General features: G+C 36.1%; 56 protein-coding genes and 2 tRNA genes (2 of these 58 only partly in view). 25 read left to right on the top strand and 33 right to left on the bottom strand.

All coding sequences use genetic code 11. From position 1 onward, the window contains the following. On the bottom strand, positions 1 to 654 hold the 5' portion of the coding sequence (locus BUE84_RS22120; protein WP_079243523.1) for a T9SS type A sorting domain-containing protein. Its footprint begins 1,425 nt before the window's first position; only the first 654 of its 2,079 coding nucleotides appear in the window; its start codon is at positions 652 to 654; its stop codon lies off the left edge, out of view. A gap of 154 nt (positions 655 to 808) precedes the next feature. On the opposite strand from BUE84_RS22120, the gene BUE84_RS22125 reads away from it, so the two are divergent. Beyond that, positions 809 to 1,681: a helix-turn-helix domain-containing protein gene (locus tag BUE84_RS22125; protein ID WP_158521391.1), complete on the top strand. Its 873-nt coding sequence runs from the start codon at positions 809 to 811 to the stop codon at positions 1,679 to 1,681. Positions 1,682 to 1,773: 92 nt separating this feature from the next. Here BUE84_RS22125 and BUE84_RS22130 read toward each other — a convergent pair whose 3' ends face one another. Next, positions 1,774 to 2,058 (bottom strand): hypothetical protein, encoded by a 285-nt coding sequence (locus tag BUE84_RS22130; protein WP_172625768.1) that lies wholly within the window; start codon positions 2,056 to 2,058, stop codon positions 1,774 to 1,776. Positions 2,059 to 2,151: 93 nt separating this feature from the next. Then, on the bottom strand, positions 2,152 to 3,759 hold the full coding sequence (locus BUE84_RS22135) for a fumarate hydratase (RefSeq protein WP_079243525.1): 1,608 nt from the start codon (positions 3,757 to 3,759) through the stop codon (positions 2,152 to 2,154). A 226-nt stretch (positions 3,760 to 3,985) separates the two neighbouring features. Between BUE84_RS22135 and fumC the strand changes: the two genes are divergently transcribed. Then, positions 3,986 to 5,380 carry a class II fumarate hydratase gene (fumC, locus tag BUE84_RS22140; protein WP_079243526.1) on the top strand — a complete coding sequence of 465 codons (1,395 nt, stop codon included), beginning with the start codon at positions 3,986 to 3,988 and terminating at the stop codon, positions 5,378 to 5,380. A gap of 75 nt (positions 5,381 to 5,455) precedes the next feature. Here the strand turns inward: fumC and BUE84_RS22145 are convergent, their stop codons facing one another. The 3 genes from BUE84_RS22145 to BUE84_RS22155 are packed head-to-tail and all read right to left on the bottom strand — an operon-like array spanning position 5,456 to position 7,682. Further along, the gene (locus BUE84_RS22145; RefSeq protein WP_079243527.1) at positions 5,456 to 6,496 is read right to left on the bottom strand and encodes a porin family protein; all 1,041 of its coding nucleotides are present in this window, start codon (positions 6,494 to 6,496) and stop codon (positions 5,456 to 5,458) included. A 30-nt stretch (positions 6,497 to 6,526) separates the two neighbouring features. After that, entirely contained in the window at positions 6,527 to 7,135 is a 609-nt protein-coding gene (locus BUE84_RS22150) for a hypothetical protein (RefSeq protein ID WP_079243528.1), read from the bottom strand. Further along, positions 7,122 to 7,682 carry an RNA polymerase sigma factor gene (locus tag BUE84_RS22155; RefSeq protein WP_079243529.1) on the bottom strand — a complete coding sequence of 187 codons (561 nt, stop codon included), beginning with the start codon at positions 7,680 to 7,682 and terminating at the stop codon, positions 7,122 to 7,124. The genes BUE84_RS22150 and BUE84_RS22155 overlap by 14 nt, the downstream gene beginning before the upstream one ends. Before the next feature lie 243 nt (positions 7,683 to 7,925). On the opposite strand from BUE84_RS22155, the gene BUE84_RS22160 reads away from it, so the two are divergent. Next, positions 7,926 to 8,123 (top strand): bacteriocin-like protein, encoded by a 198-nt coding sequence (locus BUE84_RS22160; RefSeq protein WP_079243530.1) that lies wholly within the window; start codon positions 7,926 to 7,928, stop codon positions 8,121 to 8,123. Between the two features lie 28 nt (positions 8,124 to 8,151). Continuing rightward, positions 8,152 to 8,358, top strand: a complete 207-nt coding sequence (locus BUE84_RS22165; protein WP_079244012.1) for a hypothetical protein — start codon at positions 8,152 to 8,154, stop codon at positions 8,356 to 8,358. A 55-nt stretch (positions 8,359 to 8,413) separates the two neighbouring features. On the opposite strand, the gene BUE84_RS22170 is transcribed toward BUE84_RS22165, so the two are convergent. The 9 genes from BUE84_RS22170 to BUE84_RS22210 form a co-directional block, all read right to left on the bottom strand. Then, positions 8,414 to 9,352: a Dyp-type peroxidase gene (locus BUE84_RS22170; RefSeq protein ID WP_079243531.1), complete on the bottom strand. Its 939-nt coding sequence runs from the start codon at positions 9,350 to 9,352 to the stop codon at positions 8,414 to 8,416. Between the two features lie 18 nt (positions 9,353 to 9,370). Next, positions 9,371 to 10,087 carry an ABC transporter ATP-binding protein gene (locus BUE84_RS22175; protein ID WP_079243532.1) on the bottom strand — a complete coding sequence of 239 codons (717 nt, stop codon included), beginning with the start codon at positions 10,085 to 10,087 and terminating at the stop codon, positions 9,371 to 9,373. 3 nt (positions 10,088 to 10,090) lie between these two features. Then, a complete protein-coding gene (locus tag BUE84_RS22180) occupies positions 10,091 to 11,557 on the bottom strand; it encodes a DUF5687 family protein (protein WP_079243533.1) in 1,467 nt (488 codons plus the stop codon). A gap of 76 nt (positions 11,558 to 11,633) precedes the next feature. Next, positions 11,634 to 13,283, bottom strand: a complete 1,650-nt coding sequence (locus BUE84_RS22185; protein WP_079243534.1) for a DNA repair protein RecN — start codon at positions 13,281 to 13,283, stop codon at positions 11,634 to 11,636. Between the two features lie 334 nt (positions 13,284 to 13,617). Beyond that, positions 13,618 to 14,523 (bottom strand): DUF4835 family protein, encoded by a 906-nt coding sequence (locus BUE84_RS22190; protein ID WP_079243535.1) that lies wholly within the window; start codon positions 14,521 to 14,523, stop codon positions 13,618 to 13,620. 36 nt (positions 14,524 to 14,559) lie between these two features. Next, the gene (coaBC, locus tag BUE84_RS22195; protein WP_079243536.1) at positions 14,560 to 15,765 is read right to left on the bottom strand and encodes a bifunctional phosphopantothenoylcysteine decarboxylase/phosphopantothenate--cysteine ligase CoaBC; all 1,206 of its coding nucleotides are present in this window, start codon (positions 15,763 to 15,765) and stop codon (positions 14,560 to 14,562) included. Between the two features lie 123 nt (positions 15,766 to 15,888). Next, positions 15,889 to 16,212, bottom strand: coding sequence for a DNA-directed RNA polymerase subunit omega (locus BUE84_RS22200; RefSeq protein WP_034681463.1), 324 nt, complete (start codon positions 16,210 to 16,212; stop codon positions 15,889 to 15,891). A gap of 42 nt (positions 16,213 to 16,254) precedes the next feature. Further along, positions 16,255 to 17,250 carry an outer membrane protein assembly factor BamD gene (locus BUE84_RS22205; protein ID WP_079243537.1) on the bottom strand — a complete coding sequence of 332 codons (996 nt, stop codon included), beginning with the start codon at positions 17,248 to 17,250 and terminating at the stop codon, positions 16,255 to 16,257. A 103-nt stretch (positions 17,251 to 17,353) separates the two neighbouring features. Next, positions 17,354 to 17,983 carry a TetR/AcrR family transcriptional regulator gene (locus BUE84_RS22210; protein ID WP_034692722.1) on the bottom strand — a complete coding sequence of 210 codons (630 nt, stop codon included), beginning with the start codon at positions 17,981 to 17,983 and terminating at the stop codon, positions 17,354 to 17,356. Between the two features lie 96 nt (positions 17,984 to 18,079). Here BUE84_RS22210 and BUE84_RS22215 point away from each other — a divergent pair, with 96 nt between their 5' ends. From BUE84_RS22215 to BUE84_RS22230, 4 genes are all read left to right on the top strand, one after another. Then, entirely contained in the window at positions 18,080 to 18,706 is a 627-nt protein-coding gene (locus BUE84_RS22215) for a TatD family hydrolase (protein ID WP_034692723.1), read from the top strand. Next, complete coding sequence (locus BUE84_RS22220) at positions 18,699 to 19,424, top strand: ThiF family adenylyltransferase (protein WP_079243538.1); 726 nt, start codon at positions 18,699 to 18,701, stop codon at positions 19,422 to 19,424. The genes BUE84_RS22215 and BUE84_RS22220 overlap by 8 nt, the downstream gene beginning before the upstream one ends. A gap of 101 nt (positions 19,425 to 19,525) precedes the next feature. Next, positions 19,526 to 19,897, top strand: a complete 372-nt coding sequence (gene rnpA, locus BUE84_RS22225) for a ribonuclease P protein component (RefSeq protein ID WP_034692725.1) — start codon at positions 19,526 to 19,528, stop codon at positions 19,895 to 19,897. Between the two features lie 224 nt (positions 19,898 to 20,121). Beyond that, on the top strand, positions 20,122 to 20,730 hold the full coding sequence (locus BUE84_RS22230) for a DUF4126 domain-containing protein (RefSeq protein WP_079243539.1): 609 nt from the start codon (positions 20,122 to 20,124) through the stop codon (positions 20,728 to 20,730). Between the two features lie 39 nt (positions 20,731 to 20,769). On the opposite strand, the gene BUE84_RS22235 is transcribed toward BUE84_RS22230, so the two are convergent. From BUE84_RS22235 to BUE84_RS22295, 13 genes are all read right to left on the bottom strand, one after another. Beyond that, complete coding sequence (locus BUE84_RS22235) at positions 20,770 to 22,767, bottom strand: hypothetical protein (protein ID WP_079243540.1); 1,998 nt, start codon at positions 22,765 to 22,767, stop codon at positions 20,770 to 20,772. 1 nt (position 22,768) lies between these two features. Continuing rightward, positions 22,769 to 23,320, bottom strand: coding sequence for an LptE family protein (locus BUE84_RS22240; protein ID WP_079244013.1), 552 nt, complete (start codon positions 23,318 to 23,320; stop codon positions 22,769 to 22,771). Then, on the bottom strand, positions 23,310 to 24,014 hold the full coding sequence (locus tag BUE84_RS22245; RefSeq protein WP_079243541.1) for a hypothetical protein: 705 nt from the start codon (positions 24,012 to 24,014) through the stop codon (positions 23,310 to 23,312). Before BUE84_RS22245 ends, BUE84_RS22240 begins: the two co-directional genes overlap by 11 nt. A 13-nt stretch (positions 24,015 to 24,027) precedes the next feature. Continuing rightward, positions 24,028 to 25,317, bottom strand: coding sequence for a sigma-54 interaction domain-containing protein (locus tag BUE84_RS22250; RefSeq protein ID WP_079243542.1), 1,290 nt, complete (start codon positions 25,315 to 25,317; stop codon positions 24,028 to 24,030). A gap of 36 nt (positions 25,318 to 25,353) precedes the next feature. Beyond that, the gene (locus tag BUE84_RS22255) at positions 25,354 to 26,151 is read right to left on the bottom strand and encodes a tetratricopeptide repeat protein (protein WP_079243543.1); all 798 of its coding nucleotides are present in this window, start codon (positions 26,149 to 26,151) and stop codon (positions 25,354 to 25,356) included. Beyond that, positions 26,123 to 26,641: a hypothetical protein gene (locus tag BUE84_RS22260; protein WP_145953319.1), complete on the bottom strand. Its 519-nt coding sequence runs from the start codon at positions 26,639 to 26,641 to the stop codon at positions 26,123 to 26,125. Before BUE84_RS22260 ends, BUE84_RS22255 begins: the two co-directional genes overlap by 29 nt. A 9-nt stretch (positions 26,642 to 26,650) precedes the next feature. After that, positions 26,651 to 28,087 carry a tRNA (N6-isopentenyl adenosine(37)-C2)-methylthiotransferase MiaB gene (gene miaB / locus BUE84_RS22265; RefSeq protein ID WP_079243545.1) on the bottom strand — a complete coding sequence of 479 codons (1,437 nt, stop codon included), beginning with the start codon at positions 28,085 to 28,087 and terminating at the stop codon, positions 26,651 to 26,653. A gap of 85 nt (positions 28,088 to 28,172) precedes the next feature. Next, positions 28,173 to 28,952: a hypothetical protein gene (locus BUE84_RS22270; protein ID WP_079243546.1), complete on the bottom strand. Its 780-nt coding sequence runs from the start codon at positions 28,950 to 28,952 to the stop codon at positions 28,173 to 28,175. Positions 28,953 to 29,126: 174 nt separating this feature from the next. Beyond that, positions 29,127 to 29,609, bottom strand: a complete 483-nt coding sequence (locus BUE84_RS22275) for a hypothetical protein (RefSeq protein WP_079243547.1) — start codon at positions 29,607 to 29,609, stop codon at positions 29,127 to 29,129. Between the two features lie 136 nt (positions 29,610 to 29,745). Beyond that, entirely contained in the window at positions 29,746 to 31,479 is a 1,734-nt protein-coding gene (locus BUE84_RS22280; RefSeq protein WP_079244014.1) for a thiamine pyrophosphate-dependent enzyme, read from the bottom strand. 222 nt (positions 31,480 to 31,701) lie between these two features. Then, positions 31,702 to 32,904, bottom strand: coding sequence for a diaminopimelate decarboxylase (gene lysA / locus BUE84_RS22285; protein ID WP_185117002.1), 1,203 nt, complete (start codon positions 32,902 to 32,904; stop codon positions 31,702 to 31,704). 260 nt (positions 32,905 to 33,164) lie between these two features. Then, a complete protein-coding gene (locus BUE84_RS22290) occupies positions 33,165 to 34,388 on the bottom strand; it encodes a PolC-type DNA polymerase III (protein WP_079243549.1) in 1,224 nt (407 codons plus the stop codon). A 152-nt stretch (positions 34,389 to 34,540) separates the two neighbouring features. After that, the gene (locus BUE84_RS22295) at positions 34,541 to 36,067 is read right to left on the bottom strand and encodes a helicase HerA-like domain-containing protein (protein ID WP_079243550.1); all 1,527 of its coding nucleotides are present in this window, start codon (positions 36,065 to 36,067) and stop codon (positions 34,541 to 34,543) included. A gap of 140 nt (positions 36,068 to 36,207) precedes the next feature. On the opposite strand from BUE84_RS22295, the gene BUE84_RS22300 reads away from it, so the two are divergent. The 4 genes from BUE84_RS22300 to BUE84_RS22315 all read left to right on the top strand — a co-directional run bounded on the left by BUE84_RS22300 (position 36,208) and on the right by BUE84_RS22315 (position 39,589). Next, a complete protein-coding gene (locus BUE84_RS22300; RefSeq protein ID WP_079243551.1) occupies positions 36,208 to 37,269 on the top strand; it encodes a hypothetical protein in 1,062 nt (353 codons plus the stop codon). Positions 37,270 to 37,484: 215 nt separating this feature from the next. Beyond that, positions 37,485 to 38,894, top strand: coding sequence for an MBL fold metallo-hydrolase (locus BUE84_RS22305; RefSeq protein ID WP_079243552.1), 1,410 nt, complete (start codon positions 37,485 to 37,487; stop codon positions 38,892 to 38,894). Positions 38,895 to 38,898: 4 nt separating this feature from the next. Then, entirely contained in the window at positions 38,899 to 39,276 is a 378-nt protein-coding gene (locus BUE84_RS22310) for a rhodanese-like domain-containing protein (protein ID WP_079243553.1), read from the top strand. Between the two features lie 13 nt (positions 39,277 to 39,289). After that, positions 39,290 to 39,589: a thioredoxin family protein gene (locus BUE84_RS22315; RefSeq protein ID WP_034692844.1), complete on the top strand. Its 300-nt coding sequence runs from the start codon at positions 39,290 to 39,292 to the stop codon at positions 39,587 to 39,589. A 123-nt stretch (positions 39,590 to 39,712) separates the two neighbouring features. On the opposite strand, the gene BUE84_RS22320 is transcribed toward BUE84_RS22315, so the two are convergent. After that, entirely contained in the window at positions 39,713 to 40,465 is a 753-nt protein-coding gene (locus BUE84_RS22320; RefSeq protein WP_079243554.1) for a nitrilase-related carbon-nitrogen hydrolase, read from the bottom strand. A gap of 220 nt (positions 40,466 to 40,685) precedes the next feature. Between BUE84_RS22320 and BUE84_RS22325 the strand changes: the two genes are divergently transcribed. The 7 genes from BUE84_RS22325 (at position 40,686) to BUE84_RS22355 (ending at position 50,159) form a co-directional block, all read left to right on the top strand. Continuing rightward, positions 40,686 to 41,126 (top strand): DUF6646 family protein, encoded by a 441-nt coding sequence (locus BUE84_RS22325; protein WP_047428734.1) that lies wholly within the window; start codon positions 40,686 to 40,688, stop codon positions 41,124 to 41,126. 114 nt (positions 41,127 to 41,240) lie between these two features. Beyond that, the gene (gene rseP, locus BUE84_RS22330) at positions 41,241 to 42,731 is read left to right on the top strand and encodes an RIP metalloprotease RseP (protein WP_079243555.1); all 1,491 of its coding nucleotides are present in this window, start codon (positions 41,241 to 41,243) and stop codon (positions 42,729 to 42,731) included. A gap of 80 nt (positions 42,732 to 42,811) precedes the next feature. Next, positions 42,812 to 42,885: transfer RNA gene (locus BUE84_RS22335), tRNA-Asn, on the top strand. Between the two features lie 292 nt (positions 42,886 to 43,177). Next, positions 43,178 to 46,360, top strand: a complete 3,183-nt coding sequence (locus BUE84_RS22340; protein ID WP_079243556.1) for a S41 family peptidase — start codon at positions 43,178 to 43,180, stop codon at positions 46,358 to 46,360. 63 nt (positions 46,361 to 46,423) lie between these two features. Further along, positions 46,424 to 47,143, top strand: a complete 720-nt coding sequence (locus tag BUE84_RS22345; RefSeq protein WP_079243557.1) for an AAA family ATPase — start codon at positions 46,424 to 46,426, stop codon at positions 47,141 to 47,143. Positions 47,144 to 47,278: 135 nt separating this feature from the next. Further along, positions 47,279 to 47,352: transfer RNA gene (locus tag BUE84_RS22350), tRNA-Asn, on the top strand. Positions 47,353 to 47,627: 275 nt separating this feature from the next. After that, the gene (locus tag BUE84_RS22355; protein ID WP_238594313.1) at positions 47,628 to 50,159 is read left to right on the top strand and encodes a DUF5686 family protein; all 2,532 of its coding nucleotides are present in this window, start codon (positions 47,628 to 47,630) and stop codon (positions 50,157 to 50,159) included. Positions 50,160 to 50,245: 86 nt separating this feature from the next. Here BUE84_RS22355 and BUE84_RS24500 read toward each other — a convergent pair whose 3' ends face one another. The 4 genes from BUE84_RS24500 to rplU form a co-directional block, all read right to left on the bottom strand. Then, the gene (locus BUE84_RS24500; RefSeq protein WP_158521392.1) at positions 50,246 to 50,410 is read right to left on the bottom strand and encodes a hypothetical protein; all 165 of its coding nucleotides are present in this window, start codon (positions 50,408 to 50,410) and stop codon (positions 50,246 to 50,248) included. Positions 50,411 to 50,613: 203 nt separating this feature from the next. Continuing rightward, positions 50,614 to 50,781 (bottom strand): bacteriocin-like protein, encoded by a 168-nt coding sequence (locus BUE84_RS24505; protein ID WP_158521393.1) that lies wholly within the window; start codon positions 50,779 to 50,781, stop codon positions 50,614 to 50,616. A 174-nt stretch (positions 50,782 to 50,955) separates the two neighbouring features. Further along, the gene (rpmA, locus tag BUE84_RS22360; protein ID WP_002984034.1) at positions 50,956 to 51,213 is read right to left on the bottom strand and encodes a 50S ribosomal protein L27; all 258 of its coding nucleotides are present in this window, start codon (positions 51,211 to 51,213) and stop codon (positions 50,956 to 50,958) included. 12 nt (positions 51,214 to 51,225) lie between these two features. Beyond that, on the bottom strand, positions 51,226 to 51,804 hold the full coding sequence (rplU, locus tag BUE84_RS22365; RefSeq protein ID WP_079243558.1) for a 50S ribosomal protein L21: 579 nt from the start codon (positions 51,802 to 51,804) through the stop codon (positions 51,226 to 51,228). A 184-nt stretch (positions 51,805 to 51,988) separates the two neighbouring features. Here rplU and BUE84_RS22370 point away from each other — a divergent pair, with 184 nt between their 5' ends. From BUE84_RS22370 to BUE84_RS22395, 6 genes are all read left to right on the top strand, one after another. Then, positions 51,989 to 52,876 carry a metalloprotease gene (locus BUE84_RS22370; RefSeq protein ID WP_079243559.1) on the top strand — a complete coding sequence of 296 codons (888 nt, stop codon included), beginning with the start codon at positions 51,989 to 51,991 and terminating at the stop codon, positions 52,874 to 52,876. A 144-nt stretch (positions 52,877 to 53,020) separates the two neighbouring features. Next, complete coding sequence (locus tag BUE84_RS22375) at positions 53,021 to 54,109, top strand: acyltransferase family protein (protein WP_079243560.1); 1,089 nt, start codon at positions 53,021 to 53,023, stop codon at positions 54,107 to 54,109. 75 nt (positions 54,110 to 54,184) lie between these two features. Further along, positions 54,185 to 54,763, top strand: a complete 579-nt coding sequence (locus tag BUE84_RS22380) for a tRNA-(ms[2]io[6]A)-hydroxylase (protein WP_079243561.1) — start codon at positions 54,185 to 54,187, stop codon at positions 54,761 to 54,763. Positions 54,764 to 54,787: 24 nt separating this feature from the next. Beyond that, entirely contained in the window at positions 54,788 to 55,405 is a 618-nt protein-coding gene (locus BUE84_RS22385; RefSeq protein WP_034692765.1) for a DUF502 domain-containing protein, read from the top strand. A 95-nt stretch (positions 55,406 to 55,500) separates the two neighbouring features. After that, entirely contained in the window at positions 55,501 to 56,877 is a 1,377-nt protein-coding gene (locus tag BUE84_RS22390) for a tryptophanase (RefSeq protein WP_034692767.1), read from the top strand. Between the two features lie 344 nt (positions 56,878 to 57,221). After that, positions 57,222 to 57,671 carry the beginning of an FAD-dependent monooxygenase gene (locus BUE84_RS22395; RefSeq protein WP_079243562.1) on the top strand. 627 nt of this gene lie beyond the right edge of the window, so only the first 450 of its 1,077 coding nucleotides appear in the window; the start codon lies at positions 57,222 to 57,224; its stop codon lies off the right edge, out of view.

Raw genomic sequence — 57,671 nt, forward strand, 5'->3', positions numbered from 1 at the left:
ACTTGCATCCGTACTGTTCTGATATACTTTTATCCCTCCGGAAACATTACAGGTATACACCATATTATTGGTTCCTATGACCATTTCAGCAAATTCAGCACCTCCTGAAAAGCCTGCATTTCCTACCTGTTCCCATGCACCTCCGGAATATTTTTTTACAGTTCCGGAACCGTAAGATCCATAAGTGAATATAATATTATCTGAGGATACTGCAGAAGCCTGATAATTGACCGAGCTGTCTGTAGCATTAGGAAGCTGAGACCATAAAGAGCCTGTAAATAAACGGACTTCCATCCCGGAACCTGGATAACCAAGCTGATTGGTATAATAAATACTGTTTCCGTTTGGACTTATAGACAATGAGTTGTAAGTGGCAGTTCCTGTAGTAACTCCGGGTGCTCCCCCTAAGTAAGACCACGAGTTTCCGTTAAATTTCTGAACAGAACCTTTAGCTACTGAAACATCATAATATGACAGATAATAGTTTCCTGAGTTATCAATAACAAGATTATTAAAACTGCTTCCTCCTGCAGATACATCCTGAATGCCTCCAACATTTTCCCATTGCTGGGCATACATATAGCTTCCAGCAACGGTTAGCAGTACTAATCCCGTTCTGATTTTCTGAATTGCAAAATGTAAATCTTTAAACATATGAAATATTATTTTTAATTATTCTAAATTTAATTTAATTTTGCGCAAAAGTACCTCACATAATTAACCCCGAGTTATCATTTTCGAACTTTTGGTTATCCTGTGAAGGTCTTTTACCTTAAGAAGTTGTACCATGGCTGTAAAAATGTGTTGTATGAGGAGTCAATCAAAAAGTGGACATTTGTTCATATCCGAGGACATCAAAATCATCATGCAGGAAGACCTGTGTCCTGATCAATCCTTCAAGTCTCATATGTTGGAAGGAAAGTCGAGTTTTAATCTCCTTTTTTTGTTAAGTGATGGAGTCAATTTAGAAGGTCATGATTGTGGAACTCAATTTTTATTTAAAAAAAATCAATATATACTTCATTATTCTCCTAAAGAAAGTGTTGCTGAACTATGGACAGAAAATCAGGAAATTCTGAGGTATCTCCAGATTCAGATTAATTACCAATATATTTTTAACCTCATCAATCCGGAACTTAATCGTGAGAATGCTGAGATTCTGGAAAATATGATCCATAATAATTTTATATTCCTTCATAAAGAAACGCCTCCGGATATGACGGTTGAAATGCATATGATCGTAAAAGAGATTCTGGATTATAATAAGAAAGGAATCATGCAGAAGTTATTTATAGAAGCAAAGATTATCAAACTTCTTATCCTGATCTTTGAGCAATTTAATGAGAAAAACATTCTCGAGGATACTCCAAAGACTCCTGAAATGATCAGGAAATTCATTGATGAAAATTATCACAGGAATATAAAAGCGGAAGAAATAGGAAAATATTTTGGTCTGAACCAGAATATCATCAGAAAGGAATTTAAAACCCAGTACCATACAACGATTGCTCATTATATCTCGGAGCTCAGAATGCTGAAAGCAAAGAAACTGATCACTAATAAAGAAATTATGATCAAAGAGATTGCTATTGAATGTGGCTATGAGTACCTCCAGAACTTTACACGCGCTTTCAAAAAGAAATTTGGGGTAGCTCCTGAAAGTCTGAGGAATAATAAATAGAAAAACCGCTTAATTGCTTAAGCGGTTTATATATGTTGTTTTGCTTTGATATTACTTTTTCAGAATTCAGGTGAAAAAGCAATGACAATCAATTAATGATGATGTCCGTGATCGTGAAGGAAAGGTCCGTTTCCTTTAGGCTCGCTATAGATAACTTCTACACCTTCCTGCTCAGAAACAAGCTTTCTTCTGATATCTTCAGGATCGAAAGGCTTTACTTTTCCGAAATACTCTTTCAAACCTTCAGTTAGCCACATTGGGATTACTAATCCGAAGAACATAAAAATACACCAGAATCCTACTAAGAACATAGTAATGAAGAATATAGTCCAAAGGAACTGGTAGAACGGCCAAAATGCTGATAATATCGTTATCATTCTCTTAAAGATTTTAGGCAAAAATAGAACTTTTTTCCTTTTTACACAAAAGATCAGCGTTCTATTTTCTTATTTATTTTAATTTTAAACTAATTAGTGGGCCAGATTTGCGAAGAAATCATTGCCTTTATCATCGGAAATGATGAATGCAGGGAAGTCTTTTACTTCAATTTTTCTTACCGCTTCCATTCCTAATTCCGGGAAGTCTACTACATCTACAGACACAATATTGTCTTTCGCAAGAATAGCAGCCGGCCCACCGATTGATCCAAGATAGAAACCTCCGTATTTATGACATGCATTGGTAACATCTTTACTTCTGTTTCCTTTTGCAAGCATGATCATACTTCCACCATGGCTCTGGAACTCGTCTACGTAAACATCCATTCTTCCGGCAGTAGTAGGTCCGAAACTTCCTGAAGCCATTCCTTCCGGAGTTTTTGCTGGCCCTGCGTAATAGATTGGATGGTTTTTGAAATATTCCGGCATTGGTTTCCCGCTGTCGATAATTTCTTTGATTTTTGCGTGAGCAATATCTCTTGCTACGATTAATGTTCCGTTCAGTTTTAATCTGGTTTTGATCGGATATTTGGAAAGCTCGGCAAGAATTTCCGGCATTGGCTTGTTCAAGTTAACCTCAACAGCTTCTTCTAAATGTGGAGGAGTATCTGGTAAGAACCTTTTCGGATCCTGCTCTAATTGCTCAAGGAAGATTCCTTCTTTCGTAATTTTTCCTTTGATATTTCTGTCTGCAGAACAAGAAACTCCCATTCCTACCGGACAAGATGCAGCGTGTCTTGGAAGTCTGATTACTCTTACGTCGTGGGTAAGGTATTTCCCTCCAAATTGCGCTCCAATTGCACTTTCCTGACAGATTTTCTGAACTTTAGCTTCCCATTCAAGGTCTCTGAATGCCTGTCCGGCCTCATTTCCTTCTGTCGGAAGATTATCGTAATATTTTGCAGATGCTTTTTTCACTGCTGCAAGGTTGGCTTCTGCTGAAGTACCTCCGATTACCAATGCTAAGTGGTAAGGAGGACAAGCCGCTGTTCCAAGATCTGAAATTCTTTCTTTAACAAATTCTTCAAGAGATTTTTCGTTCAATAAAGATTTTGTTTTCTGATATAAGAATGTTTTATTCGCAGAACCTCCTCCTTTTGTCAAGAATAAGAATTCGTAATAATCTCCTTTTTTAGCATAGATATCTATCTGTGCAGGAAGGTTAGACCCGGAATTCTTCTCATCAAACATCGTCAAAGGAACCACCTGAGAATATCTTAGGTTTCTTTTCTGATATGTATTGAAGATCCCCTTGCTCAGGTATTCTCCATCATCCACTCCCGTGTACACATTTTCTCCTTTCTTTCCCATTACGATAGCTGTTCCAGTATCCTGGCACGAAGGAAGAGCTCCCTCTACAGCTACTGCAGCATTTTGTAAAAGGTTGTAAGCAACAAATCTATCGTTATCTGTAGCTTCAGGATCATCAATAATTCTTCTAAGGCTTTCTAAGTGCGAAGAACGAAGCATGAAAGAAACATCTGCCATCGCTTCTTCAGCTAACAGTTCCAATCCTTTCGGGTCAACTGTTAAAATTTCTCTCTCTCCTAGTTTTTCAACCTTTACATAGTCTGATGTAAGCTTCTTGTACACCGTATCATCTTTCTGAATAGGATACGGATCCTGATATCTAAAATCCATTCAATTTTTGTTTGTACAAAAGTACGCCTCCTTTAAAAAAATATGAGTAAAATCAGTCATTTATATTGATATTTATAATGATTATAAATTGGAGGTTTCTGAGTTTATAAGTACCTTTATAGAAGCTAAATAAACAAAGCCAAAATATTATTTTTTTCATTAAACATAAATAATGTTTACAATTTTTATGGCTTAAAATAAAAAGATCATACAAATTTCAACCACTATGAATTACAGAATTGAAAAAGACACCATGGGAGAAGTGCAGGTCCCTGCAGATAAACTTTGGGGCGCACAGACGGAACGTTCCAGAAACAATTTTAAAATAGGACCTGAAGGCTCAATGCCACATGAAATTATCGAAGCTTTTGCTTATCTGAAAAAGGCTGCAGCTTATACCAACACTGATCTGGGAGTGCTTTCCGCAGAAAAAAGAGATATGATTGCTAAGGTATGTGATGAAATACTGGAAGGAAAACTTAACGATCAGTTTCCTCTGGTAATCTGGCAGACAGGTTCCGGAACTCAGTCGAACATGAATGTCAATGAAGTTGTTTCCAACAGAGCTCATGTTAATAACGGAGGAACATTAGGCGAAAAATCTGAAATTCACCCGAATGATGATGTGAATAAATCCCAATCTTCCAATGATACCTATCCTACTGCGATGCACATTGCTGCCTATACGAAAGTAGTAGAAGTAACCATTCCGGCTGTAGAAAAACTAAAAAATACATTGGCTGAAAAGTCAAAAGCTTTCAAAGATGTTGTAAAAATCGGGAGAACCCATTTGATGGATGCCACTCCGCTTACTCTCGGACAGGAATTTTCAGGATATGTGGCTCAATTGGAATTCGGATTGAGAGCTTTAAAAAACACATTACCTCACCTTTCTGAGCTTGCATTAGGAGGAACTGCTGTAGGTACAGGATTAAATACACCTAACGGTTATGATGTAAAGGTAGCGGAATATATCGCTCAATTTACCAATCATCCTTTCATTACTGCAGAAAATAAATTTGAAGCCCTTGCTGCGCATGATGCGATTGTAGAATCTCACGGAGCTTTAAAGCAACTTGCCGTTTCTTTATATAAAATTGCTCAGGATGTAAGATTACTGGCCTCTGGTCCACGTTCCGGAATCGGGGAAATTCATATTCCTGAAAATGAGCCGGGATCTTCTATTATGCCGGGGAAAGTAAATCCTACTCAGAATGAAGCGATGACCATGGTTTGTGCACAGGTTTTAGGAAACGATACGACCATATCATTTGCCGGAACTCAGGGGAATTACGAGCTGAATGTTTTCAAACCGGTAATGGCTTACAATTTCTTACAGTCTGCCCAACTGATTGCTGATGCATGTATTTCCTTCAACGATCATTGTGCGGTAGGCATTGAACCGAATCATGAGAGAATTAAAGAGCTTGTAGACAAATCTTTAATGTTGGTAACGGCTTTAAATACTCATATCGGATATGAAAATGCAGCTAAGATTGCAAAAACAGCCCATAAAAACGGGACAACATTAAAAGAAGAGGCCATTAATCTTGGTTTGTTAACTGCTGAACAGTTTGACGAATGGGTAAAACCCGAAGATATGGTAGGAAGTTTAAAATAATGATTCTATAACTGATACAACGCAAAAACTCCGGGAATAGTTCCCGGAGTTTTTCATTTTACTGTCAAAATATATTTAATCTAATCCAATAGCCAAGCCAAATATCAGTGCTTTATCATTTTTGAAATAACTGTCTTTAAAGAAATTGCTGAAATCTTTTTTAACAAACACGCTGAAACTGTTGTATGAGAACGTGATCTGCGCTCCATAGACAAAAGGATTCACCTGATAGTTTCCGCGGTCTCTGTTTTCACCATCATTTCCTTTTACAATATTGTTGGTAGACATTTTTACCCCTCCATACACATTGGCTCCAATTTTAAAGCCTGTATAATAACTTCTGTACTGGATATCCATTCCGGCATTTTTAAGTTTTGAGAAGTTATACTGCATCCCAAGGGGAACCATAATATATCCGGTTCTCAGTTTGCTTTTATCAAGGTTTCCGTTGTACTGCGCCAAAGCGACTCCCTGATCTGCACTTCTTGTAAACAGCATATTATTATCTGCTCTTACTGTTCTCCAGGAAAATCCTAATCCGGAAATTACTGCCCACGGACTTGTTCTGCTAAGCTGATAGTTCAGTTTAAGACCAAACTCCAGGTTATTGGCATATCCTATGTTTTTATCAAGGACATTATCTTGAGCACTGTTTGTCAACGTCATAATTCCATAAGAGAAATATCCAGTAAAGCTTCTGCTGGGACGGAATTTTTTCAATAATTTTTCTTTAAGCTCTTCTTTAGAGGTAACATCGGTATTCAAAAGGGAATATCTTACCTGCTTTTGAATAACGTCATCCAGATCAAATCCAAGTTCCTCAATTCTTTTATCCATTTTCTCAGAATAACGGTCTGCAATCTGAGCTTTTTCTCTGTCGAAATCTGCTTTATCAAGATTTCTGGCCTGCAAAACGACCAGTTCATCTTCCATCAGCTTTTTTTCTTCCTGAATGATGGTATTGATCTTTGCGGCATATTCTTCTACTTTTTCTTTTACAATAGGGCTTACCTCTGTATCTTTTTTAGAAGACAGGTTAATATTGAATGTCTTTTGTGCATAGAATGATGCTGAAAAAGAGCACAGCAATCCCATTACGATTAATTTCTTGATCATATTATTAATTTTTAAATTTTTACGAATAAATTATCTGGCATTCAAATCAATAGTAGCCACGTTACTTCCATCCTTTGTTTTTTCGATAACATCTTTATGCTCTACTGAGAAAAGAAGTGTGGATGGGTCTACATATTTTTTCTTTTTAACCGGAGTTTTTATAGAATCGGCTTTTGCCATCAGTTTAGGATTAGAAATCTGAGTGATATCCAGTTTCTTCAAAGGAAGAGTTTCTTTAGGGATAAGTCTATTCTGGTCCATTGCCATAGGAGAAATCGCTTCTTGCTTATCATGAGAAAGAATTTTTCTCACTTCCTTTTTATCATTATCCTCAACTGCCAGCGGAACATGATTCTGAACCGGATCTTTTACAATTTCTTCTGTAGTATTTTTTCCGGTTTGCTTTACAATTTCCGGCTGAGTTTCAGAAGGCTGATTAAGAAAAAGAAGAACGCTTCCCAAGCTGAATGTCAAAATCAAACATGCTGCTACTAAAAACCAGTTCATTTTTGATTTGGAACGGTGATTATTGTTATTCTGAAGCTCAATTTCGGACCACAGATCCCGTGATGGAGTAATTTCTCTTTCCTCAATCTGCTTTTTGATCTGAAATTCAATATTATCTTTAGACGTTTTCATTTTTCACTTTTTTTTGTTGTTGAAAGTAGATCTTTCTTAATTTTTCTTTTGCTCTGAACAGCTGTGTTTTGCTGACAGCCACTGAAATCTGCAAAGTATCCGCAATTTCCTGATGAGAATATTCTTCCAGCACATACAGGTTAAAAACCATCCTGTAGGCATCGGGAAGCTGGTCCAAAAGCTCTTGTGCATTAAAATCACAATCAATCTCTGCTTCATGGATATCTTCATGAAAAGATTGATTAATCTCGTCCAGATAGAAAACTGTTTTATTACTTTTGATAAAATTCAGGCATTCATTCACGACGATTCTTCTTGCCCAGCTTTCCAGGTTCGACTCTCCTCTGAAGCTTTCTATGTGTTTAAAAATTTTACAGAATGCTTTAATGAGACAATCTTCAGCCTGATACAAATCGCTCACATAGCTTTTGCTTACACTCAGGAATCTCTTTACATTCTGTTCATAGAAAATCTTCTGTGCAGCCGGATCCTGTTTCTTCAGGAGGCTTAACAAATCATTCTTTTTATTTCCGAACAAAAGTTTCATGCTTATGCTGTTTCTATACTAAAGACAATCAAAACAAAAAAAGGTTACAACTTGAAAAAAAATATTTTATTATTTACTACAATAAGTTGATTTTTTTTGTCCAGAGTTACAAATTTCCACACCTTTTTTATTTCGAGAGAGAAAAGAAAAAGCATCAAATAAAAAACTGAAAAACAATATTTTAATTAAGAACAGCCCATTTTTTTCCTATATTAGGGATATAATTATCTTAAAACTAATCCTATGAAAAATCTAAAAAAATTAGACAGAGAAAATTTAAAAGCATTACTAGGAGGAGGCTTTACATGCCTTGGTAACCTTTACTTAATAGAAGCAAACGGTTATTATGCATGCTGTACAAAACCCGATGTAGATCCCTGCAGTTCTTCTGCATTTTGTCTGACTCCTGTTGGTATGTGTGATACAGGTATTCCAGCCTAGTTCAATCTATGCTAATAAAAACAGTACCATGAAACAACTAAAAAAGTTAAAAAGAGAGAACCTGAAAACAATTAAGGGAGGAAACACACCACTATGCGATATGTATCTGGTGCATTATAACGGATATTATGCATGCTGCAGCGTGCCTGCTACCAATCCCTGTGAACTGAAAAAAAGAGAGTGTCTGGTTGAAAGCGGAATGTGTGATGCATACAATCCTGGGAATCCGACATAATTTCTCTAAACAATAAGTGATAAAAAGGCTGCCTTGACTGAGGCTGCCTTTCATTTTATCCTGAGAATTTATCAAGCATATTTCTGGTAGGAACAAAGAAAAGTGTTCCGGTAACTGCTGTGCTGAAATCTAAAATTCTGTCATAATTTCCCGGAGGATCACCCATAAACATATTTGTCAACATTTTCTTTGTGGTAGCAAATGTACTTGAATAGGCAATAAAGTAAGTTCCAAACTCATTGGTAGAAGGATTCCCAAAAGGCATGTTATCTCTGACGATTTTCAATTCTTCTCCATTCTCTCCTTCGATATTAGCTAGAGCAATATGTGAATTCGAAGGTTTTACAGCATCAGACATTTCAATATCATTTTCCTTTGACCTTCCAATCACTTTTTCCTGATCTTCCGTTGACAAACCCTTCCAGGCATCCATATTGTGAAGGTATTTCTGAACAAAAAGGTAACTTCCCCCTTTATACTGAGGATCTTCGTCGCCTATTTTTCCAAAATAATCACGGTCGTCCCCATGAGGATTTTCCGTTCCATCTACAAAACCAAGAATAGAACGTGCATCCCAATATTTGAATCCATGAATCTCCAGAATACTTTCAGCTGCAGAACTTAATAATCCGGAAATTTCAACTGCCATATCGAAAATAAGGCTCTTATTGTCTGCTCTCAGATGAAAATGAAGATCTCCGGGAGTAGAAACAGCGGTATGTTTTGTTCCTTTTATTTCTTCAAAGCTTACTAATTCTTTTGGCAGAGGCTTTGGTAGTTCCAGTTTACTCCATGCATCTGCACCAATTCCCATGACACAACTTGCTCTGCTGTCCGGAAAACGGTTAAACACCGAATTATTAAGATTTAAAACCAAAGCACATAATTCCTGAAAAACATCTTTCAACTGTGGGCTGTCATTAAGTTTCCAGACCATGAAAATAGTATTGCTGTTGGGATAATCTGTTACATTCTGTGATTCTATTGTATTCATACCTCTATTTTTGTGGTATTAAATATCCGAAACTGAAACCTGATCTGCAAAATATTGTTCCAAATCTTTCAATGTTTCCGGATTAGTCTGAATATCTTTTACCAAAAGACCTTTGTTTACCACCACAATTCTGTTGCAGACTTCTGTGGTATGGGAAAGATCGTGGCTGGAAATAAGAAAAGTAACGCCATCCTGTTTTGATAGTTCCTTGATCAGATTTTTAAGCTTGATCTGAGTAGACGGATCGAGGTTGGCAAAAGGCTCATCAAGAATAATAATTTCAGGATTCCCGATGATAGCTCCTACAATTCCTACTTTTTTCTGATTTCCTTTTGAAAGATCTCGGACATATTTCCCGGATTTCAGGATCTCACCATTGAAAAAATCATGAAAAGGTTTCAGGAATTCGTCTACAGATGCTTTGTTTTGGCCTCTCAACTCCCCAAGAAAATAAAAATATTCCTCCGGAGTAAGATAACCAATGAGAAAGGTATCATCTACAAATGCTGATACTTTATTTTTCCAGGCTTCAGATTCATTGACTTTAATACCATCAATGCTTACAAATCCTGTTGTTGCCTGAATCAAATCCAGCATCAGGCTGAAAAGAGTTGTTTTTCCTGCTCCGTTATTTCCTACAAGGCCAAATGTTTCCCCTTTAGAAATTTCAAGATTTTCGATATTAAGAACGGTTGCTTTCCCGTATGTTTTTGATAAATTATGTATATTAATCATGGCTTAACTTATATTTTTAAATGCATCTAATGTGCTGTATTTCTCTCTTTTATATTGCTTTACAATAATATCGAAGATTTTCTCTCTCAGAAAAAAGCCTATAATTCCTATAATTGCAATGCTTATCACTCCGCCAGTAATTCCCCATAGATATTTTGTTAGGGCAAATACTCCCATTGGGAGAAGCATTTTAGGAATCAGCAAAAGCATAGCAATCATATTAAAGCTTCCTTTCTGTCCCAATCTTTTTTCCTTTGTATTAAGATCAATCTGAGTTTTATTGAAAGCTCCGGACCACAAAGTAAATTGAGAATTCACGCCAATATTATATAATCCTGCTGCAAAAAATGTAACGTACACTTCCCAGCCGAAATAGGCATAACAAAGTGCTATAATGATAGAAATTCCCGTCACAATATTCATCAGCCACCATTTCGCTTTCAGATATTCTTTGTAAGGAACATTCAGGGTCATCATCAATGGATAGTATGAACTGTCAAAAGCAGGAACTCTCTGCCCAAAAAGAAACTGAAAGCCTCCTGTTACAAAAAGTCCCATAACCATCATCATTGCCGGTGTTTTGTACATTGAAGAAGTAAACATCAGCAATCCGTAGAACAGAAACATAAAGCTGCCCAGCAAAATTCCCTTGGGTACTTTATTACGTCTCAGCATTTTAATATCATTATTGATAAATGTTCCAATAACTCCATATTTATTCAGGAATGCAATATTCTCTGTTTTTCCAACTACTTTTTTGGCTTCAAGACCCTGATCAAGGTAAAATTCATTGCGCAGGTATCGGAAACAGATCCACCATAATATTACGAACAAAGCAACAGGAATCAGTGCAAAGTATGGTTTTTCATAGAAACTAAAGAAAACAGATTCAGAATAAGACAGAACCGGAATTACTTTATAATACCCCAACATTCCTATACCTAAAAGGCATATTCCTATGATCACCGCCACAGTTTCTTTACCGTTGAAAAAAATATTGAGGAAATTATTCAGGTACAGTAATGAAATCACCCCTATCAGCCATAATAATACTCCTGGAATGCTGTATCCATTGAATAATGCAATCAGTGAAAATGTAATAAAGAATAAGGAACTCAGCCAACTGAATGCCGAAAGAAAAGTTTTAGCCAGCATATAATTGACTAATGTATTCTTCCGGATATTCATCGTAAGAAAGGGCTTGATATTCTGTGTAGGAATTTCCTGCCAGAGGTATTTGAGAACAAGATCAATAATCCAGGCAACAATCATGAATTTTGAAACCACCTTTACAGGATTCTGATGCATCTCCTCCTGCACGTAGAAGAAAGCAATAAAAGCTCCACCTACAAGACAGCCCACGAAATAAAGAATTCCTATAAAACGGAGAATTTTCATGGTCAGATTGATCCCTAAAGATGTACCACGAAAAAAGCTTTTGATTTCAAGCTTAAGGAACTTTAGAAACATATTTTAGTTTTTATACATTAGTAAATATAATGTAAAATATGTTACAACTTCTTAAGAAAAAAGTGGATTTATTTAATTATCCTATAAGCTCTTTTGCCTGTGCTAAAGCTGCTTCTGTGATTTTACTTCCGGAAAGTAACTGAGCAATTTCGTTCAGTTTTTCCTCACTGCTTAAAGGAATAATGGTAGATTGTGTTCTACCGGAAATATCTTGTTTTACTACTTTATAATTATCATTTCCTTTAGCAGCAACCTGTGCAAGGTGGGAAATAACAATCAATTGCATGTCTTCAGACATTTCTCTCATCAGGTTACCGATTTCTTCAGCTACTTTTCCTGAAACACCAGTGTCAATTTCGTCCAGAATAAGGGTTGGCAACTCATCACTTTCTGCAATAATCTTCTTTACAGCAAGCATTACTCTTGATCTTTCACCGCCGGAAATAGCAGTCTGAATCGGTTTTAATGGAAACCCTGAGTTGGCCTGAAACAAAAGTTGGATATTCTCTTTTCCAAATTGGTTAAATTCGTCAGCATCCTGCAATTCTATATCCACTTTTGCTTTTTCGAGCCCTAATTTTTTCAGAAGTCCTTCTGCTTTTTTGATGAAAACAGAAACATTCTTATGTCTGTTCTTTGAAAGTTTTGAAGCAAGACTCAGAAGTATTTTTTCTTTTTGAGAGATATTTTCTTCTGTTTCTTCAATCTGTAACTCCAGATCTGAGGCTCCTTTCTGATCTCCGGCCAACTGATTTCTGATCTCAATAAGTTCATTAAGATCTGCAACATTATGTTTAAGGAATAAAGCGTTGATTTTATTGTTAAGATCGGTAAGATATATCAGATTTTCAGGATTGATTTCTACTCTTTCCGTTTCATGTTCCAGTTCGGAGATGATGTCTTTAAGCTCTACAAAAGAAGTTTCCAGTCTTGAATCAAGTTCAGCAAAACTGGTGGAAATTTCGGAAATTTTTGAAAGCTTGTTAGTTGCTTCATTAAAGAATGACAGAATTCCTATTTCTTCCTGATGAAACCTAGATAGAATCTGGCCTACATTTTCGGAGATCATTCCCGCATTTTCCTGGATAGAAAGCTGGTTTTGAATATCTTCATAATCAATATCGTCAAGCTTCAGCTCTTCCAATTCGTTGAGTAGAAACTCTTTATAATCGCTTTCTTTATTGGATTCTGAAAGTTGGGTTTTCAATTTTTTCAATAGCAATTTCAGCGTTTGAAACTCAGAAAACTCCTGTTGATAATCTTCAATGATTTTTTTATTCTCAGAAAGCCCATCTATAATTTTAAACTGATATTCTGAGGTAAAAAGATTGGACGTTTCAAATTGAGAATGGATATCAATCAGTTGTGAGGAAAGCTCTCTAAGAATATCCAACGTTACCGGTACATCATTGATAAACGCTCGGGATTTCCCTGAGGGAAGTATTTCTCTTCGGATAATAGTCTGAAGTTCGTAGTCCAGATCATTCTCTATAAAGAATTTCTTAAACTGATTGTTGAGAGAAAACTCGGTTTCCACCACACTTTTCTCTTCAGCTTTGGCGATTGATTTTACATCTGCTCTTTCGCCTAAAATAAGCCGAAGAGCACCTAGGATAATAGATTTCCCTGCCCCGGTTTCTCCGGTAATAACCTGTAAACCATTTTTCAATGATACCTCAAGGGTATCAATCAGGGCAAAGTTTTTAATGTAAATTCTCGAAAGCATTGATAATCCGGGTTATAATCCAATTTGAGTTTGAACTGTAAAAATAAGTTTTTTTTCATTCTTGTCCGATTAAATTAAAGCATAATTAACGGATCGCTCCTACGGAGCTTTATTTTTTACGGGGATTTCATTTTTCTCTTCTAACAGCAGATCCCGATGGGATCAAATCCAGTTCCTGTGGGAGCTAACTGTTAATTCATGTTGCAAACATTGATATTTTCAAATGTATGAATCCTTTTTATCGGACAGAAACCTTTCTTATTGAAGCAAAAAAAATGTTTTTTGATGACCCTTTAATAATCAGCCAGCGATCTCTCAACTTATCCACCAATTTTTAGACTTTCCATTTATTCCACTTATTTTCTATATTCTTCGGTGAGAGGATGATCATTGTCTGTTTAAGATCATTAAGAATCAATCCTCCATTATTTCCGGAATTGAAAATATTGAAAATTTCATCGCTTTTAGTATCCATGAACTGGTTAAAGAAAAACGCCTGCTGGAAATTATTTTCATACATTTTTAATTGCATCAGTGCATCAAAAATAACTTTTTTCCCGGCGGTCTGATCCTGGTTGAAAAGGTTGTCTAATCCTGCTCTATGATAAGTATAAATGGTAGAACGTAACTGGCTCCAGTTAGGGTTCATAATTTCGTTAATCAAAATAGAACGGCTTCTCGGCTCGTTGATGGTGTTCCAGCCCTCATAGTTTCTGTTTTGGGAATTCTGTGCAATCTGCTGCGCTTTTGCATACCATTGTGATCCTCCCATAGACTGGAAACTATCTGCATCCAGACCTAAAATAACATAAATGTAGAAACTGATTACATCGGTAAGATTCTTCCCGGAGAATTGTCTTTCATTAAAAATAAGACTCTCATTTTCAATATATTCAAAAGCAAATCTCTGATCCTGAAGATTAATTAAAGGAGATTCGTAGGTCGTATTATACACAGGTCTTACCGCCTGAATAACAATAGATCCTTTGAATTTGTTAACATCTCTTTCCGCAATAACAATAGAAAAAGCACATTTTATTTTTTCAAAATTCTGAAGTCTTTTGCCTGTCCAGCTGGTATTATTGATAAAGTCCCGAAGACTTTTCTCTAACGCTTTGTACGCCTGCTGGTTACTTCCACCCAACTGTTGTGAGTTTACTTGTACTGTTGCCAACAGTTCCTGAGAAAAACTTTGGGTATATAGAAAAAACAGAAAAAATAAACTTATAATTTTTTTCATTGTCTATTAAAAATTGAGAACGGTAATTTATTAAAATTATTTTAAAAGTTGAGACTCAACAAAATTGAGAATATCTTTTGCTACATCATCCTTGGATTTCAGATTGAATTCCTTCTTCTCTGTTTTGGTAAATATCTTGATTTTATTGGTATCATTTTTAAAACCGGCTCCTTCATCACGAAGAGAATTGAGAACAATCATATCCAGATTTTTCTTTTCCAGCTTTCCTTTTGCATTTTCCTCTTCATTTTGAGTTTCCAGCGCAAATCCTACCAAAAACTGGTGGGTCTTCTTTTCACCCATTGTTTTAAGGATATCCGGATTTTTAACCAATTCAATCGTTAGGTTTTCATCGTTTTTTTTGATTTTTTCCTTGGCAACGTCTTTTGGAGCATAATCTGCTACTGCTGCACTGGCAATTCCTATGTCTATGCTGTCGTAAAATTCAAATACTTTGGCCAGCATTTCTTTGGCTGAAGTCACTTTATGAAGTTCAACATTCGGATCATTGATAGTTTGAAAACTCGGTCCTGAAATCAGAATTACTTTGGCTCCTCTTTTTGAAGCTTCTTCTGCAAGAGAGAATCCCATTTTTCCAGATGAATGATTTCCGATGAACCTTATCGGATCTATAGCTTCATAGGTAGGCCCTGCGGTAATTAAAACCGTTTTCCCTTCAAGGCTTCGTGAATGGATATTTGAATTCAAATAATGTTCTATCGTATTAAAGATAGTTGCCGGTTCTGCCATTCTTCCCTGCCCGATCAGTCCGCTGGCCAACTCTCCATTTTCCGCAGGAATAATAATGTGTCCAAAGCTTTCTGACAGCTCCATATTCTTTTTTGTAGAAGGGTGTGCATACATATCAAGATCCATTGCAGGAGCTATGAATACGGGACATTTTGCAGACATATAGGTGGCAATAACAAGGTTATCACACATCCCGTGAACCATTTTAGACAGTGTATTGGCTGTACATGGGGCTACGATCATAACATCCGCCCACAGAGCCATTTCTACATGACTGTTCCATGTTCCGTTATCACTATAAAAATCCGAATACACTGGTTTTTTGGATAATGTAGACAGACTTAGTTTCGTTACAAAGTTTTCTGCATCAGGAGTCATAATAACCTGTACTTCGGCACCTTTCTTCACAAAATCTCTGATCAGAAAGTGGATTTTGTAAGCCGCGATTCCTCCAGAGACAGCGATAAGTATCTTTTTACCGGAAACACTCATTTAGTTCTAATTTTTTGAAATACTAAAGTACTTATTTTTTCCCACACAATGAGGCTTTAAAACAACAAAGGTCATAAAAGAAGTGAATTCCTTTATGACCTTGATTTATTAAAATACAGAAGATTACTTTCTTTCTTCTGTTTTTCTGAAATAAACATCTTCGTTTAACCATTCTTCAATAGCAATTGAAGTTGGCTTTGGAAGCTTTTCGTAATGTTTAGAGATCTCAATTTGTTCTCTGTTTTCGAAAACCTCTTCTAATGTAGAATTGTGAACGGCAAATTCATCCAATTTGTTGTGAAGTTCCGTACGGATCTCCGCATTGATCTGCTCTGCTCTCTTTCCCATGATAACAATAGCTTCATAGATTGAACCTACTTTATCTTCAATCTTATCTTTGTCGTAAGTAATTGTATTTACTTCTGCTTTTGTATCTTTTACACTCATTTTGAGAAAATTATTTTTATTTTAAGATGGCAAATTTACGAATTATCTTTGAATTTTGAAAGTCGCCGCAGGAGGAGGTGTCTTAAGTGCTGCACTGTCCCTCTGTAACTGCATTGCTTTCTTTTCATTACTGATTTGATCTTTGATTTGCTGTTCTGTTTTATCTTTATCTGCCAGTTTTTCAGCTTCTTTTTTCTGTTTCGCAGTTAAAGCCGCAATTCTGGCCTCAGTTAGTTTTTTAACTCCTACGAAATTCTGTTTTTCTTTTTCCAGCTTTTCTCTAAGATCAGTTGCCGTTTTAGAGTATTCTGTGTTAGGAAGCTCTTTTTCTACGAGTTTTGTATAAGTAAGTGCACTTTCAATACGTTCATCTTTCAGACCATATATAGATTTCATCGCCAGTTCATAACGTGATTTCATGATATAGTCATAGATTTTTGAACGAAGTTTTGTACTTGGAAAGTCTTCCAAAACATTTTCAAATGCAACATTGGCTGCTTTATACTCACCCATTTTGTAGTATTGTCTTCCGTTTTCATAAGCTTTAAATTCTAGCTTATAAGACAATTCATCAATTAACTGGCTGATATTTTTAGATCTTTCAGAGTTAGGATAATTGTTCAGGAACTCCTGAAGCTCATTGATAGCCAATTCTGTACTTGACTGATCCAGGTTATAATCCATAGACCCTTCATAGTAACATAATGCAGACATATAGGCTGCTTCTTCTGCTCTAGGATCTTTAGGAAAACTTACTGCGAAATTTTTAAACTGGTGACCCGCCAGCTTATAGCTTTTGTCATAATAGTTGGCATAAGCTGTGTTGAAACCTACGTTAGGAAAATCATCTGTTCCTGCCACAAGATTGGCAAGCCTGTCATAAAGAGCCAATGCATTTTTCCACTTTTTCTTAGCAAAATTATCATTAGCTGCTTTCAAGATAAATTCTTTATCAGCACTTCTCATTGCTCTTTCCTGCTGGCTTACGCAAGATGTAACCACCGCTACAGCAAAAAGACCTAAAATATATTTTTTCATATATAAAATTCAACAGTTTTCGGATTATACAGCCGATTTACTAATTTGCAAAAATATAACTTTTTTGCCAATAGATTTTTTTTTATGAATATTTAACGTAATTTTAGTCTGCAGCGTATCCCAAAATTGCAAAAACACTTAATAAAAGATTCATTCTCACCTTTTTCTCCGCTTCTTTTGCATAGGTTTCCTCATTTTTGCTCGGAACATAGAGCTCATAGAAATTTTTATTCCTGATGACAAATAAAGTGGATCCGATGATCATGGTAAGAATGTCTTCAGGTTTGGGAGTAAAAGTAAAAACGCCTGATGCAACTCCTTTCTTAATGACTTCATCCAGTTTTTTCACAAATAACTGATAGAAATCCAGCAGTTCATCTTTCAAGTTCTCTGTATGACGAAGTTCCTGGGTCACGAAACCATGAAAATAATTATACTTGAAAAGCTGAGAAACGATATATTTAATCATTTCCCGCAATTGCATTTCAGGTTTACCTTCTTTAATGGTATCTGCAAATTCTGAAAAATTTTCTCTTGTTTTCAGTACTCTGTACTGATAAAGATAGGACATCATTTTCTCTTTAGAACCGAAGTAGTAAGAGATCATGGCGACGTTGATATTTGCTTTAGAACAAATATCTCTTACAGAAGTTCCCTCATATCCTTTCTTGGCGATGAGCTCTTCTGCAATATCCAATATGTGAATCTGTTTTTCTGTAAATTTTTTTTTCATGAAGTGCACTTTGAGTAAAGTTAAGAAATTTTTAACACATTTATAAACGATCGTTTAATAATTTTAAATTAATTCTGAAAATACTTACTTTTGAATATGGATTTTTTTGATTTTCATCATCATAAGAAATATGTCAGAAACGGAATTTACAATATGAACATTGAGCAAATTCCGCCTGATTTCCCTTATTCTATTGGAATTCATCCCCAAGATATTGATGCTAATAATCTCGAACAACAGTTTTCATGGATGAAAAGTATGATGTTTCAAAATTGTTTTGCCATTGGTGAATGTGGTTTAGATTCTTTAGTTTCTATAGATCAGAAAATTCAGGAAGATGTTTTTTTAAGACAGATCAGGATCGCCAATGAAGTCAAAAAACCTATGATTATTCATTGTGTCAGAAAATTTTATGAGGTCATTTCTTTTAAAAAGAAAGCCGAACAACCTATGATCATTCATGGTTTTAATAAAAAACGTCAAATTGCTGAAGACCTTCTTGCCAATAATTTTTATCTGAGTTTTGGAAAAGCTGTTTTGTATAATTTATCTTTGCAGGATATTTTAAAAAACACTCCATTAGACAAATTCTTTTTAGAAACTGACAATGAAGATTTTAGCATCGAGGAATTGTATGATAAAGTTTCGGAAATAAAAGGTATTTCTTTGGAACAGCTCAATGAACAAATTTTAGAAAATTTACACTCAATAAAAAATGGATAAGTACTGGTTGGAAAGAACGGAACTTCTGGTAAAAGAAGAAGGCTTGGAAAAATTGAACAAAGCCACTGTTTTGGTTGTTGGTTTAGGCGGCGTAGGTTCTTTTGCAGCTGAATTTCTTGCAAGAGCCGGAGTTGGCAATATGACGATTGTGGATGGTGATACGGTAGATATTACTAATATCAACAGACAGTTACCTGCCTTACGTTCTACCGTAGGAAAACATAAAGTAGAAGTGGTTGCCGAAAGACTTTTAGATATTAATCCCGCTCTTAATTTAACCAAAATCAATGAGTTTCTAAATCCTGAAAGAATGGATGAAGTTCTGGATTCTGCAAAATTTGATTATGTATTGGATTGCATAGACAGCGTTACTCCAAAACTCTGTCTGATTATTGCTGCCAAAAGAAGAAGGATAAAAATTGTAAGTTCCATGGGTGCCGGTGGAAAAACCGATCCAAGCAAGGTAATGGTAAGAGACATCAGCAAAACTGAACACTGCCATCTGGCAAGACAGGTAAGAAAAAGGCTGAAAAAAGTAAAAATAGACAAAGGTGTCCGTTGTGTTTTTGCTAATGATATTCAGGATGAAGAAAGTTTGAAAATGACGGACGGAACTAACTATAAAAGATCTTTTTACGGAACAATAAGTTATATGCCTGCCATTTTCGGTTTGTATACTGCTTCAGAAGTGATTAATCATTTATTAAATCAGGATTAAAATATTCTCTCACAGATTTCACAGATATTTAAAACGATTTTCATGTCTTAATCTCTGAAATCTGTGGGAGAAAAATAAAAAAATATATTTACACTTCGTAAATGACAAATTCCAAATATCCCAGAGCGGAAAAGCTCAAAAAAAACACAGAGATCAGTTTGCTTTTTGAGAAAGGTAAATGGAGAACGAGCGGAAACCTGAGAATTATTATTCTAAAGGATAAACCCAACCTTTCTGTAGAAGCTGCAAGATTTGGAGTTTCTGTTTCTAAGAGATATTTTAAAAGAGCAGTACACAGGAATCGTATCAAAAGGTTACTGAGAGAATGCTATCGTCTGAATAAAGATCTTTTCAGGCAAGCCTTTGGAGAAAAAACTATGGCGATGCTTTTTTGGGTTTCTCCTGAGATGCCTCCGAAATTCCAGGATGTGGAAGCACAGTTTATCAAACTCTGTGAAGCGCAGAAAAAATAATTTTTCCTTAAAATAAAAAAATCTGTGAGACATTTTCTTGCAGATTTTTTTTCCCAAAGATCGCACAGATTTTCACAGATAAAATCTTCTTTTTACTTTCTGGCAAATCACAAATAGTAAAGTTCAAAACCTCGTACCCCGTATCTGGAACTCTAAAATCAACAACGCTCCAAATATCATATAGTTTTTGTATTTTTAGGAAAACAATAAATCTGAAAATTAATATGTTAGACAACGTTCCCTATTTTTCTTATATAATCAGTGCATTTATTGGGATTGGACTGGCAGCGGCTACAGGCTTCCGGGTATTTCTTCCTATGTTTATTGTAAGCCTTGCCTCTTATTTCAACTGGATTCCAATGAATGAGCATTTTGAATGGCTTGCTGGTCTTCCCACACTTATTACGACAGGAATAGCCACTATTATTGAGATATTGGCTTATTACATCCCTTTTGTTGACCATTTACTGGATACTGTTTCTATTCCTATGGCAACAGTGGCTGGCTCAATATTATTTGCAAGTCAGTTTGCGGATCTTGGAACTTTCCCACAATGGGCTTTGGCATTAATTGCCGGTGGGGGCACAGCAGCTACGATTAGCTCTGGATTTGCAGGAATAAGGGCTGCTTCTACGGCGACAACCGGAGGTTTAGGAAACTCGATGGTAGGAACAACAGAGACAGCCGGTGCGGGTATCATGTCTATTCTTGCAATGGCAGCTCCGGTAATAGCTGCCATATTTGCCCTTATTACCTTAATTGTTGTTATTGTATTTGGGCGCAAGGCCTGGAAAAAATTAAGAAGCACTAAAAGCAATTCTCAGAAGTTATAAAATAAAAAAGGTACTGTTCTAATCAGTACCTTTTTCTTTTTAATTTTTACTTCTGAAGTCCTTTATATCTTTAATCTTGGATTCAAAATATTCTTTTTTCTCAGGACTTTTTTTGATGAGTATTTCAAACGCTTTTATGGCCTTTGTATATAATTTCTGTTCAAAATAAAGATTAGCCAGTGTCTCTGTCATCAAATGCGAGATATCGTCATTCTTTTCTTTTACAACATAGGTACTTTCTTCTTTTAACTGACTGATTCTAGGATTGTTCTCAATAAAGCTCTCAATAGCTTTTTCTTTGATTTCTGATTTTTCCTTTTCAATCTCTTCTGTTCTGTCAATCTTAAGCCAGCTCTGCCATGTGTTGATAAAACCTGGAACATTGCTGTCTATGGATGATTGAGTCGTATTTTTCATAGTAACCTCCTGTACTTTTTCTACAGGTTCTTCTTTCTTTTCCTCCTGTTTTTCTTCAACCTTAAGAGTAGAAATATCAGTCCCAAAGAAGGAAACATTCATTACAGGCACATTTTCTTTTAAAGTCTCAGTATTAGCTTTTTCTTCTTCAACTGATTCAATGGGTTCAGAATGATTCTCTTCAATTTCTGATGTTTCTAATACTGGAGTAACTTTCTGCGTGGTTTCCGCAACAGTTTCGGAAGGACGTTCCTCTTCAATGATTACTTCAGGTTCTGTAACAAGAGTTACTTCCATTGCCGGAGCCGATACCTGTTCAGGCTTACTGATTAAAGAATCCGGCATATTGGATTCCACACTCATTGGTTTCCATGCAGGTTGTACTTCAGGAGCTTCTTCTATCTTTTCTTCAGTAACTTCAGGTTTAGTTTCCTCAACCACTGGCAACTGATTCTCAACAGTTTCTTCCTGTACCGGTTCTTCTTTTATTTCTTCAGGTTTTTCTTCACTTGTTGACCAGAAATGGAAGTTCTGAGTATCCGCGAAGCTAATTTCATGATCTTCAACTGTTTCAGGCTCTATTTCTTCTTCTTGCGGAACAAGTTTAGTTTCCTTCATTTTTTTCTCAACCTCTTCAATCAGGCGTCTCATTTCCTCCTCATGTTTATTGACATTCGGTTGGGAAATTTCAACGGTCTCCGTTATTTCTTCATTGTTGGCCTGAATCTTAACGTCCGGCATAAATGAATCTGTTCCATGGAAGCTCAGTTCAGCATCAACATCCTCTTCTGCAGACTGTTCTTCTCCGGAAGCAGGTATTGTTTCGCTATCTGTGACTTCTGCATTTATAGGTTTTCCCGCTAATGCTGCTTCAATATTTTCCTCAGACGGTAAAGTAGCGACTTCATGGAAGCTGATATTTTCCTCTTCTTCAATTTTTTCTTCCTCTTTTTCTGAAGAAATCTGATCTTCGTGAATGATAGTTTCCGGCGTAAACTCCTCTCCGTCATTCTCCTCAGCTTCAACTTGTACGGGTTCTATTTTCTCCTGAACCGGTTCTTCAACTATAGCCTCAGTTTTCTGGGTTACCAGAGTTCCGGATTCAAGAGTAGATTCAAGATCTATTATTTCAGAATTTTCTTCATCCAGGAAGTTTTCTTCTCCTTCAAATAAAATTCTGTTTCGTTCACCGTTTACGTAGATGTGCCTCACTTCATGTGAAGTTGGTAAAACACAAGTATTTTCTTTTTCCTCTGATGATTTTTCCAAGGAAACTTCCTCTTCTCTCCTGATGGGGAAGGATTGAGTCTTCGGTACCATTTGAGTAAGTTTTTCAATTGTTTTAGAAGATTTCTTCTCTTCCACAATTTCGGGTTTAGCCTCCTGTCTGATCTTTCCGTTGATCAGCTGATATAAAATCTTTTTATCAGTAGTATATGCAGCCGTTATAGAAAGCTCCTTCTGATAGTTTTCTTTTTCATACAGATGCACTCCATACAGATGAAGCGCCCTGATATTCTGAATATAAGGAAAAGTGTGAATCTCTTCTTTCAAAAGACCAAGGTCTTCTAATTGAATATTTTTCGGATTTTTTATTAATTCTAAAACTCTTGGATTCATCTTACCAATTCGCTACAATGTCGTTAAATATCTTATTAATAATTCTATCTGTTACCAGTTTTACCTGCTGGTCTTCGATCTGACTTAGGGATACATCACTGTTGAAAGCCGCTTCATCAGAATACGTTCTGTCAAAACTTGCATCCGGGTGGATTTTATTTTCATAATGTACCTTTACTGTAATCGTAAGTTTATTCTGTGCCTGCTGAATCACTCCTCCAGAAGGGTTGGTCTGGGTATTGGAACTGATGGTGGTGGGGGTAATGGAATAGTCAGTAATTTCTCCTTCTATCAGGATATCCGGATTTTCTTTTGTTCCTTTCAAAGTGGTTCTCTGAAGGAACCTGTTTTGTATTGCCGTAGAAAACTGCTGTGATAACGCAGGGTTTACAAGAGGTGCATTATTGGGAAATTCATTAATCTGAACTGTTTTCTCGTCCGTAAGAGATGATCCCGTAAAGCTGTAGCATGAATTTAAAACTCCCAGCAATGCAAAAAGCATTCCCGTTAACAGTGATTGTTTCAAGCCTATATTGTTAATTTTAAAATTCATTTTTAGATCCGATTTCAATAATTTCATCATACTCAATTTGTTGAATAGCATCTTCATAAGCAAAATAATTTGCGGTGTATAAGAATGGTAAGGTAAGAAAAATTCCTATCCCGCAGGCAACAATACCAATCTGGGACAAAATACCCACTACCAATGAGAAAAGAAAAATTGACAATAGATTTCCTTTGCTCATGATTTTTGAAATATTCCAGGCTTCTTTTACTTCTCTGATTCCTTTAAGGCTGATTAACGGAATGATATAAAAGCCTTTTAGTACAAAGTAATATATAGCTGCTATTATTAAAAATACATAAGGGAACACAAATAGTGCAACCATTGGGTTAGATTCATCCCTTCCGGAAATTGCACCTGATATACCCAGGACCGCAACTAAAGGAATGTAAAGCAGTAAAACGCCTCCAAAAACAATTAACTGCAGGATAAAATAAGGCATGAAATCTTTGAAATCAAAAATATCTCCAGGACTTGCCGGCTGATTTCTGTTCAGCCTTTGAAGGTATTTGTATAAATTACCCATTGCAAGCAGTCCGCAGAACGGAATAATAGACATCACAAAGCAAACTAAAAATGCTATAAAAATATTCCCGAAATCTTTCTTTAAAAGTTCGACCCCTTTGTTAATGTATTCTCCGAGCTTAAAATTGATCGGCTTAGGTGTTAAATTGACTTTCATTATTTATGCAGTGTTAATCTTCCAGGTTATATTGTTTTATTTTTCTGTATAAAGTTCTTTGTGAGATCCCCAACTCATCTGCAGCTCTGTTCCTACGTCCTTTATGTTTCTCTAAAGCCTTTATAATCAAGTCTTTTTCATTATTCTGAAGAGAAAGTGATTCTGGTCTGTTTTCCTCAATTTCGATATCTTCAATATCTTCATAGCTGTCATCAGGAGTAGAAATAATTGTTGGAGTCTGAACTGACGGAGTATCATTATTATTATCAAAATATAACAAAGATCCGGAGTTCACCTGCGGCTGACTTTCAGGAGTATAAATCCTGTTAATCAGATTTTTCTCATGGTTGCTCAGATCTGATGTGCCTCTGTTTTTGATCAGTTCCGAAGTTAAGGATTTTAAATCATTAATATCATTCCTCATATCGAATAGAATTTTATACATGATTTCTCTTTCACTTCCGAAATCGCTCTGTTTTGGAGTGCTTTGAGTATTGACAACCATTGGAAGATGTGTTTCCATAGGAATATACTCGGCAAGTTTCTCAGCGGTAATATTTCTGTTTCTTTCCACAACGGTCATCTGCTCTACTAAGTTTCTTAGCTGTCGGACGTTCCCCGGGAAAGAATAACTTTCTATGTAATGAACAGCACTTTGCTCCAGTTCCAGTTCCGGCATTCTGTATTTTTCTGCAAAGTCTATCGCAAATTTTCTGAATAACAAATGGATATCTCCTTTTCTTTCTCTTAAAGGCGGCATATCGATCTGAACGGTATTCAAACGGTAATACAAATCCTCACGGAATCTTCCGTCATGGATGGCTTTCATCATATTAACGTTGGTAGCAGCCACAATTCTCACATTGGTTTTCTGTACCTGTGAAGAACCTACTTTCATAAATTCACCACTTTCCAGCACTCTTAAAAGGCGAACCTGAGTTTGTAAAGGAAGTTCTCCTACCTCATCCAGAAAAATCGTTCCTCCGTCTGCTACTTCAAAATATCCTTTTCTTGTAGCTGTAGCCCCTGTAAAAGCTCCTTTTTCGTGTCCGAATAATTCGGAGTCTATAGTTCCTTCCGGAATTGCTCCACAGTTTACGACGATATAAGGCTGATGTTTTCTTCTGGATTCTGAATGAATGATTTTCGGAATAAATTCTTTCCCTACCCCACTTTCTCCAATCACAAGTACAGAGATATCTGTAGGTGCAACCTGGATAGATTTTTCGAGGGCACGATTGAGTGCAGGAAAGTTTCCGATAATTCCGAAACGGTTTTTTATGTTTTGTAGCTCGTTGCTCATAAGTAAATTTTTGATTATTGACTGAATGTTAATCTTCTACAGCTCTTCAATTTCTTTTCTGTAGACTTTGTTAAAGTGATGAGTGTAGACATCTTTCATGGTCTTCCCTTCATCATACGTTTGTAAGGCTAACATTTTTAAATCCAAATAATCTTTGTTTCTGATCTTAGAAACTTTACTTTTAAAGTATATATTCTCAGCAAAGTCGTACTCTTTGCTTTGTTTTTCAAAATTTTCCAGGGCTCTGTCATATCTTCCCAGCTCGAAATAGGTAACTCCCAGCTGATAATGATCAAACATTCCCTTCACATAACCTCTGGTAGCCAGAAGCCTTTCTATAATTCCAGCCGCTTTTTCTTTCTGTCCTAAAGCACTGTAGGACATAGCTCTTACTATGTCCAGATTATAGTCTCCGTTTTGAGATCTTCCTAAGTCTCCGGGCTCATATTTTTTTAAACCTTCTAAATCCTGAATTGCTCCTTTATAGTCTCTTAAGAACTGAAACTTCGTCCAACCTCTGTAACCAAGGTGCATTTTGGGGTCTAAAGCAACTGCTTTATCCATTAAAATTTTCCAGGTTACAAAATCTCCGTTTTTAAGATATGGAACTGCTTTTTCCATATAAGCATGGGAGAAATCGGGACACAATTCAATGGCTTTATCGAAACCTTCCTGAGATTCTGCAAACCCCTGTAAATCTGAAGCCCAGTTGTATAACTCACACGCTTTTTTGCAGTTCTCACCCTCTACTGCATTACAGTTGACCTGTGCAATAGTATTGGTGTAAACGATAAGTAACAAAAAGCTAAGGTAATACCTCTGAAACTTTTCCATTTTCAATTTTATAGGTTAAATACTGATAATAATCTACTTTTAAACCTTTTATCTCTTTCGGCATCCAGCCATTGAGTGATTTTGTAAACTGCAGCAGCTTATTTTCCAATTCTTCATCCAGTACAGAATCTTTCAGATCCGGGCTCATATGCTGTAATCTGAAGAGGCCTGTCTTTCCTTCACAATTTACTAAAAATCTCACGGTAATATAACCGCTGATCTTTTTTTCAGAATATATATTTTCTTTTTTAAGTTTTTCAGTGATCGCAATCTTTTCACCCTTATAGCTAAATTCCTTTGAACCCTGATAATACTGAAAACTGAAATTTCCCCATTTTTCTGAGCCACACTTCTTAAAATCAGCATTATCCAATTTCGCATCGAATTCGATATCTCCTACGGTTGCAGGATATTTTTTTATATTTTTTTCTGTCTGACAGGATACCAGGGCAAACGAAAACATTGCAAAAAGATAAACTGCTTTGATCACTGCTTAATTTTACTCTGCTGTTCTCCCTAAAAGTGTGCCCTGTGTGTTATCATGAACAAAAACGTTCACAATGTCACCTATGTTCTGTCCTTCCAGTTTATCAAAGACACATACGGCATTCTGAGAGTTTCTTCCTTTCCATTGGTTTTTATTCTTCTTGGAAATTCCTTCAATCAGAACTTCGTGTACTCTTCCGACATAAGATTTCATTCTCTGGTTTGAAAGCTCACCCTGAAGAGCAATAACCTCAGCAAGACGTCTTTGTTTCACATCAGCCGGAATATTATCTTCCATTTTTTTGTGAGCCGGTGTTCCCGGTCTTTCTGAGTAGGCAAACATATAACCGTAGTCATATTCTACTTCTTTCATCAGGCTTAAGGTATCCTGGTGATCTTCTTCAGATTCATTACAGAATCCAACGATCATATCCTGAGAGAATGCTACTTCCGGAACAATTTCCTTCGCTTTTCTGATCAGATCAAGGTATTCTTCACGGGTGTGCTGTCTGTTCATTGCTTCAAGCATATTATTGCTTCCACTTTGTACAGGAAGGTGAACATATTTACAGATGTTATTATGCTTTGCCATCATTTTGAATACATCCAGACTCATATCCTGAGGATTTGAAGTAGAAAATCTGATTCTCAGTTCCGGAACGGCTTTAGCCACTAAATCAAGAAGCTGAGCAAAATTAACGGCTGTTGCTTTCTGCATTTCAGAAGCTTTGGCAAAGTCTTTTTTAGGACCTCCTCCATACCAAAGGTAAGAGTCTACGTTTTGGCCTAAAAGGGTAATTTCTTTATATCCGTTATGGGCAAGATCTTTACATTCTTCAATAATAGAGTGTGGATCACGGCTTCTTTCTCTTCCTCTGGTAAAAGGAACTACACAGAATGTACACATATTATCGCAACCTCTGGTAATGGTAACAAATGCGGTAACTCCGTTTCCTCCTAAACGAACAGGATTGATATCTGCATAAGTTTCTTCTTTGGAAAGAATTACGTTAATCGCATCTCGTCCATCATCGGTTTCTTTTAAAAGATTGGGTAAGTCTCTGTAGGCATCTGGACCTACAACAAGATCAACCAGTTGTTCTTCTTCTAAGAACTTGGTTTTCAATCTTTCTGCCATACATCCCAGAACTCCTACCGTCATATTTGGTCTTTCTTTTTTCAGATTTTTGAACTGAGAAAGACGCATTCTTACGGTCTGTTCTGCTTTTTCACGGATGGAACATGTATTTAAAAGAATCAGGTCTGCTTCTTCAACTTTCATCGTTGTATTATAGCCCTGTTCATTAAGAATGGATGCAACAATTTCAGAGTCAGAGAAATTCATCTGACAACCATAGCTTTCTAAAAACAGTTTTTTAGAGTTCTCCGGTCTTTCTGCAATAGCAAAAGCTTCGCCCTGTTTTGTTTCGTCTATATATTTTTCCTGCACGATAATCGATTTAAGGTCCGCAATTTTAAATTACGAACAAATAAGTTTGCAAAGATACAAAATATTGTGACAGAATGTCAGGAGATTATCTGTATCTGTTATCATGGAAATTTTGATCCATTATTTTATCCTGATCTTCCAACTCTTTCTGAAGGTCAAATTGTTGAAAAATTGGTTGACTAATTTTAGCTCTAATTGGAATATTATTAAATGTAGCAGGATTCCATTTTCCTTTTATTCTAGACAGACTATTGATGATATCTTTCTTTTCATAGTCAAAAAAATCACCTTCAATCTTGAAATCCTCCATTTCGCCATTCTCATTGACAACAAATGTCAACAAAGCTCCTTTGTCCTCATTTTTCTTTATGAATCTTTCAAAAATGGACTTAACCTCAAATCCAAAAGCTTTTATTCCTTTTTTAAAAGTTGGGCCTTTCTTTTCGTTTTTACTTGGATCATCTTTGGAATTAACTAAATAAAAAGGATTTATTTCAATTTTGGCAATTGCTCCCACAAATTTCCCGTTCACTTTTGCCGGCATCCATTTTTTGAGATGGGGAATAATTTTACGGCTGAAATCAAATGCACATTTATTTTTTTGAATATCTACAGTGTCAAAATCTTTAACATAATGGATGGTTGAATTTTCATGCACAAGAATCTGTACATTATACCGTTCTTCACTTTTTTCACAAGGCAGCAATTTTTGTTCTTTAACAACCTTTACCATTTCCTTATTTAATTGATTCAACCCACCCGCATAAAAATCTTGGCCATAAGGATATTTATCCAAAACTTCATTTTGAGCAAAAATTAATTTTGTTATAAAGAAAGTGATGAGCAACAAAAATTTCTTAATCATGATTATAGGGTATTATTAATAGAACTGATTGTTATTTATTGTTGTAGAATCAGCTGAAACTCTTTTTTTTTTTTGATAATGGTTTCCATTTGATTTTTATTCTTTCCAGAGCTTATTTTATCCCTTTAATAAATACCTCCCTGCGTTTAAATTTTGAAAAGAAAACCTTTGCATCTAATCAATATCCACAGACATTGAAGAGAAGTTCATTTTAACTTTAATCTGGGAAGCTACAGGTTGCCCGCCACAAGATGCCGGAGTCCAGTTTTTCTTTATTCTTCTTACTACATATTGCATATCATCAAAAAAAACTTCACTATTCTGTACTTTGGGCATTCCTTTCACATCTACTACTTTTCCTTTAGCATCAAGCACTAAGGTAAATGTAAAATCACCTGTAAGAGCATAGAAATCAGAATTCAGGTATGCGTACATATATTTGTGTAGGATTTCTTTATAAGCCGCAACACCTCCTTCATAGGCTGCAGGTTTAAAATCATTACATTTTACAGCCACCTGCATAAAAGGTTCTTTGATATCTATTTTCAGAACATTTTTATTACTCTCCCTGATAAAAGAATCATCCCGTTCTTCCTGATCCTGTGCAAACGAAAAATTAACTGCACATAAAGCCAAAAATAAAAGTATTGCTCTCATAATTTTGTTTACAAATAATAAACAAAGGTAAATATTTAGCTTATTTATAAAAAACAAAACTTCACGCAAAGCATGAAGTTTTAGAGTTTAAATATTGTGAATTCAAAACAAGTTTTGAATTCACTGCTTTTTAATCTTATAGCAGACCTTTAATATGTTTATAATTGCTTTTTACGGTTTCAAAAACCTCATCCATTTTACCGCCAAGCATCAGCTGAGCCATAGATTTCGTCATTCCCATAATCTGGTCAAATTCAATCTTAGGAGGAAGAGCCAACGCATTAGGATTGGTGAAAATATTCAGAAGATAAGGTCCGTTGTGATCCAGACATTCTTTGATAGCATTTTCTACTTCTTCGGGATGATGAACATTCTTTCCGGGATAGCCCATTGCGTGTGCCACCATTGCAAAATCCGGGTTAATCATATCTGTTTCATTATCCGGCATTCCGCCAACTTCCATTTCCAGCTTTACCATTCCCAAGGTTCTGTTATTGAAAACAATTAATTTTATAGGGAGTTTATACTGAAAAATAGTGGCCATATCACCTAAAAGCATAGATAATCCTCCGTCTCCACACATGGCAATCACCTGTTTTCCAGGATGTGCTAAAGCAGCTCCGATAGCCATTGGCATTGCATTCGCCATTGATCCGTGATTGAATGAACCCAGCATTTTCCTTTCTCCGGTTCCTGTAATAAATCTTGCTCCCCAAACACAGCACATTCCGGTATCTACCGTAAAAATAGCATCATGTTTAGCAAGTTTGTTTAAAGTATGCGCCACATATTCCGGCTGAATAGCATTCTCTTTTCCAGAATCTTTGACATACTCCAATTGGTTTTCTTTCACTTTATCATAAAATGCCAGCTGCTCGTTCAGGAAATGAACATCAGTTTTTTCGTCAAGTAAAGGCAGTAAGGCTTTAATGGTTTCTTTGACATCTCCTGTAAGTCCCAACTCCAGTTTTGCTCTTCTTCCTAATCTTTCAGGACTTTCATCAATCTGAACGATTTTATTTTTTACAGGCATGAATTTCTGATAGGGAAAATCCGTCCCAAGAAGAATAACGAGATCAGCTTCGTGAATGGCGTGATACGCTGAAGGAAATCCTAACAATCCTGTAAGTCCCACTTCATTAGGGTTATTGGGCTGGATAGCCATTTTTCCTCTAAATGAATATCCTACGGGCGCTTTTAACAGATTAGACAAAGCAATCACTTCATCACGGGCTTCAGCAGCACCTATTCCACAATATAATGTTACTTTTTTGCTTTTATTTATAAGTCCCGATAAGCTTTTTAGTTCATTATCACATGGTCTTATCATAGGATTGGTTTTAAAGATTTGGGTGGAAGTAGAACCTTCTTCAGCATCCAGTTCAGAAACGTCTCCCGGAAGTCCTATCACAGCAACTCCTTTTTTGGAAATTGCATGTTGAATAGCAGTCTGTACCGTTCTTTGTACCTGCTCCGGCCGGGTAATCATCTGGTTGTAGTAGCTACAGTCATCAAAAAGTTTTATTGTGTTCGTTTCCTGAAAGTAATCCATTCCCATTTCATCACTGGGAATCGTGGAAGCAATCACCAACATGGGGACATGGGAACGATGTGCTTCATAAACTCCGTTAATCAAATGAACATGTCCTGGACCACAACTTCCGGCACACACTGCCAAACCATCAAGCTCAGCTTCTGCAGCAGCAGCATAAGCTCCTACTTCTTCATGCCTTACATGAATCCACTGAATATTGCTTTTTTTGACCGCAATATTCAAATGGTTGAGACTATCGCCGGTTACTGCATAAATTCTTTTCACATTGGCATTTTCGAGCATTTCAACAATCTGCTCTGCGATGTTTTTTGCCATAATTACTCTGTTTTGGTGGTTGTTTTTGGGTGAAAAATAGTAATTGAGAAAGATAATTCCCATCCTATCTCTATCAAATTTAGCTAATTAAATTTAAATTTTCCCGTTATTACCATGTTAAAACTTTGTGAATTTATGATGAAACCTTACAGATTGAATGTTTACTTTAAAACAAAACAGCCACCCAAAAAAGGCGGCTGTTTATATCATATGTTTCGGATTTTACATCACTATTTCTATCTGATTTCTCAACAGATCTTCAAATTCGTCTCTCTTACGGATAAGGTGTGCTTTTCCGTCTAAGAACAACACTTCAGCAGGTTTTAATCTTGAATTGAAGTTTGAACTCATTTCAAAACCATAAGCTCCTGCATTGTGGAAAGCAAGGATATCTCCTTCTCTCACTTCATTCAGTTTTCTGTCCCATGCGAATGTATCCGTTTCACAGATGTTTCCTACTACCGTGTAAATTCTTTCTGCTCCTTTCGGATTAGATAGGTTCTCAATCATATGGTAAGAATCATAGAACATTGGTCGGATCAGGTGATTAAATCCTGAATTCACACCAACAAAAACAGTAGCCGTCGTCTGCTTGATTACATTAGCTTTCACCAATAAATATCCGCTTTTCCCAACTAAGAATTTCCCGGGTTCAAACCATAATTCGAATTTCTTCCCTGTAGATTTTGAAAATTCAGAAATTACTTTTTCTACTTTTTTACCTAATGTTCTTACATCAGTTTCTTCTTCACTGTCCTGGTAAGGGATTTTGAAACCACTTCCCATATCCAGATATTTCAGGTTCGGAAAATGCTCAGAAAGCTCCAGCATAATCTCCAAAGCCTGAAGAAATACATCCGGATCCTTAATTTCGCTTCCTGTATGCATGTGAAGTCCTTCAACATTCAGGTTGGTACTTTTCATCACTCTTTCGATGTGACGAACCTGGTGAATGGAAATACCGAATTTACTGTCGATATGCCCTGTTGAAATCTTATAGTTACCGCCGGCAAAAATATGTGGGTTAATTCTTACTAAAATCGGATAAGTATTTCCGTATTTATTCCCGAATTGTTCAAGAATAGAAATGTTATCAATGTTAATATGAACTCCAAAAGTCATTGCTTCTTCTATTTCAGCCAGGTCAACACAATTGGGAGTAAACAATATCTTTTCTTTCGAAAATCCTGCCTTCAATCCTAGTTTAACTTCGTTAATAGATACACAATCCAAAGATGCACCCAGGTTCTTGACATATTTAAGAATATTGATATTCGTTAAAGCCTTCGCTGCGTAGAAGAACTTCGTATGTTTTAAAAATGAAGAGGTAAGTTTTTCGTATTGAACTTTGATGGACTCCGCATCATAAACATACACTGGTGTACCAAACTCATTGGCAATTTTTAATAATTCTTTTGAATTCATAATTTCATTTTAACATAAAAAAAGGCAGATTCTTCAGAAAAGAGCCTGCCACATTGATTATTTTTTATGCAAGACAACTCTTTTAAATATTCCAAACCTTAGAGAACTTTACAGCTCCCTTTTTTCCAGTTTTATTTTGTTTAAAATTTTGCATTGCTTGTATTTATTTTTTGCAAAAATACTATTTATTTTTTACTTTTTAAAAATTGATTTTACAAGTATTGTCTTCAGAAGACAACTTGTAACGTATAGACACTCTTTTACTTCGGTAACGGTAATGTCTCAAAATCCCCGCGAAGAAGCGCCAACTGCAATTCGTTATTCAGATCTGTGGAAGATAGCGGAAGATCAATTTTCAACTTAGCCAGCTTACTCAGTGTCTGAATCTGCGTAAACAGCTCATAGAATCCAAAGGAAACCACCTTCCCGTTTTCTATGATTAAAAATAACTTTTCTCCTAATTTTCTTCCAGGCCCAAGCCAAAGTTCATTTCTTTTTCTGAATTCAATTTTTTGTTTCAAAACAGAAAAATCTTTAAATTCTTCCTGAGAACCAATAAACTGAACAGCTTTTGTCCCCTGAGTAAATGATCTGAATTTCAAAACCGGTTTCTCAGTTTTATTAAGTTTATTTTTCTCAACCACATATTTATTATTCCTGAAATATAAGCCGAAAGGTAAAACTTCTTTCTTTTTAATATTCTTGGAATTCAGGATCAGTTTGGCAATAATATCTGTTCCGGTAAGCTCAAAATTAATCTGCTCAACATCTTTCTGAATCTGTTCCCATTTTTTTGATTTGGAATTGAATACTTTTTTCGAAAACTTGTTAATGTCCTGAACATAATCAGAGAACATGATACGCCCAGCTTCATCCTGAAAGTATACAAATCCCTTATCATTAGGAAGATCCTGGGTCAGTTCTTTGATCTTATTGATATACGTTTTGGCGTTAGACTCATCGTGCTGCTTCTGAATGATTTCATTTTCGGTATCTTTCGAAATCAGAAGTTTGAAAAGTTCTAAGGTAGCTCTTGCATCACCTTCCGCCCTGTGATGATTGGTCAAAGGAATACCCAATGATTTCACCAGTTTTCCCAACGAATAACTTACCTCATCTGGAATCAGTTTTTTCGCTAACGGAATTGTATCTAAAGTATTGATTTTAAAATCATAACCAAGCCTTTTGAATGACTGGCGAAGCATCCTGTAATCAAAATCAATATTATGCCCTACCAAAGTTGTATTTTGAGTAATTTCTATCACTCTTTTGGCAATTTCATGAAATTTTGGAGCAGTTTTGACCATTTTCGGGGTAATACTGGTCAGTTTTTGTACAAAAGGAGTAATATCACCTTCTGGGTTTACCAGAGATATAAACTGGTCTATAATTTTCTGACCGTCATATCTGTAAATGGCGATATCTATAATGCATTCATTTCTATAACCTGCACCATTACTTTCTATATCTATAATTGAATACATGAATGTGTGTTAACTGCTGTTTTTCTAGTTTAATATTTAAAACCGGTCTCTTATTCCCCAATAAAATACGGCCTTATTTTTCTTTGTTAAGTAAAGATAACCTGCTAAAATAACAAAAAATATATCAAAATACAGCAGGTTGTCTTTCAAAATTATCTTCTTCTGCCTCCCAAACCGAACATTCCGAGAATAGCTTTTGCTCCTTCTCTCATTAATGTAGAGGTAAAAGTACGGCCAGCTTTACTCTGCAATACCTGTTCAAACATTCCGGGTTCTTCCTTTACCGGTCTTGTCTTTTGTGTAGGTGACGGGTTTTGTGCAGCCTGTTCCATCCTGTTAGTAAGCATTTCGTAAGCAGATTCTCTGTCAATTGCCTGCTCATATTTTGCAACAAGTGCTGATCTTGAAGTCAGATCAGAAATTTCTGCCTCGTTCAAAACATCCATTCTTGATTCCGGAGAGATCAGATAAGTATGTACTAATGGGGTTGGAATTCCTTTTTCATCAAGAGCTGTAACAAATGCTTCTCCAATTCCTAAATTCTGGATCAGACTGGAAGCATTATAGTATTCTGTGGTAGGATAATTTTCAACGGCTTTGGTAATTTCTTTTTTATCTTTCGCGGTAAATCCTCTCAGTGCATGCTGTATTTTCAATCCTAATTGGGAAAGAACATTTTCAGGAACATCACCGGGAATCTGTGTAATAAAGTAGATCCCAACTCCTTTGGAACGGATCAGTTTCACCATTGTTTCGATCTGTGAAAGAAGCGCTTTCGAAGCTTCATCAAAAATCAGGTGGGCTTCATCAATGAATAATACCAATTTCGGCTTTCCGCTATCTCCTTCTTCCGGAAATGTCATATAAATTTCCGCAAAAAGAGAAAGCATAAACGTGGAGAAAAGCTGTGGCTTGTTCTGGATATCCGCCACTCTTAAGATATTAACTACTCCTTTTCCGTCTCTTGTTTCCAGTAAGTCATGAACATCAAAGCTTAATTCACCGAAAAATCCTGCTGCTCCCTGTTGCTCCAGGGCTACAATAGATCTTAAAATAGCTCCGAGAGACGCTGGGGCAATAGATCCGTAATTGGCCGCAAGCTCGGCTTTTCCTTGTGCGTTATCTGTCACATACTGCAATACTTTCTTCAAATCGTTAAGATCGATCAATGGAAGGCCTTTATCATCACAATATTTGAAGACAATAGACATGATGCTTTGCTGCGTATCATTCAATTCAAGGATTTTACTTAATAAAACAGGTCCGAATTCTGTAACAGTAGCTCTCAATTTTACACCTTTTCCTCCGGAAATGCTCATGAGTTCTACCGGAAAACCTTGCGGATTATAGGGAAGCTGTGTTTTGGCATATCTTTCTTCTATGATAGCATTCATCTGGCCGGCTTCTGCAATCCCGGAGAAATCTCCTTTAATATCAAGAACCAAAGAGGGAATTCCTGCATGAGAAAGCTGTTCTGCAAATACCTGTAATGTTTTTGTCTTTCCTGTTCCCGTAGCTCCGGCAATAAGACCGTGACGGTTTATGGTTTTCAGGGGAATGGTTACGTTCACTTCTGTGACTACTTCTCCGTCCAACATTCCTTTTCCTAATATTATATGCTCTCCTTTGGGAGTGTATCTAGTGTTAAGTTCTTCAATAAATTGTGTTTTGTCTGCCATTTGATCGCTTTTTTAACTTATAAATATAAAATTTTTTGTAAAAATTTGAGTAAATAAAATAATATTATTGATTAAATTATATTCTTAGTTCTCTAAATTTATTATTTAATTTAGCCTTGAGAACAACATATATACCATACATGATTTCATTAAAAAAAACTCTACTCATTATCTTCGCTTTTTACTCCTCCTTGTTCCTTTCTCAGAAAAGAAACGAACCTGTCAATTTACAGATTAAAGGCGATTACACACACCTTCCCACCTCAGTAACTTTCCCACTCTTATGGTCTGGTTTTCAAAGAGAAGAAATAACATCTTATGATGTACAAAATAAGCATATTGTGGTAAGTTATATACAACAACACAGTAAAAAAAGTAAAACGGTACTCACCTTATATATCTATCCTAAAAAATATGTAGACAACCAGCTTTTGAGAGATGAGTTTGCTATATATGAAACTGTTCTTAATCAAAACTCTAATAAAAGTGTAGATTTAAAACCTATGTTTGGAAATATATCCAATGATCAGGTAAAAGTACATTATATTTATTCCATATTTGATCATGCAATGGGTGAGCGTGATTTTTTCAAAGGCGTAAAATATACTCATAAGAAATCACTTCTTTCTATTTATGAATGTGGAGGATGGGGTTTTAAAATCAGAAGCTCAAGTGATGAAATGACCCATGATCAGCTGTCTGAACTCAAAACCAAAGCGGAGACTTATTTTGGTGTATTGGATATAGCTGCTAAAAAGCCTCTTCCTACCAGCCATACTCCGGATATCATCTTATCTCCAGTTCTCAAAAGAGATTCTATGATGACCAATGCTGTGATTGCTTCGGCGTATGCAAAAATAAAATGGCTGGGAGAAAATGCAGACAAAAAAGAACTTCTGACAGGCTTCAATGATATGAATATCGAGTCTGAAGTATATGCTATAGACAAAATGATAGAATTCTATAAAACCCATGAAAAAGACTGGCCGATGCAAGAAGACACTAAAAAATATTTTGATGAAATTATTAGATTAGCAGACAACGGAAAAATTAAAGATTACCTCTATGACAGGTACAACAGGCTGATCCATTATGATGAAGGAGAAGCTAAAAAAGATGAATATCTCCAATTCAAAACAGATAAAAACATTACGGAAAACACCAATGAAATCCTTTACAAAATATATTATAAGCTAGAGTAAACACGATATTCAAAAATTTTGTTCGATGGGAAGAACATGATATAAAACAGTATTCACTAATTGACATTATGTAAGGCATTCTTTTTGCTAAAAAAAAGAACACATACTAAACACACGTTTAACAAAGTATTGAAAGAAACTATCAATGGGATTTAACATTTCATTTAGAATTTATCTAATACTTCGTATCTTTAACTCATTAAAAAAAGACCCCAATGAAAATTGAACAAATATATACGGGCTGTCTGGCTCAGGGTGCCTATTATATTGTATCAGAGAATGAAGCTGTCATTATTGATCCTCTAAGAGAAGTAAAACCTTATCTGGATCGTCTGGAAAAAGACAATGTCACTTTAAAATATATTTTTGAAACTCACTTCCATGCAGATTTTGTATCAGGACATTTGGATTTAAGCAAAAAAACAGGTGCCCCTATTGTATACGGACCTACTGCTGCTCCTGAATTTGATGCCATCATTGCTGAAGACAATCAGATTTTTGAGATCGGGAAAGTGAAAATAAAGGTTATGCACACTCCTGGACATACGATGGAAAGCAGTACTTACCTTTTAATCGATGAAAATGGTGTTGAAACTGCAATTTTCACAGGCGACACCCTGTTTTTAGGAGATGTGGGAAGACCAGATCTTGCCCAGAAGGCGACTAACCTTACTCAGGAAGACCTTGCAGGAATTCTTTACGACAGTCTTCAGAACAAAATTATGCCGTTGGATGACAGTATCACAGTTTATCCAGCTCATGGAGCAGGATCTGCCTGTGGGAAGAATATGCAGAAGGAAACAGTAGACATTTTAGGAAATCAAAAGAAGACAAATTATGCACTTAATCAACCGGATAAAGAGTCTTTCATCAGAGAAGTTCTTGATGGTTTAACAGCTCCCCCGAAATATTTCGGAATGAATGTAGCTTTAAATAAAGGCGGCTATGAAAGTCTTGACGTTGTAATGAACAAAGGATTGCAGCCTGTTGCACCTGAAGATTTCGAAGTGCTGGCAGAGGAAACAGGAGCTTTAATTTTAGATACAAGAGGAGCTGCGGACTTCCATAAAGGATTTGTTCCAAACTCTATCAATATAGGACTGAAAGGAGATTTTGCCCCATGGGTAGGAACCCTTATTGTAGATGTAAAGCATCCTTTATTATTAGTTACTGATGAAGGGACTGAAGAGGAAGTGATCACAAGACTGAGCCGAGTAGGCTTTGATAATGTGATTGGTTACCTGAAAGGAAGTTTTGAAGCATGGAAAAATGCTGGTAAGGAAATTGACGAAGTTAAAAGAATTACTCCGTCTGAATTTGCAGAGCAGTTTACAGCAGACGCTACTGTAATTGATGTAAGAAAACTGACTGAATACTCTGCAGAACACATTGACAACGCTTACAACAAACCATTAGATACCATCAGCGACTGGGCACGTACCATTGATGACTCTGAACACTTCTTCCTTCACTGTGCCGGCGGATATAGAAGTATGATTGCAGCAAGCATTCTTAACTCACACGGAATCAGAAACTTTACTGAAATAGAAGGAGGATTTAACGGAATCAAAAAAACGGAAAAACTTCCAACTACAGATTTTGTATGTCAATCTAAGACCCTATAAGATCATGAAAATTCAGTTTTTTGGATTATTCTTAGCGTTAGCATTTACATTAAGTGCCTGTAAAACAAAGCCTACAGCTACAGGTCCTACAGCCAACATCAAAGAAGTAGTCAACAGTTCTGATGTACTATTGGTAGATGTCCGAATTCCAGAGCAATATACTGCAGGAACGGCAAAAAATGCTATCAATATTCCATTAGCAGATATTCAAAACAATATAGAAACTCTAAAAGGTAAGAAAGTTGTTGTGTTTTGCAATAAAGGAATCCAGGCAGATCAGGCAATGGAAATTCTGAAGAAAAATGGAGTGGAAGCTTATGACGGTACAACCTGGAAGAATGTAAAAGCGATCCAGGATGAAACAATCAAAGAAGCAAACTAATAAAACCAAAATTATGTCACAAAAATTTCAAGAAATAATAGATTCAGAAAGACCAGTACTTATCGATTTTTTTGCAACATGGTGTCAGCCTTGTAAAGTACAGTCTTCGGTATTAAATACAGTAAAGGAAAATATTGGCGAAGGAGCCAGAATTATAAAGGTAGATGTAGATCAATATCCTGCACTGGCAGCTCAGTATGGCGTGCGTGGAGTCCCTACACTGGCCATTTTCAAAAAAGGAGAAATGCTATGGAAGGAAAGTGGTGTTCATGATGTGAATACCCTCACACAACTTTTACAAGAATATGCTTAAACTGTGATTTTTCACAGTTTTTGCTTTTTATAATTCCCACAGATTTCCACAGATAATTATGCTTATTTTTCTTTATATAGAAATTAAAAATCTGTGAAGATCTGCGAAACCTGTGGTAAAATCCTAAAATTCAATAGAAAAAGAATCTCTATCATTCAAAAACTGGAAATGCTTTCTAAAATCGTTCAATTCTTCCATATATAGTTCTGCAGATACAAGATTTCCCTGTTTATGAGAAATTTCTTTTCCATCCCCAAAGAAGCAGTGAGAGCTTTCCTGATAAAACAGATCATTTCCATCGGTCCCGATTCTGTTTAAACCAAATACAAAAGATAAGTTTTCAATAGCTCTGGCTTTTAACAAATGTTCCCATGCTCCTACCCTTTTCTCGGGCCAGTTGGCAACATATAAAATAGCATCATAATCATCATTATTCCTTGCAAATACAGGAAACCGCAGATCATAACATACCTGAAGCAGGAAACGTATTCCTTTATATTCAACAATTACTCTTTCTTTTCCTGGCGTGTACACTTTATCTTCTCCGGAAAAAGAAAACAGGTGTCTTTTATCATAAAAAAATGTTTCACCATAAGGCTTTACAAAGAACATCCTGTTGTAAAAACTTCCGTCCTGTTCTACCGGAGCACTTCCGCAGAATGCTGCATTTTTCTCTTTCGAGATCTTTTTCAAAAACTCCAGTGACTCATTATTTCTGTCCGAAACTTCTGAAGCATCCATACAGAAGCCTGTTGAAAACATTTCAGGAAGAAGAAACAGATCTGCCTCTACATTTTGCAGTTCGTTTTCTATAAGTTTAAAATTATCAGTCTTATTTTTCCAGATGATATCTAAATTAAGCCCTACAACTTTCATCTTTTATTCTTTTTAAATTATTCAAATGTGAAGTATAAAAATACAGCTTTTATCTTTACAAAAGGAGAATTAAATGGTTGAAAAGATGGTTTTTCATACAAAAACCGGGCACTATTTCTTAATAATTTATTAAAGTCAATCATTTTTATACTACTGCCATTCTTTCGGTTTCATTTTTGATAGAGATATTTTTTATTATTACCCTTAAAATTAAAAATTTATGAAGAAATTGTTTTTTATGGTGGCGATCTTCTTTTTTGGCGCTATGGCTAATGCTCAGGCCTGGACAGGAAAGGGAGATCAGAAAATACAACTGGGACTGAGCGCGTGGGGATATGGAACCGGGATCACGGGAACTTACGACTATGGACTCAACAAACTTATTTCAGTAGGAGCCGGGATCAATGGCTACTTCGACAATTATAAAAACAACGATAAGGATAATCGTGTTTTTGTTTTCGGAAGACTGAACTTTCACTTGCAGGAAGCGTTAAATCTTCCTTCCAAATGGGACATCTATCCTGGAGTAGACCTTGGAGTTCTAGGGAGAGACTTTGGAGTGGGAGCTCACATTGGAGCCCGTTATTTCTTCACAGAGAAAATCGGAGTCTTTGCAGAGGTTGGTAATAATGGCAGCCTTGGTGTTTCTTTCAATTTATAATCTTATCATCAAATCGTCTTTAAATATGACAAAGCTTCTTGTTTCGGGGAGCTTTTTTATTTGGCATAGTTTTGATAATTGTTACCTTTGCAAATTAAAATCTAAAATTTATTAATGGAAATAGCAATTAAACTTTTTCAGTTCATTCTGAGCATCTCTATACTTGTGCTTCTTCATGAGCTTGGCCATTTTTTACCGGCAATATGGTTCAAGACCAGAGCAGAGAAGTTTTTCCTGTTTTTTGATCCTTATTTCTCCATATTCTCCATGAAGAAAATCAACGGAAAATGGCAGTATAAATTTTTATCAAAAAACTTACCGGATTCTGAAGTAATAGAGGTTAATGGAAAGAAGGAAGAAGTTCCTATCGATATATCAAAACTTCCGGACAACGACTGGAGAAAACACCCTGAGCAAACCAAATATGGTATCGGATGGCTTCCTTTCGGAGGGTATGTGAAGATTGCAGGAATGGTGGACGAAAGTATGGATACTGCCCAAATGAAAAAACCGGCAGAGCCATGGGAATTCAGATCAAAACCAGCCTGGCAGAGACTGATCATTATGTTGGGAGGGGTTACTGTTAACTTTTTCCTTGCATGGTTAATCTACAGCTGTCTTTCTTTCTTTAACGGAGAAACCTATACGGATATCACAAAATTCAACAACGGTATTGAAGCTACTTCAGCAGGAAAGAAAATGGGATTCCAGAATGGTGACAAAATCATCAGCGTAGACGGAAAACCTGCGGAAAGACTTGAAAATACTTCAATCAATATTCTATTAGGAGATCATGTTACCGTAAACAGAAACGGGCAGGAAGTTACTTTCCCAGTGAATGCAGATGGTGTAGCAGATGTTCTTAAACAGAAAGAAGCCAGACTATATATCACTCCAAGAGTTTCTATGGTTGTTGATTCATTAGCAACTCCTTCTTCTCAGGCATCTGGTCTTGCGAAAGGTGATAAAATTGTAGGAATCAACGGTAAGAAAGCAGCATTCTTTGATGAAGTAAGTGCTCTTTTAAGTGAAAATAAAGGAAAAACAATTTCTGTAGACGTTGAAAGAAATGGAGCTGTACAGACATTACCGGCAGTTTCTGTAGATAAAAACGGAAAACTGGGGATTGCAATTGATACAAAAAGTATTGCAAAAGATATTGTAACGAATAAAAAATATTCTTTCGGAGAAGCTATTCCAAGAGGATTTACAAGAACTATTGAAGCATTAACTACTCAGGTTAAGCAGTTTAAAATTATGTTCAACTCTAAAGTTCAGGGTTATAAGAACGTTGGAGGTCCTATTGCTATTGTAAAGAATATGCCTGTGGATAAAGATGCGGATGGAAGCGTTAAGATCAACTGGGTTGCTTTCTGGAGCTTTACAGCAATGTTCTCTGTATGGTTGGCATTCCTGAACCTTATTCCTATTCCGGGACTTGATGGTGGACACGTTTTATTTACTTTATATGAAATTATTGTAGGGAAACCTGTTCCACAGAAAGTTTTGGAAAACGCACAGATGATTGGAGTTATCTTCCTGTTAGGATTGATGTTACTGATCTTTGGAAGTGACATCTTCAAAGTATTTATGGGTAAATTATAATTTTTTTAAAATTTTTCTTAAAAATATTTGTAGGGTATAAATATTCGTCCTATATTTGCACCACTTAAAACAAAGGACATTCCTCCTTAGCTCAGTTGGTTAGAGCATCTGACTGTTAATCAGAGGGTCGCTGGTTCGAGCCCAGCAGGAGGAGCAAAAAGACTTACAGAAATGTAAGTCTTTTTTTGTGCTTTCATCTGAACAGGCACTGTAATAACCATAAAAAGACAGATATTTGCAACTTATCTTAAGTTTTTATGAAATATTGACCTATTGTATTGAATATCATCTGCCCTTTCAAGTATTTTTCATGTAACGATTTCCCCAATCATCCGACTATTCTTTTTAGGGTAATCGGTATTAAGAAAATCCTCACAAATACGCTCTAAAACGACAAAGAATAATAAAAACCAATATATAGTATTGAATAAATACCCAATTGTACCATGAAGAAAACTATTATTTCGTTATTCACAGCATTTTCTATTATAGGGATTTCGGCGCAGGAAAAGTCTTATTTTTTATCAAGCCCGTCATTGAGTCCTGATGGAAAAACAGCTTACTTCTCTTATGACGGTGATATCTGGAAAGCAGATTCCAATGGAGGAAATGCTTCAAGAATTACCGCACTGGACGGGGAAGAAATCAATCCCCGCCTTTCTCCGGATGGAAAATGGCTTGCATTCAGTTCTAACCAATACGGAAATTATGATGTTTATGTAATGCCCGCGGGAGGCGGAACCATCAAGCAGCTGACTTTCCATACCGGAAGAGACGAAATGGAAAGCTGGGCATGGGACAGTAAAACGATTTATTTTACTTCCACCAGAAATAATAATTTCGGAAGTTTTAAAACGACTATTGAAGGAAAAACTCCAGAAAAACTTTTCAATAATTACTTTAACTATACCAATGGACTTGTGGAAACTCCTGCAGGAGAATATCTTTTCACAAGCTCATCTGAAAGCGCCCACCAGGTACAGAGAAAGCGTTATAAGGGAGAAAATAATCCTGATATTCTCGGATACAATCCAAAAAGCAATTCTTTCAAACAGTACACCAATTATGAAGGAAAAGACTTCAATCCAAGTGTAGATAAAAACGGCATTATCTATTTCATTTCTGATGAAAATAATGGCGAATACAATCTTTATAAAATCGAAAATGGTAAAAAAACTGCTTTAACCCAATTCGATACTTCTATTAAAAAACCTTTTGTTTCAGCCGACGGATCCAAAGTTATTTTTGAAAAAGATTATCAGCTTTATACTTATGATGTAACCTCAAAAAAAACAACTCCACTCAACATCAGCCTGAATACTAATAAAACCCTGGAAAAAGCTCAGAATTTCAATGTGGAAAATAATATTTCCTATTATGATGTATCTCCGGACGGTAAAAAAATGGCGTTCATAAGCCGTGGTATCATATTCGTTTCTGATATTGAAGGAAAGTTTGCCCAACAAGTTTCTGACGGTAAAGAACGTGCTATGGAAGTAAAATGGCTGAAAGACAACCGTACTTTACTTTACAATCAGACTTATAACGGCTATCAAAACTGGTTTACGATTCAGGCAGACGGAAAAGGACAGCCAAAGCAATTAACAGAAGATTTACGAAATAACCGCAGCATCACCCTGAACAGCGACCTTTCAAAAGCCGTTTACTTAAGCGGGAGAGATGAAGTAAGATTGTTGGATTTAAAAAACTTAAAATCTACAACCATTGTGAAGGATGAAATATGGGCTTTCCAAAACTCAAGACCTTCCTTTTCTCCTAATGACGAATATGTATTATTCTCTGCAAAAAGAAACTTCGAACTCGATATCTTCATCTACAATATTAAAAAAGCACAGACTTTAAACCTTACCAACACTGGAGTTTCAGAAGAAGATCCTGTATGGTCTCCAAACGGCAAGTATATTTATTTCACGAGTGACAGAACCAATCCGTCTTACCCTCTAGGCATGCAGAAATCTAACATTTACCGCATGGCCCTGGATTGGTTTGATGAACCTTTTAAATCTGAAAAATTCGACAATCTTTTCACTGAAGAAAAGAAGGAAACAAAATCTTCGGATAAAGAAAAGGATAAAGATAAGAAGGACAAAAAAGGGGAAGACAAGAACAAAGAGAAAAAAGAAGAAAAAGAACCGGTAATCAAAGAGCTGAAAGTAAATCCTGAAGATACTCTGGACAGAATTGAGCTGGTTACCGACCGATATGGATATCAGGATGATCCGACCGTTTTTGCTGATGACAAAAAAGAGATTCTATTATTTAATTCTAATCAGGATAATGGAAAAAGACAATTGTATAAAAAGGTGTTCACTGATTTTGAGCCCGCCAAATCTGAAAAAGTTTTCGATAAAGCAGCTTATTATTTAACCAAAAATGAGAAAAACCTATTCGCTCTGATAGAAGGTAATATCTACAAAACAACTGTAGCTGCATTAAAGCCTGAGAAAATCAATATCCAATATAGCTTTGATAAAGATCTGGCATCAGAATTTACGCAGATGTATGCTGAAGCATGGACAGGTGTGGAAGAAAACTTCTACGATGAAAAATTCCATGGTATCGACTGGAAAGCCAAAAAGGAGCAGTATGCAAAGTACCTTCCGTATGTAAATAACAGAAATGATCTGCGAATTTTATTGAATGATCTTCTGGGCGAGCTTAATTCTTCACATACCGGATTTTCATCTACTGGAAAAGAGGAAACCGTATTCCTGAACTATTTCACCAACGAAACCGGAATTATCTTCAAAAAAGACCAGCCTTACACGGTAGAAAGCATTGTGAGAAAATCTCCCGCTTACCGTTCAGGAGTTGACATCAAACCTGGCGATCAACTGACTTCTGTCAACGGAAAGAAGATTGATCAAAACGAAAATATCGAAACCTATTTCACAAGCCCTAAAAAACAAGATGAACTTGTTCTTACCTTTAATCGTGATGGTAAAATTGTAACAACCAAAGTACATCCGATTTCTAATGGAGAATTAAAAGGATTGCTTTACGATGATTGGATCTATAACAATCATCAGCGTGTTGACAAGCTTAGCAACAACCGTATTGCCTACTCTTGCATGAAAAACATGTCCACTGACGAGCTGGACCGATTCCTTCTGGATATGGTAGAACAGGAGAACAGAAAGGACGCTGTTATTCTCGATTTACGCTACAACACCGGTGGAAATGTTCATGACAAAGTATTAAATTTCCTTTCTCAGAGACCTTATCTGCAATGGAAATACCGTGAAGGGAAAATAACAACACAACCGAACTTCGCTCCTTCCGGAAAACCTGTTGTTCTTTTGATTAATGAAGCTTCATTAAGTGACGCTGAAATGACAGCAGCCGGATTCAAAGCTCTAAAGTTGGGTAAAATTATCGGTCAGGATACTTATCGATGGATTATTTTCACTTCAGCAAAAGGCTTGGTAGACGGATCTTCTTATAGACTTCCTTCATGGGGAACTTACACATTAGACGGACAGAATCTTGAAAAAACAGGTGTAAAACCTGATATTTATGTTAAAAACACCTTTATGGACCGTCTTCAGAACAATGATCCACAACTGGAAAGAGCTGTTCAGGAAATACTTAAGGATTTGAAGAAATAAAGACTAGTTCCTATTTTTTGCACATATTTTGCTTGATAAGGGTAATAATTTTTATCAAGCAAAATGCCTTATTTATCCAGAATTTATTTAAAAGATAATTGTCCACAAGACTTCCCCTTCACCCTGCCTTTTTTGCGCAAGGGTCTAGATATAAGGCTAAAAAGCAATGTTACTTTTTTTGTTGGCGAAAATGGAATTGGAAAATCCACTCTGCTTGAAGCCATTGCAGACAAGTGTAATTTCAATGTTGCCGGAGGAAATCGCAATCATAATTACAACTTTCATAAAACAGAATCGATGCTGTCGGAATATCTTACTCTTTCCTGGCATCATAAAACTTCTCAAGGTTTTTTCATGAGGGCTGAAAGTTTTTTCAACTTTGCGACCTATATTGATGAAGTTGCTGAAGAGGACCAAAGAGTTCTGGAAGCCTATGGAGGGAAATCTTTACACCAACAGTCCCATGGTGAAGCATTTTTATCATTATTCCATAACCATTTTCAACACGGAATTTATCTTCTTGATGAACCGGAAGCCGCTTTATCACCACAAAGGCAACTTTCCTTACTCTCTATTATTCACAAATTAGAAAAAACAGGGAAGGCTCAGTTTATAATTTCAAGCCATTCTCCGATCTTAATGAGTTATCCGACTGCAGAAATTTATCTGCTTGATAATAAAATTCAAAAAACACACTATAAAGAAACAGAGCACTATCAGCTCACAAAGAATTTTTTGGAATCACCAGAACGCTATTTTCAACATTTATTTGAAGACATCTAGCTTTACCTGAAATTTTCTGAAAATATTTCTTATTGAATTTCAATACATTTAGTTAAAAACTATTAAGAATAAAGGATAAAACTTGCTTGGTACGGATATTCCTATTATATTTGCACCACTTAAAACAAAGGAAATTCCTCCTTAGCTCAGTTGGTTAGAGCATCTGACTGTTAATCAGAGGGTCGCTGGTTCGAGCCCAGCAGGAGGAGCAAAAAAGACTTACAGAAATGTAAGTCTTTTTTTATTTTATAAATCTTAAAACAGCATCTGAATATGCTATAGAGATAGCGGCTTATGCTCTCTTTTAATTCCCTGATTATTATATTTTAAGCATTAAAACTTTCCGATTAATTTTTAACCTGTACATATATTATTTTCGTTACTTTTGTCGTTTTATAGGATAGAATAAAAATATTTTATTTTTTTACCTATTTTTTAAATAAACTGCATGCTTTTTGTTTATGATAATTGCCTGAAGAAACGAATGATGTTAAACAATAATTCCCAAAAACACTATCTTTTATTTTTCTTTCTGATTCTCACCGGTTCCGTATGCGCTCAAAACAAAGCGAGCGGTAAGGTAGTTGACGAAAAGAACAGTAAAGAACTCAATAAAGTTGATATCTTTATCAACGACAGTAAAACACCTGTCCTGACGACAACTTCAGGCAGTTTCATCATTCAGTCTGATAGCATCATTCATCAGTTAAAATTTTCCAGAAAAAATTACACTACAGAAACCCTTGATATCACTCCCGAAAATGCTGACAATATTTTCGTACAGCTTTCGCAGGCCAAAGTAAGTGATATTCAGGAAATTGTTCTTCAAAGTGGTAAAACAAAATATAAGAACAAGAAAGAAAACCCGGCCTATGCGATTATGCAGAAAGTCTGGGCTCAAAAAAGGAATAACGGACTTGAGAAGTTCGATACCTATTCGTATAAAGAATACGAAAAAACACAGTTTGATCTGAACAATCTTGACAGTGCGTTCATGAAGAAAAAGATTTTCAACAAACTGGATTTTATTTTTGACTATGCAGATTCTACAGCAAGCGGAAGATTAGGCCTCCCTATTTTCATCAATGAAGCCGTTTATGAGAACTTTGGTAAAAACAGACCTGATAAGGATAGCAAAAGAACATTAGTTGCTCAAAAGACCTCAGGTTTTCAGGACAATCAGGTGATTACGGTTTCTGCTAAAAACTTATATCGTGATATTAATATCTACGACAATACTTTAAATTATTTCGATATTGGCTTCCAGAGTCCCGTGGGAACAGATGGCTTCAGCACCTATGATTATAGTCTTATGGACACCATTACGATTCGTGGGGAAAAAGCCTTCCAGATAAGGTATCAGCCTAAGAGAAAAGATATCCTTGCATTCCAGGGAAATCTTTATATTGATACAGATACCTATGCTGTTTTAGGAGCAACATTGAAGTCAACACAAAAAATCAATGTCAACTTTGTCAACAGCGTGTATACTCAGGTGGAATACGACAACCCTGATGACGCTACATTTCTTCCTAAAAAACTGATTACTGAATTTGAAATGAGCCCTTTTTCAAAAAAGAAAGGCGCCAAGAGTATCATAGCCAAAAGATCGGTAGATTATTCCGAGTATCAATTCAACAAGCCTCTTGATCCTAAAGTATTCAAACGTACCGAAGAAGAATACGAAGACAAGTTCACCAATAAAGACGATGCATATTGGACTAAAGCCAGACCTGACACTTTATCTAAAGCCGAACAGGGTGTTTATAATATGCTTGACCAGCTTCAGCAGACTCCGAAATTCAACCGAATGGTAAAACTGTTTGAAACACTTGGTTCAAGGTATTATAATGCCTTTAAAGGAATAGATATTGGTCCTATTTTCTCAATTTACGGAAGAAATGAAGTAGAAGGGGACAGGATAAGATTAGGAGCAAGAACCTATTTCGGATTGAATGATACCTGGAGAGCTCAGTTTTATACAGCGTATGGGTTCAAAGATCAACAGTTTAAATATGGAGTGGAAGCAAGATATATGTTCAATAAGCTTAACCGCTTTATGATTGGAGCAGGCACCAGCAGAGATATTGTTCAGCTTGGGGGACAGCTTACAGCAGGTGATGGTGTTACGCCGCAATCTTCATCTACCAGTACCTTTTTTGCAAGAGGAGAAAACATTTCTTTAAGTTCCGTAAACAAAACAAGCGTTTTTGCAGCTATTGAACCATGGAAGAACTTCCAGATAAGAGTAGATGGAGTGATGCAGAGTATTAAGTCTGCTATTCCTGAGAAATTCAATCTGATGTATTATAAAGACGGGCAGTTGAGACAAACAGTTAATGACTCGCACGTTACCATCAGTTTAATAGCCAAACCTGGTGCAAAATTCTCACAAACTGGTATTGACCGTTACCAAGCCAGAAACTTAGCTCCAACTATTGTTTTAAGATATACACGAGGAATTGAAGGATTATTTAATGCCGATTTCAATTATGACAAACTTCAATTCATGCTTTATAAGCCGTTTTTAATTGGAAGTATGGGAAAATTAGTGGTTAATTTCGAAGCTGGAAAGAACTTCAATACAGTTCCTTTGGCATTACAGAATATTATTCCGGCAAACCTTTCCTATGGTTTGGTACCGAATACTTTCTCTCAGCTTAATTATTATGAGTTTGTGACGGATGCGTATACGACTCTTCAATTAGAACATCATTTTAACGGTAAGATCCTTTCTTACATTCCTTTGATTAAAAAACTGAAACTGAGAGAAGTTGCATTTATCAGAGGAGCCTATGGTACATTAAGTGATGCTTCCAAAGCAATTAATGTAGAAGGTTTTAAATATTCTGCACCAAGCGAACATATCTATTATGAATATGGATTCGGGATTGAAAATATAGGAATTGGAAACCTTAGAATCTTCAGAGTGGATTTCAACTGGAGAGGAAATTATCTGGACAGACCTGATATTTCTAAATTCGGGGTTAAAGCAGGATTCCAGGTAGGATTTTAAACGGAACATAATATAAAACAGGTTCGGCGGCTTCTTTGAAGCCGCCGAACTTTTATTTTCAGCTTTATAAAAATCTGAAATGAAGATTAAAAGCATTCGCAAGGCTCTTCTACATCAAGAAGGCAACGCATTTTTTGCTCTGGAGTCATCCCACACCAGATGTCACAAGATCTTATTGGCTTTGGTGGACATAGAGCTAAAGCCGTTCCTCCATTGATTTCTTTAAGACTCTTTTTCGTTAATTTTTTCAAATTTTTCATGATTGTTTAGTTTTATTTGTCGCCTACTCTCTTTGCTTTTCGGCTTCCGCAATGATTCCTTATTGGTTTACGGACAAATATATCAATATTTCACTTAATGGAGATATCATTTAACGTTTTTTAATTATAAAAAAGCTGAACACTATTTACAGGTTCAGCTCTACTTGTTAAGATTCTTTTTATAATTTCTGATACTATTCAAAACATTCTGCACATGGCTGAGAAAGCATGCAGTGTGATTTCTGCCATGGAGACCATCTGCACCATTCATCACAGGACTGAAACATGGAAGGACACTCTGCTGCAACACCTCCGGTTACTTCTTTTAAATTCTTTCTGGTTAATTTTCTTACATTTTTCATGGATATTTCGTTTTAATATAGGCCTACTCTTTTGCTTTTCGGCTATTGCAACTGATTCAAAACTGAACAGTTAACAAATATAAAATATTTCACGAATAAATGAAGACTTTGAAAACCAGCCAATAAAAAAACCTCAGTAAAAACTGAGGTTTTAATTTTTATAAAACGCTTAAATTATGCGTTTGGCTCTACAGATACGAAAGATCTGTTGTTTGCTTTCTTTCTGAAAACTACTTTACCATCTACTAATGCAAACAAAGTGTGATCTTTACCGATTCCCACGTTATCACCTGGGTGGTGCTGAGTACCTCTTTGTCTAACAATAATATTTCCGGCAATAGCTTCTTGTCCTCCGAAAATCTTCACACCTAATCTTTTAGAGTGAGACTCTCTACCGTTCTTGGAACTACCGACTCCTTTCTTGTGTGCCATTTTATTACTGGATTATTTATTAAGTGCTTTAAATTGATCGATATTCTTAATGATAGCAGCATCTACTTCTTCGTGAGTAAGAATATTCTTTTCTAATTCAACTTTAACTGCTTTACCTAAAGTAATTAAAGTTTCTCTGTTCTCCTTAGACTGAGACAAGTTGTTTTTCTTTAAGTGATAGTTCAATTCATGATCTTCACCAAAGTTAACAGTTGCGTTGTCTGAAAGAACTTCACCTTTCACAGTTTCTTTTTTAGCAGCAGCTTTTTTAGCTACACCTTCAAAACCTGTAATACCAGTGATTACGATTTGAGTTAAAGATTGTCTGTGACCGTTTTTCACTTTGTAACCTTTTCTTCTTTTCTTTTTGAAAACGATTACTTTATCAGCTTTAACGTGGTCAAGGATCTCTGCTTCTACAGTGATTCCGTTTACAGCTGGGGCGCCTACAGTGATTGCACCGTTTACAGTAAGAAGAACTTTATCGAAAGAAACTTTTCCTCCTTTATCTCCTTTTAAACGGTTTACAAACAACTTCTGGTCTTGCTCAACTTTGTATTGAAGCCCTGCTATTTCTACAATTGCAAACATTGTTTATAAATTTTTAGTTATTTCGAGGTGCAAATATACATATAAATTTCTAATTAGCTTACAATCAAAGCAATGTTTTTTTAATTAAAATCCTATTCACTATGTTTTGAATAATTTTTTTCAATAATGTACTCACACTTAAGAGATAATTTCATACCTTCGTTTTACCAAATTGAATTTATATATGAAAAGAAACTTTAATCTCTGCTTACTAGCAGGCGCCATTGCTGTTACTTCATTAACAGCATGTAGTGATGACCAAATGGACAACAATGTTCAACCTCAGCAAGAAGCACTCAGTGCAAAAATTGATCAGCCCGGGGATCTTGAAAAAATCTGTTCTTATGTAGACAACAACTGGAGTACTAATTCAGTTTTACTGACAGGGCTTCAAAACTCCACAGACACCAATTTTATGAATACACAAATGACTAAAATTGCAAGTATGTGGGGAAGAAGCAATCCTCTTCTGAGATTTGTAAATGACCCTACTAATTTTAATTCTACCTACAATGCTATATCTTATGGCAATGGAAGAATTTATTACGGCTATGCTATCTATTATGATGCAAAAGCTAAAGGCGGTGATATTGTAAACGCAATGATCCTTGCCCATGAGTACGGGCATCAACTGCAGTACATCTTCAATCTCCCTTCTGTATCAGAATCAACGTACAGACCAAACGAGCTTGAAGCCGACGGTTTTGCCGGATACTATTTGAGAAGACCTAATGGATACAATAAAACCAGCTTCGCAGAAATTGCAGCAGCTTATGAATTTGCTCAAAGCATTGGCGACTATCAGACAACCAATGTAAACCATCACGGAACACCTGCACAGAGAAGATCAGCAGTTCGTTTAGGATTCCTTTTAGGACAGTATGATCTTAATGCATCCAATTTCGATTACAACTTTTTCTATTACTATCAGGGAGTATTAAATGGTACTTACAAGATGGCTAAAAACACTGTAAATCCAGAAATTGACGCATACATGAGTCAATATATTGATGAGCTTAGAAAAATTCAGTCAGGAGAAATTTCTGCAGAAGAATTTAAACATCTTCAATAAACGAGAACATTCATTTTTAGCATATTTAAGAAAGGAGGCGGGCAGTATGTACCGCCCCTTTTTTTGTTTTTAAAAGCTTTTATATTTTAACCAATCAATTTCTTTGTATTTTTGAAACAGCAAAAAAACACCCAAATAACTATAATGAACAGAGATCTCTACATTGATTTTGCCAAGGGACTGGCAACACTCTCCATCATATTTATCCATACAGCATTTTGGTCTGGGCAATTTTATATTCCCGCAGAGGTAAGAGTTTTCTCTCTCGTTTTCGATGTAGCCCTTTTTTATGCACTCAGCGGTATTACTTCGGGAGCCAATATTGAAAAAACATTATACCGTCTTCTGAAGCTTCAGATTACCTATATGATTTTTGTGACTTTTCTGTTCTTTTTAGATTACTTTTTTAAAGTGTTTGGCCTGAGTTTCTTTTCTACGGAATGGCTTCAGAGCTTTTACTCTACATTTGGCTCAAAATATTCTACAACCAGCATTTCTATATACCCTCAATGGGAAAATCTGGGAAACTGGTATCTTCATCAGTACACCAATGCTGATACTTTTCCTGTAGTAATGGGAAGTTTCTGGTATCTTAAAGTATATTATGTACTCACCGTTTTCGGAGTGCTTATCCTAAGATTTTTTCCAAAACATATCAATTGGTTCATTGGACTTTGTATTGCTTTAACCTTATTATTCAACATTTTCCCGGAATATTATCCGACAGGACAGGTGGGATACGTTGCTTTCTATTTTGCTGTATTTTTAATCGGCCACAAAATGCGGGGAAAAAAGATCCCTGCCAAAGCAATACCTGTATTATATGGACTTATAGGAGTAGCACTTATATGGATGTTCTGGTACTATGGAGGAGACATCTTCTATAAAATCAACAAAAATAAATTTCCGCCAAAAATCCCTTACATCATCTGGGCATTATTCTCTCTGGCGACCTTATTTGTTCTTTACAACCGATTGAAAATAACAAAAGAAAACTTCATTACCTATATCGGAAAGAACGCTATTTTCTTCTATTTTGCGCAGGGAATCAGCTCTTCGATTGTCTATTTTCTGGTCGTTCCATTAAAAGAAAATATGCCTTGGTGGCTTTTGATGCTCATTATTTATGGAATTAATATCATTTTAGCTTTTATTATTTCTGCAGGATTGAAAAAAGTAGATGCCACGGGTTGGAATATTCTGGAATTCTTAAGAAAAAAGACCGCATCTTAAGACTTTAAGGATCAAATTGAAATTAAAGTCACATTTCTTATCTCAATTTGTTTAAATTTACAAAAATTTTACAACATGTTTAAGTTGAAACTACCCACCGATCCAAGGTGGGCAAATATTGCAGAAGGAAACATTGGAGAAATTTTAACGGATCATGCCTGGTGCGAGCAAAAAGCAGCTACCAATGCTATAGGCCTGATCACGATGCTTCCGGAATATCCTGAGATTGTAACCGAACTTCTTGCCATTGCACAAGAGGAACTCGATCACTTCAACCAGGTACACGAGATCATCAAAAAAAGAGGTTTTACTTTTGGAAGAGCAAGAAAAGATGATTACGTGAATGAACTGGCAAAATTTATTATACAGGGAAGCAGAGAAGACCTCATCGTAGACAAAATGCTTTTTGCCGCTATGATTGAAGCCAGAAGCTGTGAAAGATTCAAGGTTCTTACGGAAAATATCAAAGACGAAGAACTTAAGGTTTTCTACAAAGAACTGATGATTTCTGAGGCCAATCATTATACTACTTTCATCGGATTTGCAAGACAGCTCGGAGATCCGGAAAAAGTAAACAAACGTTGGGAAGAATGGCTGGAATATGAAGCCAATATTATTAAATCCTACGGAAATAAAGAAACCATCCACGGTTAAAATAAGAATAGTAAAGAATACACCTTGAAGAAGCCAAGCTTTGAAAATATCGCCAATATGTTCCTGAAAAACTTTTTTCAGGGATTGGTTATCATTGGACCTATCGGGCTTACCATTTTTGTGATCTGGTATATTGTAAGCGCGATTGACAATCTTGTTCCTTCTCTGGCAAAGCAGATTCCTGGGCTTGTATTCGTATCTATTATACTTTTTACCGCTATTTTAGGATATTTAGGAAATAAGTTCGTGGTTGGAAGATTCTTTTTCGATACCATGGACAGCTTACTGGAGAAAACTCCGGGAGTAAAACACATCTACACTCCTACGAAAGATGTCATGTCTTCATTCGTAGGCGACAAGAAAAAATTCAACGATCCTGTATGGGTAAAAACCAACGAGAATCCGGAAATCTGGAGAATCGGATTTTTAACTCAAAAAGAAATGTCGGACGTTGACAAGCATAATTACGTTGCGGTATACCTTCCCCACTCGTACGCCATCTCGGGCTGGGTAATTGTTACTGAAGAAAAAAACATCAAACCTGTAGTGGGAATGACAGCAGCTTCTGCCATGAAGTTTGCAGTGAGCGGCGGTGTAGCCGGATTCCATTCTGATGAAAATATATTTAAGGCTCCGGAATAATCTCTTTTCCTTCCTTATTTATAACATTGATGAATTTTGAAAAATTATTTTCAAGCACATTTTCTTTACAAACAATTTAAAACATAATTTAACTCATGAATTTACCGTACGCGGAACCTTTCCGCATTAAAATGGTGGAAGAAATCTATCAATCCACCAGAGAAGAAAGAGAGCAATGGCTTAAAGAAGCTAATTATAACCTTTTCAACCTAAGATCTTCACATGTTTATATTGACCTGCTTACCGATTCCGGAACAGGAGCCATGTCTGATAAACAATGGTCTGCTTTGATGACCGGAGACGAAAGCTATGCCGGATCACGTTCTTTTGAACAATTACAAAAAACCGTTGAAAAAATCACAGGATTCAAATATTTATTACCAACGCACCAGGGAAGAGCTGCAGAAAACGTTCTTTTCTCAGTATTGGTAAAAGAAGGTGACGTAGTTCCGGGGAACTCACATTTTGACACGACAAAAGGGCATATCGAAATCAGAAAGGCACATGCTATTGATTGTACGATAGACGAAGCTTTTGACATTAATGATCTTCATCCTTTCAAAGGAAATATCAACCTTGAAAAACTTGAAGAAGTTTATAAAAGTCACCCTAAAGAAAACATTCCATTCTGTTTAATTACCATTACTTGTAACTCTTCTGGTGGACAACCTGTTTCTTTGGAAAATATGAAAGCAGTAAAAGCTCTTTCTGACCAATACGGAATCCCGGTATTCTTTGACTCGGCGAGATTTGCAGAGAATGCTTACTTTATCAAAAAAAGAGAAGCAGGACAGGAAAACAGAAGCATTAAGGACATCTGTAAAGAGATTTTCTCTTACGGAGACGGAATGACAATGAGTTCCAAAAAAGATGGTTTAGTAAATATCGGAGGATTCATTGCTTTGAATAATGAAGAAGTCTTCAGAAAAGCATCCAACTTCACGATCATTTACGAAGGTTTCATTACCTATGGAGGAATGGCCGGAAGAGATATGGCAGCATTGGCGGTAGGTCTTGATGAAGCTACTGAATTCGCTTACCTTGAAAGCAGAATTTCTCAGGTTGAATATCTTGGAAATAAGCTGATTGAATATGGAATTCCTGTTCAGAAACCTATCGGAGGACACGCTGTATTCATCGATTCATTAAACTTCCTTCCCAATGTTTCCCGTGAAGAATATCCGGCACAGACCTTAGGACTTGAAATTTATAAGGAAGCAGGAATCAGAACTGTGGAAATCGGAACTTTGTTAGCCGACAGAGATCCTGCAACAAGAGAAAACCGTTATCCGAAGTTAGAACTGGTACGTCTGGCAATCCCTAGAAGAACGTATACCAACAACCATATGGATTATATTGCTGCCGCCATCAAAAACGTATACGAAAGACGTGACGAAATAGCAAAAGGATACAAGATTACGTGGGAACCGGAAATCTTAAGACACTTTACTGTTCAGCTTGAAAAAGCTTAATGATAGAACCGGAATTTTTTCCGGTTTTTTTTATGCCTAAAAACTCAAAGTTTGTTTGCAAAAAACAATCTTATTTCTTAATCCCCTCAAAACAATTCATCACTTAACCAACTAAAAACCATTGTGATATTGAGATCAAACACCTTTTATAAACACATATAAATCAATTATATATTTTTATTACACAGTATATCTTATGCTTTTCGTTTTATTTTTCATGAAATCAAAATCAAATTGACTTATTTTTTGAAATAGTGAAGGTTTTTAATTTTAATTTTGCACTTACCTAAGAGTGATTAAAAAAATACTTAAAAAACCAACCTGAAAAACACTTTATTCCGAAAATGAAGAAAATTGCTGTCGTGGGCGCCGGTATTTCTGGCTTGAGCATGGCGAATTACTTAGAAAAGCACAAGATCGACTACCACATTTACGAAAGGAGAAAAAAAGAAGATCTGGCAGGTCACGGTTTTCTCATTCCACAGGAAGGAATGGATTATCTTTACCAGATTATTAACCCTGAACAGCTTCTCAAGCATGGAAACTTTCTAAAAAAATACATTAAGTATTCTCATACCGGAAAAGTTTTGGCTGAAAAGGAACTGGATCATGTTTTCGCTATTTCAAGACACTCATTAATCAATTTATTAGCCCAAAACATTGCTCCGGAAAAGATAACCTACGAAGAAACCATCATTATTGATGATCTACAGAACGGCAAACTGAAGCTTTCTGGCGGAACTATTATTGATGCCGACATTGCTGTCATCTCTGACGGCTCCAGAAGCCGGATC

Origin of the sequence: Chryseobacterium indologenes, assembly GCF_002025665.1 — a bacterium.
In the GTDB taxonomy this organism is placed as follows: domain Bacteria; phylum Bacteroidota; class Bacteroidia; order Flavobacteriales; family Weeksellaceae; genus Chryseobacterium; species Chryseobacterium metallicongregator.

Bases quoted from the DNA above. Each gene is read 5' to 3' on its own strand.
- rnpA (WP_034692725.1), top strand. From the start codon at position 19,526: ATGACAAATTCCAAATATCCCAGAGCGGAAAAGCTCAAAAAAAACACA.
- BUE84_RS22300 (WP_079243551.1), top strand. From the start codon at position 36,208: ATGATTTCATTAAAAAAAACTCTACTCATTATCTTCGCTTTTTACTCC.
- BUE84_RS22250 (WP_079243542.1), bottom strand. From the start codon at position 25,317: ATGAGCAACGAGCTACAAAACATAAAAAACCGTTTCGGAATTATCGGA.
- BUE84_RS22200 (WP_034681463.1), bottom strand. From the start codon at position 16,212: ATGAGTGTAAAAGATACAAAAGCAGAAGTAAATACAATTACTTACGAC.
- BUE84_RS22150 (WP_079243528.1), bottom strand. From the start codon at position 7,135: ATGAAAACGTCTAAAGATAATATTGAATTTCAGATCAAAAAGCAGATT.
- BUE84_RS22290 (WP_079243549.1), bottom strand. From the start codon at position 34,388: ATGTATTCAATTATAGATATAGAAAGTAATGGTGCAGGTTATAGAAAT.
- BUE84_RS22280 (WP_079244014.1), bottom strand. From the start codon at position 31,479: ATGGCAAAAAACATCGCAGAGCAGATTGTTGAAATGCTCGAAAATGCC.
- BUE84_RS22390 (WP_034692767.1), top strand. From the start codon at position 55,501: ATGAATTTACCGTACGCGGAACCTTTCCGCATTAAAATGGTGGAAGAA.
- fumC (WP_079243526.1), top strand. From the start codon at position 3,986: ATGAATTACAGAATTGAAAAAGACACCATGGGAGAAGTGCAGGTCCCT.
- BUE84_RS22310 (WP_079243553.1), top strand. From the start codon at position 38,899: ATGAAAATTCAGTTTTTTGGATTATTCTTAGCGTTAGCATTTACATTA.
- BUE84_RS22295 (WP_079243550.1), bottom strand. From the start codon at position 36,067: ATGGCAGACAAAACACAATTTATTGAAGAACTTAACACTAGATACACT.
- BUE84_RS22160 (WP_079243530.1), top strand. From the start codon at position 7,926: ATGAAAAATCTAAAAAAATTAGACAGAGAAAATTTAAAAGCATTACTA.
- BUE84_RS22180 (WP_079243533.1), bottom strand. From the start codon at position 11,557: ATGTTTCTAAAGTTCCTTAAGCTTGAAATCAAAAGCTTTTTTCGTGGT.
- BUE84_RS22170 (WP_079243531.1), bottom strand. From the start codon at position 9,352: ATGAATACAATAGAATCACAGAATGTAACAGATTATCCCAACAGCAAT.
- lysA (WP_185117002.1), bottom strand. From the start codon at position 32,904: ATGAATTCAAAAGAATTATTAAAAATTGCCAATGAGTTTGGTACACCA.
- rplU (WP_079243558.1), bottom strand. From the start codon at position 51,804: ATGTTTGCAATTGTAGAAATAGCAGGGCTTCAATACAAAGTTGAGCAA.
- BUE84_RS22315 (WP_034692844.1), top strand. From the start codon at position 39,290: ATGTCACAAAAATTTCAAGAAATAATAGATTCAGAAAGACCAGTACTT.
- BUE84_RS22340 (WP_079243556.1), top strand. From the start codon at position 43,178: ATGAAGAAAACTATTATTTCGTTATTCACAGCATTTTCTATTATAGGG.
- BUE84_RS24505 (WP_158521393.1), bottom strand. From the start codon at position 50,781: ATGAAAAATGTAAGAAAATTAACCAGAAAGAATTTAAAAGAAGTAACC.
- BUE84_RS22210 (WP_034692722.1), bottom strand. From the start codon at position 17,983: ATGAAAAAAAAATTTACAGAAAAACAGATTCACATATTGGATATTGCA.
- BUE84_RS22345 (WP_079243557.1), top strand. From the start codon at position 46,424: ATGCCTTATTTATCCAGAATTTATTTAAAAGATAATTGTCCACAAGAC.
- BUE84_RS22220 (WP_079243538.1), top strand. From the start codon at position 18,699: ATGGATAAGTACTGGTTGGAAAGAACGGAACTTCTGGTAAAAGAAGAA.
- BUE84_RS22190 (WP_079243535.1), bottom strand. From the start codon at position 14,523: ATGAAAAAAATTATAAGTTTATTTTTTCTGTTTTTTCTATATACCCAA.
- BUE84_RS22380 (WP_079243561.1), top strand. From the start codon at position 54,185: ATGTTTAAGTTGAAACTACCCACCGATCCAAGGTGGGCAAATATTGCA.
- BUE84_RS22255 (WP_079243543.1), bottom strand. From the start codon at position 26,151: ATGGAAAAGTTTCAGAGGTATTACCTTAGCTTTTTGTTACTTATCGTT.
- BUE84_RS22165 (WP_079244012.1), top strand. From the start codon at position 8,152: ATGAAACAACTAAAAAAGTTAAAAAGAGAGAACCTGAAAACAATTAAG.
- BUE84_RS22205 (WP_079243537.1), bottom strand. From the start codon at position 17,250: ATGAAAAAATATATTTTAGGTCTTTTTGCTGTAGCGGTGGTTACATCT.
- coaBC (WP_079243536.1), bottom strand. From the start codon at position 15,765: ATGAGTGTTTCCGGTAAAAAGATACTTATCGCTGTCTCTGGAGGAATC.
- BUE84_RS22375 (WP_079243560.1), top strand. From the start codon at position 53,021: ATGAACAGAGATCTCTACATTGATTTTGCCAAGGGACTGGCAACACTC.
- rpmA (WP_002984034.1), bottom strand. From the start codon at position 51,213: ATGGCACACAAGAAAGGAGTCGGTAGTTCCAAGAACGGTAGAGAGTCT.
- BUE84_RS22370 (WP_079243559.1), top strand. From the start codon at position 51,989: ATGAAAAGAAACTTTAATCTCTGCTTACTAGCAGGCGCCATTGCTGTT.
- BUE84_RS22245 (WP_079243541.1), bottom strand. From the start codon at position 24,014: ATGAAAGTCAATTTAACACCTAAGCCGATCAATTTTAAGCTCGGAGAA.
- BUE84_RS22130 (WP_172625768.1), bottom strand. From the start codon at position 2,058: ATGATAACGATATTATCAGCATTTTGGCCGTTCTACCAGTTCCTTTGG.
- BUE84_RS22135 (WP_079243525.1), bottom strand. From the start codon at position 3,759: ATGGATTTTAGATATCAGGATCCGTATCCTATTCAGAAAGATGATACG.
- BUE84_RS22235 (WP_079243540.1), bottom strand. From the start codon at position 22,767: ATGAATCCAAGAGTTTTAGAATTAATAAAAAATCCGAAAAATATTCAA.
- BUE84_RS22215 (WP_034692723.1), top strand. From the start codon at position 18,080: ATGGATTTTTTTGATTTTCATCATCATAAGAAATATGTCAGAAACGGA.
- BUE84_RS22325 (WP_047428734.1), top strand. From the start codon at position 40,686: ATGAAGAAATTGTTTTTTATGGTGGCGATCTTCTTTTTTGGCGCTATG.
- rseP (WP_079243555.1), top strand. From the start codon at position 41,241: ATGGAAATAGCAATTAAACTTTTTCAGTTCATTCTGAGCATCTCTATA.
- BUE84_RS22175 (WP_079243532.1), bottom strand. From the start codon at position 10,087: ATGATTAATATACATAATTTATCAAAAACATACGGGAAAGCAACCGTT.
- BUE84_RS22355 (WP_238594313.1), top strand. From the start codon at position 47,628: ATGATGTTAAACAATAATTCCCAAAAACACTATCTTTTATTTTTCTTT.
- BUE84_RS22305 (WP_079243552.1), top strand. From the start codon at position 37,485: ATGAAAATTGAACAAATATATACGGGCTGTCTGGCTCAGGGTGCCTAT.
- BUE84_RS22320 (WP_079243554.1), bottom strand. From the start codon at position 40,465: ATGAAAGTTGTAGGGCTTAATTTAGATATCATCTGGAAAAATAAGACT.
- BUE84_RS22240 (WP_079244013.1), bottom strand. From the start codon at position 23,320: ATGAATTTTAAAATTAACAATATAGGCTTGAAACAATCACTGTTAACG.
- BUE84_RS22230 (WP_079243539.1), top strand. From the start codon at position 20,122: ATGTTAGACAACGTTCCCTATTTTTCTTATATAATCAGTGCATTTATT.
- BUE84_RS22145 (WP_079243527.1), bottom strand. From the start codon at position 6,496: ATGATCAAGAAATTAATCGTAATGGGATTGCTGTGCTCTTTTTCAGCA.
- BUE84_RS22185 (WP_079243534.1), bottom strand. From the start codon at position 13,283: ATGCTTTCGAGAATTTACATTAAAAACTTTGCCCTGATTGATACCCTT.
- BUE84_RS22275 (WP_079243547.1), bottom strand. From the start codon at position 29,609: ATGAGAGCAATACTTTTATTTTTGGCTTTATGTGCAGTTAATTTTTCG.
- BUE84_RS22270 (WP_079243546.1), bottom strand. From the start codon at position 28,952: ATGATTAAGAAATTTTTGTTGCTCATCACTTTCTTTATAACAAAATTA.
- BUE84_RS22155 (WP_079243529.1), bottom strand. From the start codon at position 7,682: ATGAAACTTTTGTTCGGAAATAAAAAGAATGATTTGTTAAGCCTCCTG.
- BUE84_RS22125 (WP_158521391.1), top strand. From the start codon at position 809: ATGAGGAGTCAATCAAAAAGTGGACATTTGTTCATATCCGAGGACATC.